The organism is Dyella sp. 2RAB6 (assembly GCF_052115385.1).
Lineage (GTDB): Bacteria > Pseudomonadota > Gammaproteobacteria > Xanthomonadales > Rhodanobacteraceae > Dyella_D.
On the sequence record NZ_JBFRGP010000011.1, the window covers coordinates 1 to 57671 of the forward strand.

Below are 57671 nucleotides of genomic sequence, written 5' to 3' on the forward strand. Positions count from 1 at the left end.
CTTCTGATAGTTGGCTAACAGACTGCTAAGCAGCTCGTCGGGCACTTCGTGTTTGCGTGGACTCATGGTGTCTCCGGGTCAGATGGCAGTTTCCTGCCAATGCCCCGTTTACACAAAATCTAGGATAGGCCCCCTGTTGGCGTCCCCCCTTGCGGCTGGCCTCCAGGACAGGACTGTGGCGGGGCTTCTGGCTCGGCAGGAACTGGGTCTTCCATCCCACCAAGTGGATTTCCTCTTGGCTCTGCGGGGGTTTGATGCCCGGGAGGCGCCCCCGGATTGTTAGGTTGCACCATGTCCGGGTTTTGGTTGCAAGCCGCAAAGAGGATGAAGCAAAGGATCCGCCAGCTCTTATTGTCTGGCACAAGCCCCAACGGGTCGACGTGGCTCAGCGGATTTGATGCGGTATAGCTATATAAGCTGGGCCCCGCATTGAATCCTAACGGATCCGCTTGACCATACCGACCCGTCACGGCTTCGTAATCGCGGTTAATATTGTTATGAAGTCGACTTTCGACGTCGTAATACTGACCAGGAAATCGCAAATTGAAGGTGATTTCAGTAGTTGTGGGGAGCTTCTCGCCAAAGGGATTCGCTTGATATGCCCACTGCCACACCGTCGCTCCCGTGCTATCGGCGATCGAACGCGGAGTATTCAGACCATCCGCATGCACGTAACTTACTGTGCTACCTGAACCGTTTGTGCTGATGATTGCCACTGGCAGGCTGTCTAACCAAACGTAGCTACGACTCGTCGCCCCGTATTCACCCAAGAGCTGACTGCCTTCGTCATAGGTGAAGCGCTGACTCGCTGATGCAGCCTTGGCAACGCGCTGCCCCATTGCGTTGTAGATGTAGTTCGCAGCCGTCTGGCCGTTCCGCTGCACCACCGTCAAGCGATTGCGGTCGTTGTAGCCGTAACCAAATGTGTCGCCACCCGCCGCATTACCAGTGGTGTTGCCATTGGCGTCATACGTCCGGGCGCTGCTGCCGATGCTCGTCAGCCAATGCGTTCCGGTCTGATAACCGTAGGTACCCGTCGCCAGTCCGTTACTCGCCTTGCTGAGGCGGTCGCCGGTTTTATTGTAGGTGTAGGCCTCGATTGCCTGGCCCTGTGCATCCTTGAGGCCCGTCAATCGGTACAACGGATCGTAGCTGTAGGTCTCGATCGCTGGATTGGCACCTGATGCATTGCCCAAGGCTGTAATGTTACCTATCGCATCACGGGCAAAGTGCAAATTCAGCGCCGGGCTGACGACGTCTGTCACCGCGTAGTTTGCGTCGTAGGTGCGGGTGATGGTCTGGCCATTGCCTAGGGTGTAGCTGGCGATGGGACCGAATGGCAGGTAGCTGGCGTTGGTCACCACGTTGCCGGCCCCGCTGCTGCCCGGCGACTGCACGTTGACGCCACTGATGCGTCCCGCGCCATCGCGGCTGTATTGGATGACAGTGCCATCCGGGGTATGGGTACTCGCCAAGCGATCGGCCAGCGTGTAGCTGTAACTGACCATGTCGACGTTCGTGCCCTGGGTCTGGCGCTTCTGCACCACGTTACCTCGGGCGTCGTAGCAGTAGACGGTGGCGACGGCGGTTTCCACCACACTGGTCAGGCGACCAACCGCGTAGGAACCCACGCAGCCCGTGACGCTGTCTGCCTCGTCGTAGCGATAGCTAACGTTTGCGTCGCTAGTCGGATAGGTGGTGGCGGTGATGCGGTTAAGCGCATCGAAGGTGCTGTGGCTGACCACACCTCGTGCATCCGTGGCCTGAATGCGGTTGCCGGCCGCATCGAAGACATAGCTGGACGTGCCCGTGTCGGGACTGTGCACCGCCTTGGCGTTACCCAGGCCATCGTAGTCGTAGGTGGTATTGAGACCGTCCGGGTCGCTCACGCCCTGCAACTCATCGCGCGGGCCGTAGGCGAACACACTCTGTGTGTTTTGCGTGGCGGTATCGGTGCCGTTGTAGTTGTCGATGGTGCTGACCAGGCGATTAAGGGCGTCGAAACCTTGCTTGCGCTGGATGCCCAACGCATCGGCGCTGCGCACCAGGTTGCCGTTGCCGTCGTAGCTGTCGCTGAAGCTGGCGTCGAAGACGGTGCGATTGAGGCCATCCTTGATACCGGTGAGCTCGCCCAGAGTGTTGTAGCTGCGAGCCAGGGATCGGCGCAGGGTGTTGCCAGCGTCGTAGGTCTCTTCCTTCGTCTTGTTGCCCGCCGCGTCCAGCGTGTAGTGGATGCGGTTGCCTACGGGGTCGGCAATGTCGGTGAGGCGATGGGCGGCGTCATAGGTGTAGGTAAGCTGCACGCCGTCAGGATCTTTCACGGAGGTCACGGCGCCATAAGGCGTGTAACCGATCTGTGTCACAGCGTCGTTCGACGACGCTGTGCCATCGGCATTGGCGCGGACAGTACGAGTGAGCACCCAGCCGCGGGCATGGTAGGTGGTGTCGGTGAGAACACCATTAGTGTCCCGCTGACGCATTACGCGACCGTTTTTGTCGTAGGTCACGAATGTGGTGACATGGCCAGCCGGATCGGTAACCTGATAGAGATCGCCCGCGCGGTGGCAGGCGCCGCCGATCGTACCGCAGCCGGATTCATCGGCACTCATGTAGTAGCTGTAATGCGCCGTACTGGTGACATCAGTGCGAGGACCGGTAGCGCTCAGCAACAAACCCGTGACCGGGCACTGCGCGCCATCAACGGCATTGCAATAGGAATACGTCCAGCGGCTCACGCCTGCAGGAGTCGATCCCGTGGCAGCGCACGTGTAGCTGCCGGCGACTGAAGCATCTATTTCGCAGCGGGCGAGTACCTGACCGGCACCGTTATAGACCCAGGTCGTACTCTTCTTGACTACACTGCCCGCATCACTAACCGTCCGCGAAAGCGGCACGCGCAGCGAGGTATTCCAGGTGATGTTGGTCGAGCGCTGAGCCGTATCACCCACGCCTTCGACCAGTTGCTGAATGAGTCCCAGCGAGCTGTACGTATAATTAGTAGTCACCCCACTCCAACTCTGGGATGACTTGAGAAAGCCATTGCTGTCGTAAGCCATTTGCTGGCCCACGCAGTCGCGGCAAAGCGGCCCACTGACCGAGACCAGCCGCATGCCACCCGCCGAATCCTGATAGTTGAAAGTACGCTGCGCCCCGAGGTTGTCGGTCACCGTAGTGGCATTACCGCTGTAGCTCACCGCGTTTGTATAGACATTGCCGTTCAGGGCGCTGGACAGAGCCTTACCCGTGGTCGCGTCGTACGTCCAGGTCGCGTAGTTCGCGTTGCCCTCATCCACCCAGGCAGTCATCGCCTGGGGGAAATTGGCGCTCTCGTACTTGTACGTGATCGACTTTCCGTCTGCGTAGGTCACCGAAGCCAGATTTCCCAGCTCGTCGTAGGCGTACTGAACGTTCGTCTCATCCGGCAGGGTGAGCTGTGTCAGCCGGGCGCTACCGTCATAGCCGAAGCCCAGTTGCCGGCCGTAGCTATCCGTTACTGAGCTGATGACATTGGCATTGCCGACATCCGCCCGAGCAAAGGTCTGCGCATAGCCATCCCTGCTCGTGATCTTCAAAAGACGACCGTTCGGATCGTATGACTCGACGTCGCCATTCTCGGCAGTCAACGAGTAGCCGCCGCTGTTCGCAACAAGAGTAATGGTGCTTTGCCCGGACGACTGGCACACCCCATTGAAACAGGTGAAGTAGTAGTTGCGGCCATCTGGCCGAAACACAGTAATGCCCGCAACTGCATCCGTAATCGGCGCCGAGTAGGCCAATGACGGATTGGTGTTGTAGATTCTAAGTACCTCGCCATTGGACAATGTGCACTGTCCATTGCCGCTATTGGTTGCGGTCACACCGCTATAGGCGGAATCGCGACTGGCCAGCTCAGCGACGCCCGAGGTGCACGCCCCGTCCGCCGAACTGTAGGTAGCGGAGAAGAAAGCCGTCGACCCACCGGACACCGACGATTTCGCCCCCGCCGCGATACTTGTGATCCGCCTGGCCGCGAAAGCGTTGCTCCAACCCCTATTGCCAGCCGCATTCTGGGGATTGCTGTTGTAGCTACGATCGAAGCGAAGGCGCCCATTTCCGCTGACGTAGTCGCTGGCGGATTCCGACATGTTTCCGGAGCCAAGATCGATGGGGAGTGGTACGGCTTTCTCACCGCCACTACACATGCAATTGCCATCTGCAGGATTGTTGCCAGGCTTGCCCAGAAAATAGCCGGCGTTGCAGCCCCTTACGTTAGGGTTGGCCTCCGTTGGCCCCCAGTTGTAGCCGGGATCACAGGTGTATACCCAATACACGGCGTAAGGCGAGTAGACCAGGATGTCCGGACTGGGAGGAATGACGCAGTGTGCATCGGCCTCCATCTCCGTCGTATGAAGCGGTGGCGTGTAACTGGTGCCCGACGGCTCGACGTGCCAGTCCATCAACCAGCATTTCTCCGGCGATCCGACGGCAGAGAAATACGCGGCCCAGGCCGCAGCAAGACTGCTTTCCTCCCACGCCTGGGCTGCAGGTCCATCCCATTGGACCTGATTCTGCGGATAAGTACTTACCGCATTATAGTTCTGCGCCCCAGCCATCGGCGCCCAGAAGAGCAAGCCAGTTAGAAGGAGAAGGATCCAACGCTTCATGGGTTTTCCCTGGAGAAACTTGCAACGAGATGATCCATATCGGCTACCGACCGAATGGAAGCAGCAATATCGAGCCGACTTCCACTGCAGTGACCGGTTTGTCATGAGGCGCCGACCATTAACGTTCCAAAAGAAAGGCCGCGCCACCTAACGGCGGCACGGCCTTTATTGATCAATGACTGGCGTCTCAAACAGCATTCCATGCACCTTGCTTGCACCAATCCTTGGTCCACCTAATTCAAGGGAAGAGAAGCTTGCTGCCACGCGCAGCGAACGGGGTCACGTTATTCCACCAACTCCAACATCTCCGCCAACTGCCCCTCAATCCCCTCAAGATCCGGAATCACCGCCACGTCATCGCGCACCAACACCTGCGCCTTTACACCCGGCGGCAACTCCGTCCCATCGTGCGTGGGAATAATCAACTCCGCATTAAGCGTAGTCAGCCGCGGAAACCCCTGAGTAACAACTGCCACAAACGGCAGCTTCGGATTCCCGCCCAGCGCCTTCAACACCGCCACGCGCTTGGCCAAGGTCGGATCGCCCTCCTCCGCACCGGCGAGCTTGGTGAACGACACCAGCGGCACGCGCCAGCCGCGCCATGCGATGCGGCCAAGCAGCCACTCCGGGCCATTCTCAACCGGCTCGGAGGTCGGCAGCGTAATCACTTCGGCGACGGTGGCGTTGGGCAGCAGCAAGCGCAGGTGGCCTACCGGCACCAGTACGCAACGGATTTCGCGCGGTAACGGCTGCTCGCTCATCGCTGGACTTCCTCTTCGATCAAACGTGCCGCCAGTTCGAACGGCGTTCCGGTGAAACTTGCCAGGCGTTCGGCTTCGACGCCGTGCACCATGTCGGCGTAGTGGTCGCCGGAGGCCTGCTCGACCCACACGCGGCCGCCGCGGTCGTGCACGGCTTGCGCGCCGGCAACGGCATCGGTGCCAGGGCCGGCGAAGACGATGGCGACGGCGTCGCGGCCGAATACGTTGGCGGCGGTGGTGAAGGCGCTATCGATGGACGGGTTCTGGAATGAGGTGACGTCCACCGCTTCGCACTCGACGCGGCCGTCGCGCAGCAAGCGCACCTGGCGGTTGGCGGGCACCAGCAGCACTTCGCCGGCGCGCGCGCGGTGGCCGTGGCTGGCGATGCGCACAGGCAGGGCGGAATGCTTGGACAGGCGCTCGGACAATGCGTCTACCGAAGCTGCGCCCTGGTGCTGGGTAAGCAGCACCGCCATGCGCAGGCTGGACGGCAACGCGGCGAGGAAGGCACAGACCGAGTCGGTACTGTCGACCGTCGCGCCGAGCAGCAACACGCGGCCAAGCGCGCTGTCGAGTTCGCCCAGATGCACTTCGTGCGCGTATTCCTCGCGCGGCGCAATGGCTTCCTCGATGGAGACCAGTTCCAGCGTCATGCCGGGCTCGATGCCCGGCGCCTCGTCCAGCAACTCCACGTCGGGTGCGAGGAAATCGACGGCGCTCATTTTCTCGATGCCGAATTCCGGCGCCGGCGCTTCGGCCAGCGGCGCGTCGTCGTCGACCAGCGACCAGCCGGCATGCATCGCCTCGGCGCTGGGGACCTTCTCCACCTTGATCGGCGCGTCGGCGGGCATGAAGCTGTCGTCCAGCGGCGTCAGCGCGAGGTGGTCGAGCTGGAACGACGGACGTGCCGCGCTCGGCGGCGAGGCCAGCGGTTCGGTCGGCGTGCTGGCGGTGAGCTCTTCGCGCATCGGCGGCGGCACCGCGGCGACGAGCTCGTCGTGCAGGGGCGGCAGCGGTGCGTGGCCTTGCGTGTCGGCCAGGAAATCGGTGTCGAAGTCGGCGCCGAACATGCCGTCGTGCAGCGGCGGCGCGTCGTCGGCGATCGGCTTCAGGCCGCTGCCGAATTCGTCTTCGACCGGCTCGTCCGTATCGGCGGCGAGCAGGGCTTCGAGTTCGGCGGCGAGCGATTCGGACACGTCGGCGGCTTCGCCGACCACCGGCGAAAGCAGGATCTCGGGAGCTTCGTCGATCAGCGTGATATCGGCCACCGGCTCGATCTCAGCCAGCGTGGCGGCTTCGGGTTCCGCCGCCGGCTCTGCATATGCCGACGCCAGCGCGACCGGCGCCAACGCTACCTGCTGCACCGGCGTTTCCACCGCCAGGGCATCGGCCGGGCGCGGCGGATCGATATCGCCGTCCGCCAGCACCTTTACCGCGAGATGGCGCGCCCAGCGCGCACGGTCCCAACCGTCCAGGCCACGGCTGGCCTGGGCGTCGTTGAACACCACGCGCGGATGGTCGCCGTCGATCACGTCGTAGAGGCGATCGAGTTTGTCGGCTGCTTCGTCGTCGAGGTTCACCACCACCACCTGGGCGCCGGTGCCGTGGATCAATTCGCGGCTCAGCGTGCCCAGCGCGCCCTCGTGCACGATGCGTGCACCGCGTTCGCGCAAGGCTTCGCGCAGATGGGCCCCGAGTTCCGCGTCGTCGAACAGCAGTGCGACTGCCGGGGCTTCAGCCATGGGCGGACTCCGTCGCCTGGTCCTGCAGGGCACGCTGCTCCAGCACTTCGCTGATCTGCGCCAGCAGCTCGGCTTCCTGGTACGGCTTGCCGAGGTAGCGGTCCACACCGATGTCGAACGCGCGCTGGCGATGCTTATCGCCGGTACGCGAGGTGATCATGATGATCGGCACCTGGCGCAGGCGCGGGTCGGCCTTCATCTGCTCGGCCAGTTCGAAGCCGTCCATGCGCGGCATTTCGATATCGAGCAGCATCAGGTCGGGCACGCGCTCGTGCAGTTTCTCCAGCGCATCCAGGCCATCCTTCGCGGTATGCACTTCGTACTCGTGGCGTTCCAGCACGCGGCCGGTGACCTTGCGCATGGTGATGGAGTCGTCGACCACCATCACCAGCGGGCGCACGCGCTCTTCCTCGACCACCGGCATTTCGACCGCGGTGAGGCCTTCGGCCAGGCGTTCCTGGCGGCGCACGATGCCGTGACGTACCAGCGGCGGCAGATCGAGAATGATCAGCACCGAGCCATCGCCCATGATGGTGGCGCCGAGGATGCCCGGCACCGAACTCACCTGCGGGCCGACCGACTTCACCACGATCTCGCGCGAGCCGATCACGGCATCGATGCGGATCGCCGCGCGCAGGTCGCCGGCGCGGGTCAGCAGCAGCGGCAGCTGTTCGTCGCCCGGATGGCCGGCCGGAATGCCCAGCAGTTCGGCCAGGTCGTGGATGCCGTACGGCTCGCCCGAATACGGGAAGCTCGGCTCGTACTCGGCCAGGCGTTCGGTCAGATCGGCCGGGCTGATGCGGGCCACGCCCTGCACCGAGGTCATCGGGATGGCGAAGTTGGATTCGCCGATGCGCACCAGGATCGCCTGCGTCACCGCCAGCGTGAACGGCAGCCGCAGCACGAAGGTGGTGCCCTGGCCGGCCTGCGATTCCACCGCGATGGAGCCGCCGAGCTGCTTGATCTCGTTGGCCACCACGTCCATGCCCACGCCGCGGCCGGCCAGCTGGGTGACGCTGCTGGCGGTGGAGAAGCCCGGCTGGGTGATCAGGGCGAGCAACTGGTCGTCGCTGAGCTTGGCGTCGGCGCGCAGCAGGCCGCGCTCGATGCCGCGCTTGCGCACGGCCTCGCGGTCCAGGCCACGGCCGTCGTCGGTCACGCGCACCACCACCTCGGTGGCTTCGCGCGCCACGCGGATACGCACCGCGCCTTCGGCCGGCTTGCCCGCCTTGCGGCGTTCGTCCGGCGATTCGATGCCGTGCGCCACGGCGTTGCGCAGCATGTGCTCGAACGGCGCCTTGAGGCGGTCGAGCAAGGTGCGGTCCATTTCGCCGTGCGCGCCTTCTACGAACAGCTGGGCGCTCTTGCCCTGCTCCTGCGCGGCCTGGCGCAGGGTGCGGCGCAGGTTCGGCACCATCGTGTCGAACGGCAGCATGCGCGTGCGCAGCAGGCCGTCCTGCAGTTCCGAGCTCACGCGCGACTGCTGGATCAGCAGCGTTTCGGCCTGGCGGGTCAGTTCGTCCAGCATGCCCTGGATCGACACCAGGTCGGACACCGACTCGGCCAGCGCACGCGAGTACTGCTGCAGCTGCGAGTAACGATCGAGCTCGAGCGGATCGAACACGCTCATGCCCGCTTCGCGGTGCTCGCGCTGGAAGCGCGCGATGATCTGCGCTTCGGTTTCGATTTCCATCATGCGCAGCTGGCTGCGCAGACGCTGCACGGTCTGGTCCAGCTCGACCAGGTTGAAGCGATAGCCGGCCACCTGCTGTTCGAGGCGCGAACGGTAGATCGCCACCTCGCCCGCATGGTTGACCAGGGTGTCGAGCAGTTCGGAACGGACGCGGATCTGTTCCTGCGGACCGCGCATCTCGTCGAACTGGCCTTCTTCCGGCAGCAGTTCGGGCAAGCCGGCGCGATCGGCCAGCCCGGCCACCGGCACGGCCGGCTCCTCCGCTGGCTTGGCTTCGCCGGCCAGGCCGAGGAAGCGGTCGATCATCGCCTGCGGATACTCGACGCCGCGGCCCTGCGACATGCGCTGCACCAATCCGTGCAGTGCGTCGAAGCCCGCTTCGAGCGCGCGAATCAATTCGCCCTGGCGCGCCGGATCGTGGCCGACCGGGCTTTCCAGCATGGTTTCGATGGCGTGGGTGAGATCGCCCACCGGCACCATGCCGGCGATGCGCGCGCCGCCCTTCAGCGTATGCAGGTCGCGCTGCAGGCTGGCCATGTGTTCCGGTTCGGCCGGCTCGGCACGCCACTGCGACAGCACGCTGTCGGAGTGATCGAGAATCTCGCGCGCTTCCTCGGTGAAGATTTCCAGCAGGTCCGGATCGATCTGTTCGTTGGTCCAGCTGCCGGCGTATTCGGAAGTGAGGTCGTGCTGCGGGGGCTTCGGTGCTGCGGCCTTCGGTTCCTCGGCCTCGACGACAGCTTCCGGCCCGACGTGCGCAGCTTCGACGTGCTCAGGCTCGACTTCAGCCGGCGCCACCGCTTCGAGATGCACGGCTTCGACATGCACCGCTTCGACGATCGGCTCGTCGACCAGGCCCGAGACCGGCTCGGCGAGATCGGCGAAGGCTTCGGGCGTGCCGAGGAACTCAGCCAGCCCGGCCTCGTCGACGGCGCCGACTTCGATCTCTTCGACCTGGCTTTCGGCGAGCACCGGGCTCTCGGCGGATGCCGGCTCCAGCGTCGCATGCGGCGTGACAGCTTCGACCGCCTGCTCCGCACCGACCAGCGCATGCGCATCGACCAGGCGCGCTTCCGCCGGTTCGACGGCATCCAGCGACAGCTCGATGTGCTCGGCTTCGTCGGCGCCCAGGTGGGCACCGGACAGCTCGATCGGTTCGATGGACTGGCCGTCGAAGGACAGCGTGTGCTCCATCACGATCTCGGACGGGTCCGCTGCCGTTTCCTCGTGCTGCGGCACGTCGGTGGTGAGGTCGCCATACAGCGCGGCGAAATCGTCCGCCTCGGTCAACGGCGCGGCGGCGTGATGCGTCGCCTCCGCTTCCTGCACGGGCGCTTCGGCCTCGAAGCTGCCCAGTGCGGCCATCAGTTCCGCGGTGAAATCGTCCACCGGCGCGGGGGCCGGCGTGGCGGCTTCGTGCGGCGCATGCGCCTCGCCAGGCTGCACCGGCATGGCGGCGTCCAGCGCGGCGGCGAGCGCGCCTTCGTCGACTTCGCCCTCCGCGGCCAGGTCGTCGGCCAGCGGCTCGAACAGCACGTGGGCCACCTGCGCCTCGGGCTGCGCGTCGCGCAGCTCGCACAGGCGGCGGATCAACGGGTCCAGTTCCGGCAGCTGCGGCTGCTCGGCGTCGAACTGGCCCATGATGTAGTCGACGGCGTCGGCGCTCTTGCCCAGCAGGTTCACGCCCTCGGCCGAGAGCGGATGGCCGCCGGCGCGCAGGCGCTTGAGCAGGCTTTCCAGCGGCGACAGCAGCTGGGTCAGTAGCGGGATGTCGACCATCGCGATGGCACCGTGCAGCGTGTGCACGGCGCGCAGCAGGCCGTCGTCCACGCGCAGCTCGCCGTCGACGCGGTTGATCGCGTGGCGGATGGTCTGCAGGTACTGGGCGACTTCGCTGCGCAGGATTTCCAGCAGCACCGGATCGACCGGCGGCAGCACCGGCGGCGCGATCATGTCATGCACCGGGGTGGCTGCCACCGCTTCCGGCGCGGGTTCGACGTGGGCGAGCGTGGCCGGCGGAATCGCCTCGGCGGCGAGCTGCGAGCGCCGCACGCGGCGGCGCACGGTGCGACGCACCGTCTCGGTGGCGGCGGACTTGAAGTCTTCGATGCTGGCGTGTTCGCTGCCGCCGGAAAGGCGATCGGCGGTTTCCATGATCGCGGCCAGCGGCGCATTCGGCGCGCCCTCGCCCATCAGCGCGGCACGCAGCTGCGGCAGCGCTTCGATGGCGTGGTGGATCAGCGCCTGCACGTTCGCATTGGCGGGAATCGACTGATCGAGCACGCGGTTGAGCATGTTCTCGATCTTCCACGCGTACTCGCCCAGCGCGGTGGCGCCGACCAGGCGGCCGGAGCCCTTGAGCGTGTGGAAGGAGCGGCGGATCGAGGTGAGCCCTTCGAGGCGCTCCGGATCGGCCAGCCACTTGCGCTCGGCGTCGCGCAGGCTGTCGATCTCCTCCTGCATTTCCTCCAGGAAGATCTCGCGGATCTCGTCGTCGATGCCGTCAACGCTGACCTGGAAGCCGGCGTGGGCATTGATGGCGTCGGCGGACGGCACGTGTTCGAGCACTTCCTCTTCGATCTCGACCCAGTCGTCTTCGTCGTTGATGCCGGACGCGTCCTGCGCGGGCACGTGTTCGGTATCGACCAGGCGCAGGCCGGCCAGCTCGTGCGCGGACGGCATCGGCGTGACGGCTTCGCCGATCACCAGGCTGCCCAGGTCGTGGCCGGTGCCGAGGCTGACGGTCTCGGTCAGTTCGTGGTCGGTGCCCAGGTCCGGCGTAAACGCGGTGGGTACCGGTGCGGGCGCGGCGGCGGCCGGCTCGGCGTCGGCCAGCACGGTGCGTGCCGCCGGCGGCGGCCAGTAGCCGAGCGTGCTGAGGCTGTGCTCGGCCACGTCCAGGATGTGTTCGAGGCCGCCGCGATGTTCGCGCGCCGCTTCGAGGTAGTACTCCAGCGCGGCCAGCGCGTCGGCCAGGTGATCCATCTGCGTGCTGGTCGGCACGCGGCGGTCGCTGAGCAGTTCGTTGCCGACGAAGCGGCCGATGCCTTCGGCCAGTTCGGCCGGACGCGGCGCGGTGAGCATGCGCATGGCGCCGGACACTTCGTCCATCAGGCCCGGCACGTCGGTCAGTTCCTGATGGCGCCAGCCGGATTCGATGAAGGCGACGATGGCGTCCTTCACCTTGCCGGTATTGGCGGTGGCTTCCTGCATCAGGGTCGACAGGATGTGCCGCGCCTCGCTGCGCGGCAGCATGTTGACCGGCGCGTCGTGCGCGGGTTCTTCGTCGGCGCCGAGGCTCTCGATATGGTCGTCGAGCGAGGCTTCCACGTAGAGCAGCGCGCCGGCGACGTCGAGCAGCAGCTCCTCGTCCGGGGCGCGCATGCGGTTGGCGATGTCTTCCAGCACGCGGCGCTGTTCGGTCACCACGCGGCGCGGCACGCCCAGGGCGAGCATGCCGAGGGTGTCGCCGACGCGTTCGAGCACGCCGGTCTGTTCGCTGAGCTGAGCAGGGTCGGCGTTGGCCTGGCGCAGGAACAGGTCCAGCGCCTCCTTCACCCGCAGCAGGTCTTCCTTGATGGCCTTGGCCACCGAATCCAGCAGGGCGCGGTTGTGGCCGGACATCGAACCACGGGCATGTTCCAGCTCGCTCTCGTCGGGCAGCAGGCGGTCCAGGCCGTAGGTGCGCACGATCAGGTCCATGCGCGCGCTGCGCTGCTTGGACTGCGCCACCACGTAGAGCAGCTTGCGCGCCAGCTCGTCGGCATCGCCGCCGCGCATGGACGCTTCACCTTGTTCGATCAGCTGGCGGATGCTGCGATCGACCTTGCCGATCAGCTGGCGCACCTCGCCCACCTGGCTTTTCAGCACGCCCTGCTGCAGGCCTTCCAGCACGCCGGCGGTGATCCACCACAGGCGCCGGCCCGGCACGCTGTAGCAGCGCGCGGCGATCGCATCGAGGGTCTGCACCATCGCGCCGAGCTGCTGCTCGGCCGCCTGGCCGCGGAACCAGCCCAGCAGCTGCTGCTGGAAACGCAGGCGCAGCTCGGCGATGCGGCCGTGCATGCGCTCGGCCTCTTCCTGGTTGAGCGCGGCCGGCGCGTTGTCCGGCAGCGCGGCCTCGAGATTCGGCGCGAACAGCGCCGACTCGTGCAGCGCCTGCTGCCCGCGGCTGGCGCGCAGCTCGTTGAGCAGCGGCAGCAGCACCACCGGCACGTCGCGATGGCCGCCGGAAAGGCGTTCCAGATAGTCCGGCAGCTGCATCAGGCCGCGCATCATCGCGGCATAGGCTTCCTCGCGCTGGGTGACGTGGCCTTCGAGCAGGGCGACAGCGAGGTTTTCCATTTCCTCGGCCACCAGCGCGGCGCCATACAGCTCGACCATGCGCAGGGTGCCCTGCACCTGGTGCAGGCTGTCGGCGCACGAGCGCATGACAGCGCGGTCGCCCGGATTTTCGACGTAGGATTCCAGCGCCTCACGGGCGATGGCCAGCGTCTCGTCAAGCTCGGGCTTGACCCACTGCAGGGTGGTGAAATCGATGTGGTCTTGAAGTCTCATGCGCCCCTCTCAGCGGCCACGCAACGCGTGTCACGCAACCGTCGAGGTTGCCCCCCTGTCCTCGGGCGCGTCCATTTGTGGCGGACGCACCCGTACCTGTTTCTGGTTGTCAGCCCGGCAGCTTGAAGTGCGCCACCGAACGCCGCAGATCGCTGGCCAGCTGGGCCAGGTAGCCGATCGACTCGGCCGTCTGGCTCGCGCCCTGCGAGGTTTGCGAAGTGATTTCCTGGATCGCGTTCATCGACTGCGAGATGTCCGTCGCCGCGATGGACTGCTCGCGCGCCGCGGCCGAGATGTTCTGAATCAGCGCGGACAGATCGTGCGACACGCGCTCGATATCGCCCAGCGCGCTGCCCGCGTCCTCGGCCTTGCGGGCGCCGGCCACCACTTCCGCGGTGGTCTGCTCCATGGAGTTGACGGCTTCGTTGGTGTCGGACTGAATCGCCTGCACCAGCGTTTCGATTCGCTTGGTCGCGCTGGCCGAGCGTTCGGCCAGGCGCTGCACTTCGTCCGCCACCACCGCGAAGCCTCGGCCCGCCTCGCCGGCCGAGGCCGCCTGGATGGCGGCGTTCAGCGCGAGGATGTTGGTCTGCTCGGCAATGTCGTTGATCAGTTCCACGATCGAGCCGATTTCCTGGGACGACTCGCCCAGGCGCTTGATGCGCTTGGAGGTTTCCTGGATCTGGTCGCGGATCGAGTCCATGCCCGAGATCGTCTCGCGCACCACTTCGGCGCCGCGTGAAGCGATGCGCACCGAGCGTTCGGCCACGTCGGCCGATTCGGCGGAATCCTTCGACACGTTGTCCATCAGGCTGGCGATCTGGTTGATCGCCGAGGTCGCGGTGCTGATCCGCGCCGCCTGGTGCTGGGCCGCGTCGGCCAGGTGGCGCGCGGTGGTCTGGGTTTCCTGGGCCGAGGACGAGACCTGCTCGGAGGTCTCGTTGATGGTGGTCACCAGGGTGCGCAGCTCGTCGATGGCGTAGTTCACCGAGTCGGCGATGGCGCCGGTAATGTCCTCGGTCACGGTGGTCTTCACCGTCAGGTCGCCTTCGGCGAGCGAACCCATTTCGTCCAGCAGGCGCATGATCGCCTCCTGGTTACGCTGGTTCAGCTCGGCCGATTCCTGGAAGCGGCGGCGCTGGTCGCGGACCAGGGTAAACACCAGCAGCACGGCGAAGGCGGCGGCGCCGCCGGCGCCCAGCACGCCCCACCACACGTTCGGGAACAGCCGGCGCAGCGGCAGCTTGCCGATCTGCTCGGACAATTCATTCGCGCGCAGCAGCACGTTCTGCGAATCCAGCGAAGCCTGGTTGCCCGCGCGCTTCACTTCGGACAGGTTGCCGGCCGCGCCGACCAGCTTGGTCACCGGGTCCTGCAGGCTGTCCCACTTGGTCTGCATGTCGCCCAGGATCTTGCGCGCGTTGGAGTCGCTCATCGAACGCACGCCGACTTCCGCATTGCCTTCCTGCAGGCCCTTGAGCACGCCGCCGTAGAGCTGGCCGTCGCGGGCCAGGCCGTCGGCCGCCGGCTGCGAGGCGTCGCCGCCCTGCAGGATTTCCTGCACGCGGCGGATCATGCGGTCGGCCAGCAGCATCTGGCGCGCGGAGGTGTAGGTCTGTTCCGCACTGCCGCCGCGCTGCTGCAGGATGTTCACCACCTGCTCCATGCTGGAGTTCAGCACCGGCAGTTCGCGTGACAGGCTGCCGGCGCGCTGCGCCGAATCGAGCACCAGGGCCTTGTTCGACAGGATCTTGCCGATGTCGGCGTCCAGCTGCTTCCACGCATTGCTCAGCGCGGCCACCGCGCGGCCCGCCGGGGAGGCGCTGTTGTCGGCATAGGCCTTCATGCCGCTCTTGGTGTCGCCCGCGTTCAGGCGCTGGACCGCGGAATCGATCGCGTTGCGGTTGGTTTCCAGCTCCTTGAAGGAGTCGACGTTACCGTCCGACGCCTCCAGCGCGTACTTGGCGGTCTGCTGCGACAACACCTGGATCTGCGTGGTCAGGCCGATGGCCTGGCGATCCTCGCCGTTCTTCGCGTTAAGCATGAAGAAGTCCAGCGCCGCGAAGCCGATCGCGATCACCAGCAAGACGATGAGGCCGGTATAGCCCCGCTCCTTGCCGACGCCCCCTGTAGTGCTCATGTGCGTTACCTCACCCGTCTACGCCACGCCGTCGTTGCGGCGTCGGTTGGGACTTCAAAGCCCGTCAATCCGGCCGCGACCCGGCACCGGTCCTACCCTATGTATTCCGGTTGCTGCCTCAGGCCGCGGCCTGGCGGAAGTCCGGGGCACGCACCAGGCGTCCCATGCTGAAAACCGCCAGCCGGGGCTCTCCCACCCTTTCCTCGACGAAGCGCGACAGGCGCGGATCGTCTTCCTGCTCGGCCGCCCGGCGCGCTTCGGTATCCACCGTGCGCTGGCCGAACACCTCGTCCACCAGCAGCGCCACGTTGCCTGCGCCCTGGCGCACCACCAGCAGGCGGCTGCGCTCGGTGTGCAGGGTGCGCTCGCCGAACAGGAAGCGGCTCAGGTCGACCACCGGCACCAGGTTGCCGCGCACGTTGGCCACACCGAGCAGCCAGGCCTGGGTGCCCGGCACCTGGGTCAGCGAGGGCACCGCGAGCAGTTCGCTGATCTCGTCGATGCCGCTGACGAACAGGCGACTGCCCACACGGTAGCCGATGCCGCGCCACAGGCCGGGGGCCTCCAGCTTTTCGGGCGTATCCGAAGCATGGGTGAGCGACAGCCGCTCGTAGCGCGCGAGGATCTCGAACGGGGACAAGGTCAGGCTCATCGAGTAGACCTCAGGCCGCGTTGGGCAGCAGATCGTTGATGCACGCCAGCAGCTCCTTCTCGTTCACCGGCTTGGTGATGAAGGCGCGGGCACCCTGGCGCAAACCCCAGACGCGATCGGTCTCCATGGACTTGGTGGTGATCATCACGATCGGCACATCCTTGGTCACCGGGTCGCGCGTCAGCGTGCGCGTGGCCTGGAACCCGTTCATGCCGGGCATGATCACATCCATGATGACCAGGGCGGGCAATTCGGAGCGCACGCGCTCGATGCCTTCCTCGGCATTGTTGACGGAACCCACCGTATGCCCGGCGCGCTCAAGCAGCGTGGTGAACACGCGCACGTCGGTCGGCGAGTCGTCGATGATGAGAATATTGGCCACAGGTCCCCCTCAGCCCCTGTAGTCGATGGTGGTCTTACACCGTGACATGGCGATGGATGGCTCCAAGCAGTTCGTCGCGCGTGAACGGCTTGGTCAGATACTGCTCGGCGCCCACGATGCGACCACGTGCCTTGTCGAACAGGCCGTCCTTCGAGCTGAGCATGATCACGGGCGTCGACCGGAATTGCGGATTGTTCTTGATGAGCGCGCAGGTTTGGTACCCGTCAAGGCGCGGCATCATGATGTCGACGAAGATGATGGCGGGCCTCTGGTCCGAGATCTTGGCGAGCGCCTCGAACCCGTCGACGGCCGTGAGCACGTCGCAACCTTCCTTCTTGAGCAAGGTTTCCGCCGTGCGACGGATCGTTTTCGAGTCGTCGATCACCATGACCTTCAGACCGGCCAGGCCATTTCCACTTATGTTCAAGTTCACACACCCCCCTGTGACCCGCCCCAGGCTCAGGTAGACATAAAGCCGACAGCGCCAGGGCCGTCGGCTCCATGTGGACGAAAAGAATCCCGCAAGATTGCCCACCTATTCATCCGCTCGTGGGCGGACGATTGTCCTTGCTGTTTACCGCCTGCCCGTCGTGGCGTCAAGCCAAATTCCTCGCTGCTGAGCCGTGCGGCACGACTTCACATGCCTTGCCGGCCGTGATGCCACTCGGCGAACATGCGCGTCTTCCCACCTTGATCGACCTGGTGCGCCGCCGACCCCGGCAAGAGCTCGCCAGTCTATCCGGGTACCCACTACCGGAGAATGACGATGGCCCTCTCGGTCGCCGTGCTGATGGACCCCATCCGCGCCATCAAGATCGCCAAGGACACCACCTTCGCCATGCTGCTGGAAGCCCAGCGGCGCGGCCATGCGCTGCTGTACATGGAACAGGGCGACCTGGCCGTGCGCGACGGCCGCGCCTGGGCCCGGCTGGCTCCGCTGACCGTGAAGGAGGACCCGTCCGGCTGGTTCAGCCTGGGCGAGGCGCGCTGGCAGGAGCTGGCCGAGGTGGACGTGGTGCTGCTGCGCAAGGACCCGCCGGTCGATGCGCAATTCATCTACGACACCATGGTGCTGTCGGTGGCCCAGCGCGCCGGCGTGACCGTGGTCAACGACCCCCAGGCCCTGCGCGACTGCAACGAGAAGATGTACGCGCTGGATTTCCCCCAGTGCATGGCGCCCACCCTGCTCTCGCGCGACAAGGCCGACCTGCGCCGCTTCGTGGCCGAGCACGGCGAGGCGGTGCTCAAGCCCCTGGACGGCATGGGCGGGCGCGGCATCTTCCGCGTGCGGGCCGGCGACAGCAATTTGAATTCGATGCTGGAAACCCTGCTCAGCGGCGGCCTGCACGGCGGCAGCCAGGCGCAGTTCGTGATGGCGCAGAAGTTCATCCCCCAGATCAGCGCGGGCGACAAGCGCATCCTGGTGGTGGACGGCGAGCCGGTGCCCTATGCGCTCGCACGCATTCCTCAGGGCGACGAATTCCGCGGCAACCTGGCCGCCGGCGGCCGCGGCGAAGGCGTGCCGCTGACCGAGCGCGACCGCTGGATCGTGGCGCAGGTGGCGCCGGAGCTGCGCCGGCGCGGGCTGTGGTTCGTGGGGCTGGACGTGATCGGCGATTACCTCACTGAGATCAACATCACATCGCCGACCTGCGCGCGCGAACTGGACAAGCAGTTCGGGCTTAATATCTGCGGCCAGCTGTTCGACGTCATCGAACACCACATCCACGGAAAGCGTTCCGCGTGAGTCAACCCGCCCCCCGGGGCGCCGACCTGATCGGCGCCACCCTGCTGTTCTCGCTGTTGCTGCACGGCGTGCTGCTGCTGGGCATCACCTTCGGCTACGTCAAGCCCAGGCCCAGCCTGCCCACGCTGGACGTGACCCTGGTCGACGTGGCCAACCGCGAGAAGCCCGAGCAGGCCGACTTCCTGGCCCAGGCCAACAACCGCGGCGGCGGCGAGCAGGACAAGGCGGCGCGCCCGTCGCAGCCGTTTTCCGGCGCGCTGCCCAAGCCGGACCCCGGCGTGGCCGACCGCGCCCAGCAGGCCACCGCGGCGCGTCCGCAGGACGCCACCCCAGACCGCCTGCTGACCACCACCGGCAACAGCCGCTTCAGCGTGAACTCCGACAGCGCCAAGGCGCAGCGCAGCGACAGCGCGCTGCCGGCCTCGGATGCCGACCGCGTGCAGATGGAAGCGGCGCAGCTGGCGGCCGAGAAGCGGCGGATCCAGGAGGCCTACGCCAAGCGCCCGAAGAAGAAATTCATCTCGTCCAGCACCAGCGAGTACGCCTACGCCGGCTACATGCGCAACTGGGTGGACCGGATCGAGCGGGTCGGCAACCTCAACTATCCCGATGCCGCCCGCCGCCAGAAGCTGCACGGCGACGTGCTGCTCACCGTCACCCTGGACCGCGACGGCAAGGTGATGGATATCGAGGTGATCAGCAGCTCCGGCGAGGAACTGCTGGACAAGGCCGCCGAGCGCATCGTGCGCCTCGCCGCGCCGTTCCCGCCGCTGCCGCAGGGCGGCGAGCGGGTCGACGAGCTGCATATCACGCGCACCTGGCAGTTCCAGGCCGACAACGTGCTGCATACGCGCTAAAACGGCCCCGCCCGTCCGCCGCCGCAGGTTCCGCCAACCTCGTCCTCACCCCAGCGGCACCCCCTGCGCTTACAATGCAGGGCATGAGCGCTGCCCAATCCTCCTCCCTCGCTGGTCACTTCCTGATCGCCATGCCCAGCCTGGCCGAGCCGCCGTTCTCGCGCGGCGTGGCCTTCATCTGCCAGCACGACGAGGACGGCGCGGTGGGCCTGCTGGTGAACCAGCTTTCCGAATACCGCCTGGGCGACGTACTCAAGCAGATGAAGCTGGAGTGCGACGACCCCGAGGTGTCCGACCTGCCGGTACTGATCGGCGGCCCGGTGCAGCAGGAGCGCGGCTTCGTGCTGCATCGCGAGGAAGGGCACTGGGAATCCAGCTACCGCATCGACGACCACTGGTCGGTGACCACTTCGCGCGACATCCTGATCGCCATGGCCGCCGGCAACGGCCCGCGCCAGGCGCTGATGGCGCTGGGCTACGCCGGCTGGAGCGCCGGCCAGCTCGAGCAGGAACTGAAGGACAACAGCTGGCTCACCGTGGAAGCGAGCGAGCGCGTCGTGTTCGACACCCCGCTGGAAGAGCGCTGGAGCGCCGCCGCCGGGCTGGTCGGGGTCAATCCGCTGCAGTTGCCGGGCTATGTAGGTCACGCATGAGCTGTGTGTTCGGCTTCGACTACGGCAGCCGGCTGCTCGGCGTCGCGGTCGGCAACCGCTTCACCGGCCTGGCCCGTGCGCTGGCGGTGGTGCCGGTGCGCGACGGCGAGCCGGACTGGAACAAGCTGGACACCCTGCACCGCGAATGGCAGCCCGACACCCTGGTGGTCGGCCTGCCGCTCACCCTGGAGGGCGAAGAACAAGCCGCCAGCCGCGGCGCCCGCCGCCTGGCCCAGCGGCTGGGCGAGCGCTACGCGCTGCCGGTCGCGCTGATCGACGAACGCCACAGCTCGCAGGAAGCGGCCCGCCGCTTCGCCGGCGCCCGCGCCGCGGGCCTGAAGAAACGCAGCGCCGCCGCCGCGATCGACGCCGAAGCCGCCGCGGTGATCCTGGAACGCTGGCTGGCCCAGCCGCCCGGCGACACCCTTTCCACTGCCGACTTGCCGCCCTCGCCATGACCTCACGCCCATGACCTCACGCCCATGACACCACGCCTGCGCCACCTCACCACACTCGAAAACATGCCGCGCGGCACCATCGAGCGCCTGCTCGACCGGGCCGTCACCATGCGCGACGCCTGCGCGCACGGCACGCGCAAGCTGGACCTGCTGGCGGGGCGCACCATCCTCAACCTGTTCTTCGAGCCGTCGACACGCACGCGCACCTCGTTCGAACTGGCCGCGCGCCGGCTCGGCGCCGACGTGATCAACTTCGACATCGGCTTCTCCTCCACCAGCAAGGGCGAGGAGCTGTACGACACGCTGCATACGCTGGAAGCCATGCACCTGGACGCGATCATCGTGCGGCACAAGACCTCCGGCACGCCGGACGAGCTGGTGCGCCATGCGATGAGCGGCGTCTCGGTGATCAATGCCGGCGACGGCAACCGCGCCCACCCCACCCAGGGCCTGCTGGACATGCTGACCATCCGCCAGCACCGCCCGGATTTCGAAAACCTGGGCGTGGTGATCTGCGGCGACGTGAAGCACTCGCGCGTGGCGCGCTCGGACGTGCACGCGCTGGCCGCGCTGGGCGTGCGAGACATCCGCCTGTGCGCCCCCGCCGCGCTGATGCCGACCGAGCTCGAGATGCCGCACTGCCAGCGCTTCACCGATTTCGACCAGGCGGTCGAAGGCGCCGACGCGGTGATCATGCTGCGCCTGCAGAAGGAGCGCATGGCCGCCACCGACCTGCAGGACGAAGCGGACTACTTCAAGCACTACGGCCTGGACACGCGCCGCCTGGCGCGCGCCGCCCGCCATGCCCTGGTGATGCACCCGGGCCCGCTCAACCGCGGTATCGAGATCAGCTCCGAGGTGGCCGACGGCGCGCAGTCGCGCATCCTCGAACAGGTCGGCAACGGGGTCTTCGTGCGCATGGCGGTGCTGGCCGAGGTGCTGGCCCGGTCGTAAGCCTGCCGTAGGCCGGCTCTCCCCGAACGCCCGGGAATGCCCACTGTTTCGCCCGCAAGTGCCGGGCGAAACGGGCATAATGCGCGGCGCCACACCTTCTTCTATCTATCTCAGGGAATCGACATGCGAGTGAGTAAGCGCTATCTGGCGCTGGCTGTCGCCGGCGTGCTGCTGGCGGCCTGCGGCCACAAGGACAAGGACGCCCCATTGGCTTTCGTACCGGCGGACACGCCGTACGTCGTGGCCAACCTGGAGGTGCTGGACGAGGACACCCGCAAGGCGCTGATCACCCAGGCCGATGCCCAGATGCCGGGCCAGCTCGCCCAGCTCAAGGGTGCCGTGGAAGACCTGCAGGAGAAGGACGCCGACTCGGCCAACCTGCTCAAGGCCGTCATCGCCGAACTCGACGGCAAGAGCATCGAGACCTTCGCCCAGAACGTGGGCATCAACATGAAGGGCCATTCGGCCATCTACGGCCTGGGCCTGGCCCCGGTGGCGCGCTTCGAGCTGGCCGATCCGAAGGCCTTCGACGCCTTCGTCGGCCGCCTGGAAACCGCCTACGGCAAGAAGCTCGACACCGCCACCGAAGGCGGCGTCACCTACCGCAAGCATGCCTCCGCCGAATCCGGCAGCGAGGTGATCCTGGCCGTGGTCGGCAAGCAGGCGGTGGCCGCCGTGCTGCCGGCCGACGCGCCGGCGCCGCTGCTGCGCCAGGCGCTGGGCCTGGACCGCCCGGCCAAGAACCTGCAGGACGACGGCCGCCTGGAACAGCTGGCCAAGGACAAGGGCTACAAGCCCTGGGCCGTCGGCCACGTCGACCTGGCCCGCCTGCTGCCGCTGGCCGCCAGCGGCAAGGACCCGCTGTTCGCCGCCATGTACAAGGCGCACCAGCAGGCCGAGACGGCCAAGACCGGCGAGCCGGCGACGACCCAGCCGGGCATCTCGCCCGCCTGCGAAGCCGACGCCGTCCGCATCGCCGGCCGCGTGCCCGCCCTGAGCTTCGGCTACACCAAGCTCGACCCCAAGCACCAGGACCTGCGCTGGGACGTGGCCCTGGCCGACGACATCACCAAGGCCTTCGCCGGCCTCAAGGTCGAGCTGCCGGGCCTGGGCACCGCCGGTGACTCACCGATGGACATGAGCCTGGCCCTGCCGGTGGGTCCGCTGCGCACGTTCTGGGCCGCCCAGGCCGAAGCCGTCGCGGCCAAGCCGTTCGGCTGCGCCACGCTGGTCAATCTCAACGAAGGCTTCGGCAAGGTGGGCCAGGTCGCGCAGCAGGCGGCGATGCCGCCGTTCGGCGACCTGCTCGGCCTGCGCGTCTCGCTGGACAGCTTCGACGCCGCCAGCACCACGCCGAAGTTCACCGGCCGCGTGCTGGTCGCCAGCACCAATCCGGCCGGCCTCGCCGCGATGGGCAGCATGGCCGCGCCGGCCCTGGCCCAGGTCAAGCTCACCCCCGACGGCAAGCCGGTGGCGCTGCCGCAGGACCTGACCGCGGCGCTCGGCCAGCCGGTGTGGATGGCGATGGGCGACAAGGCCCTGGTGCTGGCCATCGGCGAAGGCGAGGACGCCAAGGTGGGCGACATGCTCAAGGCACCGACCGGCGACGCCGGCCGCATGGGCCGCGTGCACCTGAGCGGCGACATGTACGTGTCCTGGATCAAGGCGATGGAGGAGAAGTCGGACCGCCTCAAGCAGCTGACCGACTCCATGAACCACGAGGACGGCGACGACGCCGACAAGGAGCAGACCGCCAAGGCCCAGTCCGCGGCGGAGCGCGCCAAGGCGCAGTTCGAGACCATGCGCCAGCAGGCCGAGCGCATCAAGTCGATCAGCGGCGAAGTGCACGTGGAGAACGGCGGCATGGTCATGACCACGCAGACCGAACTGAAGTAATTCCTCAGCCGACGGTTGGAAACGAAACGGGGCGCCTTGGCGCCCCGTTTCATTTTTCCGTTTGCGGGCGTATTTTCACCGCCACTCAACATTTGGCCCCCATAGAATCGTCGCGGCATCGCATCCAAGGGGGAGCGACCGTCGCCACCGCATCGCCGCGCAGTTCGTCCCGATCCATTGCACAGGAGGTGTCAGATGGTCATCGCTCCGTGGAACGACGCTCCGCCCCGCCACATCTCGCCGCACTAGTCCTTACCGGCTGATCGCAGCCACCCCCGTTCACGCGCATCGCATCGATCGCCGGCCCGCCCGGCACCGTCCGCGAATGCGCGTTCTGCACGTCCGGAGCTCATAGGAGAGCTCCGTCAACACGCAGCAGCCGCCCGGCACCGGCTCACTCGACAGGGGTACAACATGAATCGCATTTACCGGCTCGTCTGGAACCGCACGCTGTGCGTGCTCCAAGTTGCGTCTGAACTTGCACATGCACACAGCGCCGCCGTTCCGCCGGGAGGAACCCGCCGCCTGCCCGCCCGCCGCCTGCTGGCGCTGGCCTGCCTCGCCGCCTGTACCGCCGTGCCGGTGGAATCGGCCATGGCCGCCTGTGCCCCGATCAACCCGACCAACGGCGCCACCGTGACCTGCTCCGGCGCCGCCAATCCGCTGGCGCCGTCCTATGCGAGCAGCGCCGACAACCTCACCGTCAACGTCGTCGCCGGCGGTTCCACCGGCGTGCTGCTCGGCCTGGGCGGCACCGCGATGTCGCTGACCGGCAACGGCACCACGCTCAACAATGCCGGCCGCCTGGATCCGTCCCTGCTCGGCCTGCTCAGCCTGCTGTCCTCCGGCACGGTGATCGGCAATCCCAATCTCGGCACCGCGATCGCCGGCAGCACGGTCACCGTCAACAACCAGAGCAGCGGCGTGATGAACGGCACCACCGGCCTGCTCGGCCTTAATCTCAGCGACCTCACCGGCATGGCGCTGGCGGTGCGCAACGGCGCCGGCGGCACCACCACCATCACCAACGCGGGCAGCATCGGCTCGTCCGCCCTGCTCGGCGTGAGCCTGCTGCCGGCCGACGCGCCGGTGATCGCCGCGTATGGCGGCGCGCAGATCAACTTCACCAACACCGGCACCGTCACCGGCCGCACCGCGTTCGAGGCCTCGGCCGCGGGCAACACCTTCGTCAACGCGGGCACCATCACCGGCGGCGTGTCGATGGGCGCCAACAGCACCAATACCTTCACCGCGGTGTCCGGCTCGACCGTCAGCAACGGCGGCAGCCTGGGCCTGAACCTGCTCGGCGTGCTCGGCATCAACCTCAACTTCGCGCCGTCCGGCCAGATCGACGGCGGCGCCGGCGGCAACAACACGCTGACACTGCAGAACGTGGTGGCCGGCCCCGGCTCGGGCGCTACCGGCGCGGGTACCGCCTCGTCCGCCACCTACGTCAATTTCCAGCACCTGATCGTGAACAGCGGCACCTGGAGCCTGTCCGGCGCCCTGGTCAGCGGCGACGCCGTGCTCAATGGCGGCGTGGCCCAGTTCGACAGCGACGCCAACTTCGGCAGCGCCGCCAGCATCACCTCTAACGGCGGCGGCCTCGCCGCCAGCACCGGCGGCTCGACGCTGAGCAAGGCGGTCCTGCTCAACGCCGGTGGCCTCACCGTTACGGGCGGCAATAACTTCACCTTGTCCGGCGTGCTGTCCGGCACCGGTGCGCTGACCAAGAGCGGCGCCAGCACGGTAAGCCTGACCGCCGCCGAGACCTACAGCGGCGGCACCACCATCAACGCCGGCACCCTCGCGCTCAGCGGCAACGGCGCGCTGGCGGCCGGCGGTGCGGTCAATCTGCAGAACGCCGGTTCCGGCTTCGACATCTCCGGCGCCAGCGGCAACCGCACCATCGGCATGCTGAGCGGCGATGCCGGCACCACGATCGCACTCGGCGGGCGCACGCTCACGCTCGGCGACAGTGCCAACAGCACCTTCGGCGGCAGCATCGGCGGCACCGGCGGCATCGTCAAGCAAGGCAGCGGCGTGTTCACCCTGGGCGGCGCCAACACCTACACCGGCGGTACCACCATCAACGCCGGCACGCTGGTGCTCGGCGCGGGCGGCAGCCTCGCCCCCATCGGCGCGGTGACGTTGAACGCTGCCGGCACCGTCTTCGATATCAGCGCGGCCACCGCCAACCCGAGCATCGGCGCGCTGTCCGGCGTCGCCGGCTCGCAGATCGCCTTGGGCGCGAAGACGCTCACCTTCGGTGATGCCACCAACCAGAACTTCGCCGGCACCATCGGCGGCACCGGCGGCATCGTCAAGCAAGGCGCCGGCACGTTCACCTTGAGCGGCGCCAACACCTATACCGGCGGCACCACCGTCAACGCCGGCACGCTCGCCCTCGCCAGCGGCGGCTCGCTCGCGGCCAGCGGCACCGTCTCGCTGGCCGCCCCCGGCAGCACGCTCGATCTTTCGGCGGCCGGCGCGCAGAACATCGGCGGCCTCAGCGGCGTCGCCGGCAGCTCGGTGCTGCTCGGCGCGAACACCCTGACCCTCGCACCCTCCGGCAGTGGCAGCTTCGGCGGCACCATCAGCGGCACCGGCGCCGTGGTCATCAACGGCAGCGGCTCGGAAACCCTGACCGGCGCCAACACCTACTCCGGCGGCACCAGCATCCTGTCCGGCACCTTGGCGCTGGGCGCGGGCGGCGCGCTCGCCGGCGGCAGCGCGTTGACGCTGGGCGCGGGCGGCACCTTCGATATCTCCGCCGGCGGCAACCAGGCCATCGGCGCGCTCGCCGGCGCGGGCGGCACCGTCAATCTCGGTGCCAACACGCTCAGCGTGAGCGGCAGCGGCGGCGGCAGTTTCAACGGCGTGATCCAGGGCACCGGCGGCTTGACCAATACCGCCAATGCGCTCGTGCTCAATGGCGCGAACACCTACACCGGCCTGACCACGGTGCAGGCCGGCAGCCTGACCGTGGGCGATGCGACGCATGCCAGCGCAGCCATCGGCGGCGACGTCAGCGTGGCCAGCGGCGCCTCGCTCGGCGGCTTCGGCACGGTCGCGGGCAGCGTCACCGTGCAGAACGGCGGCCATCTGGCACCGGGCAATCCCACCGGCTCCTTGACGGTGAACAGCAACCTCACCCTGGCCCAGGGCAGCGTGCTCGATTTCTCGTTCGGCGCCCCCGGCCCGAACTTCAGCACGCCAGGCACCGGCCACAACGTGGTGGTCAACGGCAATCTCGCCATCAACGGCTCCACCCTCAATCCGATCGACGCCGGCGGCTTCGGCCCCGGCCTGTACAACCTGTTCACCTACGGCGGCACGCTGACCGAAACCAATGGCGGCATCGCGCCGCCAACGGGTTTCACCATCCAGAACCTCACCGCCAGCAAGCAGATCAACCTGATCAACACCAGCGGCCTGACCCTGAACTTCTGGAACGCCAACGGCCTGGCCAACAGCACGCGCATGGGCGGCGGCAGCGGCACCTGGTCCGCGCCGCTGGCGAACTGGACGGATGCAGTGGGCTCGGTCACCTCCAGCCGCCAACCGGCCGATGCCTTCGCCGTATTCGGCGGCGATGCGGGCACGGTGACGGTCGACAACACCGGCGGCGCGGTGACCGCGCTGGGCATGCAATTCGCCAACGACGGCTTCCATCTGGTCGGCGGTGCGCTCGGCCTGGTCGCGCCCACGCCGGGCGCGCTCAGCGAGATCCGCGTCGGCGACGGCAGCGCGGCCAGCGCCGGCTGGACCGCCACCGTCGACAACACGCTGACCGGTCTTGGCTTCAACAAGACCGGCGCCGGCACCCTGGTGCTCGGCGGCAGCAACACCTACACGCAAGGCACCATGCTGAGCGCGGGCACCTTGTCGGTGAGCGCCGACGCCAATCTCGGCGCGGCCAGCGCGGGGCTCGATTTCGAAGGCGGCATCCTCCAGGTGACCGGCACCGCGTTCCAGTCCACCGCGCGCGCGATCACGCTCGGTGCGCCCGGCGGCGGCTTCGATATCGCCGCTGCAGCGAACGTGTTCACCGTCAGCCAGGCGCTCAGCGGCACCGGCGGATTGAGCAAGCTCGGCGCGGGCACGCTGGTGCTTGCCGGCGCCAATACCTATAGCGGCGGCACCACCGTCAGCGCCGGCACGCTGCAAGGCGATACGACCAGCCTGCAGGGCAATATCGTCGACAACGCGGCGCTGGTGTTCGACCAGGCGGCGAACGGCACGTTCGCCGGCAGCGTCTCCGGCACCGGCGCGCTGACCAAGCTCGGCGCCGGCACGCTCACCCTGAGCGGCACCAGCAGCTACAGCGGCGGCACCACCATCGGCGCCGGTGCCTTGCAAGGCGACACCAGCAGCCTGCAAGGCAACATCACCGACAACGCCTCGCTGATCTTCAACCAGGGCACGAATGGCACGTTCAACGGCGCCATCGCCGGCACCGGTGCGCTGACCAAGCTCGGCGCCGGCACAGTTACGCTCAGCGGCGCGAACACCTACAGCGGCGGCACCATCATCAGCGCCGGTGCCTTGCAAGGCGACACCACCAGCCTGCAGGGCAACATCACCGACAACGCGTCGCTGATCTTCAACCAAGGCACCAGCGGCAGCTTCGGCGGCGCCATCAGCGGCACGGGCTCACTGACCAAGCTCGGCGCCGGCACGGTGACGCTCAGCGGTGCGAACACGTATAGCGGCGGCACCACCATCAGCGCCGGTGCCTTGCAAGGCGACACCACCAGCCTGCAGGGCAACATCACCGACAACGCGTCGCTGATCTTCAACCAGGGCGCGGACGGCACGTTCGGCGGCAGCGTCAGCGGCAGCGGTTCCCTGACCAAGCTCGGCGCCGGCACGCTGACGCTCGGCGGCGCCAACAGCTACAGCGGCGGCACCACCATCAGCGCCGGTGCGCTGCAGGGCGACACCAGCAGCCTGCAAGGCAACATCACCGACAACGCCTCGCTGATCTTCAATCAGGGTGCGGCCGGCAGCTTCGGCGGCGTGATCAGTGGCAGCGGCTCCGTCACCAAGCTTGGCGCCGGCACGCTCACGCTCAGCGGCGCCAACAGCTACAGCGGCGGCACCACCATCAGCGCCGGTGCACTGCAAGGCGACACCAGCAGCCTGCAAGGCAACATCACCGACAACGCCGGACTGATCTTCAACCAGGGCACCAATGCCACCTTCAACGGCACGCTCTCCGGCAGCGGCACGCTGCTGAAATCCGGCACCGGCACGCTCACCCTCGACACGGTCAATCCGCTGTCCGGCGCCACCACCGTCGCGGCCGGCACGCTGATCGTCGGCGACAACAGCCATCCGGGCGCCACGCTCGGCAGCACGGTGACGGTGAACGGCGGCGCCACGCTCGGCGGCATCGGCACCATCGGCGGGCTGGACCTGTCCGGCACGGTGGTGCCCGGCAACACCACCGGCACGCTCACCGTGACCGGCAACGCGGTGTTCCACCCCGGCTCCAGCTACCAGGTGGGCGCCACCGCGCAGGGCCAGAGCAGCCGCATCGTGATCGGCGGCAATGCCTCCATCCTCGGCGGCAGCGTGCTGGTGCTGGCGCAACCGGGCAACTACGCGCCGCGCACCGACTACACCATCCTCACCGCCGCGCAAGGCGTCAGCGGCCAGTTCGGCGCGGTGAGCGCCAACCTCACCTTCCTCACCCCGCTGCTCAGCTACACCGCCAATGCGGTGAACCTGTCCCTGCAACGCAACGACACCAGCTTCGAAAGCGTGGCGGACACCAAGAACCAGAAGAACACGGCCGGCGCGCTGGATCATCTGGACCCGAACTCGCCGCTGGTGGATGCCTTGCTCGGCCTCGACCCCGATACCGCGCGGCATGCCTTCGACCAGCTCTCCGGCGAGATGCATGGCAGCATCACCACCGCGCTGTTCGACGACAGCCACTACGTGCGCGACGCCATCAACAACCACCTGCTCGGCGCCAGCTACGGCGGCCAGAACGCCGAAGGCGCCACCGCCAACGGCAACATGGTGTGGAGTTCGCTGTGGGGCCACTGGGGCGACCACGACAGCGACGGCAATGCGCACGCCATGAACGCCAACGGCAGCGGCCTGCTGGTCGGCGCGGATACGGCGATCGGCGACGTGCGCCTGGGCGGCGTGGTCGGCCACGGCCAGAACAGCCTCAACGTGCGCGAGCTCGGTTCGTCCGCGCATGCCAAGGCCAACTACGCCGGCGTGTATGCCAGCTGGAACCTGGGCAACATCCGCCTGCGCGGCGGCATGGCGTATGCATGGCAGAAGATCGACACCACGCGGCGCATGGCCTTCGGTCCGTTCTCCGGCGTGGCACAAGCCAACTACGACGCGAACACGGCACAGGCCTACGTCGACGGCGGCTACGCGTTCCAGTTCGAGCGCGGCACGCTGGAGCCCTACGTCAACTTGAGCCAGGTACATGTGCGCACGGATGCGTTCACCGAACACGGCACCATCGCCGCACTCAGCGTCAACGGCAGCTCGTCCAACATCAGCGCCGCCATCGGCGGCGTGCGCGGCTCGCTGCAACTGGGGCCAGGCGGATTGCACGCATATGCCGGCGTGGGCTACCAGCACGCCTGGGGCGACACCGTGCCGGAGCGCCGCCAGCGCTTCGTCATCGGCGCGGACAACTTCAGCGTGTACGGCCTGCCGGTGGCGAACAACGCCGGTGTGCTCGACCTTGGGGTGCGCTTCCCGCTCGGCCACGCGGTGACGGTGGACCTGGGCTACCACGGCCAGTTCGCCAGCGATGCGCGGGATCAGTCGGCAAGGTTGACGGTGAATATCGCGTTCTGAATCGACGCGCTTGAAGCCCCTCTCCCACCGGGAGAGGGGTTGGGGTGAGGGTACGGCCGGAGCGCAAGAATGATGTGCACCGCTCCGGCCGAACCCTCATCCGGCTGCCGCCACCTTCCTCGCTCCTCAGAGCCGCGCACATCCCTGTGCGCTCCCCGCGTGCTCCCGGAGGGAGAAGGGTTTCAAAATCTGGCGCCAAAAAAAACCACCGGCGCAAGGCCGGTGGTTCTTCATCACTTCACCGAATCGGACCGCTTAGAAATCGTAGCGGGCGGTCACGCGGAAGTAGCGCGGATCGGTGTAGTTCAGCTCACGACCGTACAGCGGGTTCACCGTGGTGCGGTTCAGCGCGTAGCGATAGTTGTACATCGTCGCCGTCTGGCGGTTCAGCACATTGATCACGTCGAGCTGCAGGGTCAGCTTGTTGTCCAGCCAGCCCGGCGTGTAAGCCGCATTGAGGTTCAGCTGGTAGGTCCACGGCGTGTTGCCGTGCGAACCGCGCGGCGAACTCGCATAGCCAGCCTGGCCCGGCAGGCCGCAGAACCAGTACGTGGAGCTGTTGTACAGGCCGGCGTCGGCGGTCGGGTAGAAGCTGGTGCAGTTCTTCGGGCGACCCGAAGCGGCGACCAGGGTCGCGCCGAAACGCCACTCGGTGTTCAGCTGGTAGTAGCCGAACGCCTTGACCTGATGCGCACGGTGGTTCGGCAGCGTGCCGTTGGAACCGACCATCAGCTGCGGCAGGTCCCAGTCCTGGGTGCGCGACACGTCGGTCTGGCCGCCCGCGCCGGTATCCAGGTCGGAGGCCAGCTGGCCTTCGGTGTTGCCGTAGTTGCGCGAGAAGGTGTACTCGACCTTGCCGTACCAGCTGTCGGCGAACGGATGCTCGACGAACAGATCCACCGCGTAATACTTACGCTTCAGATCCGGCAGGTTCAGGTCCTTCTGGCTCAGGAACACTTCCTTCAGGCTGCCGTCCGCCTGCGGCACCATGAAGGTGTTGCCGCGGCCCGGGTTGAAGGTGAGGCACTTGTTGCCGAGCTGCTGGATGCAGGTGTCGTCGATCGCGCTCATCAGCCTGCGATAGGTCAGCTTCGCGCCCCAGTTCAAGGTGGGGTTGATCTGCTGCTCCATGCCCAGGATGTACTCGTCCTGGAAGTGCGCGCGCAGACCCTTGGCCGCCACCGTACGCGGATCCGGCGCCTGGCCGCATTCCTTGTTCGAGGACACGCCGCCGCTGCTGGCGCAGATGAACGGGCTGGCCGGGTTCACCGCGATCGGGTTCAGGCCCAGCGGCGCGCCGCTGACCGGATCCACACCGGTGTAGGTGAAGTACTGGCTGCTGATCAGCGAGCCGGACACGCTGCGCACGGCGGCGTTGTTCGGCACGGCCAGGTGGTAGCGGCCCGCATTGGCGAACACCTTCAGGCTGGAGTCGCCGAACACGTCCCACGACGCGCCCAGGCGCGGCGCCAGCTGGTGGCGCTGCTTGATGTAGGCGTCGCCGTTCTTGTTGTAGTTGGTGAACTGCTCGTTGCGCAGGCCGACCGAGAGCAGCCAGCGATCGTTGATCTGCCAGCGGTCTTCGATGAACTGCGCCGCCTGGTCAGTTTCCACGCCGGCACGCTGGGTGTTGTACGCCTTGGAGACGTAGTAACCCTGCGCACCCAAGCCGCCTGCCGAAGCCGGCGAGCCGATCACGCCCAGGCCCGGGTCGATCGCGGTGGCCGGATTGGTCTGCTTGCCGTACACCCACGCGTAGCCGCCGGCGTATTCCTTGCCGGTGAACGACTTCGCGTTCTGCGCGTCGTAACCGAAGCGGATGTCGTGGTCACCGAGGCGATACTCGATGTCCAGGCGCCAGCCCTTGGTCTTGTCGTTCGCGCCGTCCAGCGGCAGGGTCGACGTGGTCGCGGTCTGGCAGGTGTTGTAGGTGACGCCCGGAGCCTGTGCGTTCGAACCGACCGAGATGAACGGGCAAGCCGGGTTGAAGCCGTAGTTGGTCTGGACGTGGTTGACCTTCTGCGTGCCGTACAGCGCGGAGATGGTCAGGTCGTCGGTGATGTAGCCGGTGTACTTGGCGATGTACAGATCGCCGCCGTCCTTGTTGTACACGCCACCCGTCTGGGTGCTGCCGTGCGTCTGCGACTTGTAATCGTAGGCGTAGCGGTCGGAGGTGTACTCGGTCTTGTCCGACACACCCGTGAATTCGAGGATGTGGTTGTCGGTGATGTTCCAGTCGATCTTCGCCGTCCAGCGCGGGATCTTGTTGGTGAAGTTGCTGTAGCCGATCTTCGAGGCCGAAGCCGCGGAGTTCGAGAACGAGCGCACTTCCGAACCTTCCTGGCGATTCACTTCGGCGTCGATGTAGTAGAACAGGCGGTCCTTGATCAGCGCGCCGCTGATGTAGGCGCCGACCGTCGACTTCCAGTACTGGTTGCGGTTGCGGTACTGGTACAGCGTGCCGTCGGTGGCCGCGTTGGTGGCCGCACCGGTGTTCGGGAAGTAGTTGTTGCGCGGGCTGGCGCGCAGCGCTTCCGGTTCCCAGATGGTGTAGATGCCACCCTTGGTCTGGTTCGAGCCGCGCTTGGTGACGATGTTGATCACGCCACCGGTGGAGCGGCCGAACTCGGCGCCGTAGCCGCCGGTCAGCACCTGCTGCTGGTCGATCGCGTCGAACGGCAGCTTGGTGAAGCCGATCGAGGTCAGCGGATTGGTCACGGCATAGCCGTTGATGAAGTACGCGTTCTCCGACGAGGCGGCGCCGCCGAAGCTGGGCACGCCGTAGCTGGAGTTGGCGACCACGCTCGGTGCCAGCATCGCGGCCGCGGCGATGTCGCGGTCGATCGGCAGCTTGGCCAGCTGCTCGGAGGTCAGCACGGTGCGGGTGTCGACCGAGGACACGTCGATCGCCGGCAGGGCCGAGGCCACCACCGACACGCCGTCGAGGTTCTTCGCGTCGGTAGCGGCAGCGGCAGCGCCAGCGGCGCCGAACGACACTTCCGTACCGCCGGCGATGCTCAGCTCGACGTTGTCGCGGGTGCTGACAGCGGTGCCGTTGTTCTTCAGCGTGACGTTGTAGTGGCCGGTCGGCAGCGAGCTGAAGCGGTAGCGGCCCTGCTCGTCGACGTTGACCGAGCGGGTCAGGCCGGTATCGACGCTCTTGATCTCGACGGTGTTGCCCGACTGCGGGGCCACCTGGCCGAAGATCGAGCTGGTGATGTTGGACTGCGCAAGGGCGCCGGTGCTGGCCAGCGCCAGGGCAACGGCCAGGGCCAGGGACGAACGTCCCTTAGGCCGCTTGGTGAAAGCAGCGAAGTGACTCACAGGTTGTACTCCCATCAACTTGTTAGCAACGCAAGATCCGCAAGCGGGTGCGGACCGGGGATGTGGGTGGTTCGAGCCCGGGGAAGGACCCTGCTCCGAGGAAGTAACGTGCCCCCGGATGGCTAACCAGATGCGGCTCGACGAGCCCCCCTCTCGTATCCATCCAGCCCCAAAGAGCAGCAGGCTGTATAGCGCAACAAAGTACGATTCTCAACGAATTTGTAACGTGATTTTTTTCACCCGGTCACTAATTTTGCAGCACGTACGCGCGGAAAAACCCCGTAAATAACTGTGTTAAATGAGAAATCACGCATGCTGCGGCGCGACATGCAAGCTTCGCGAAAGCTTGCGAATACTCCGCCCGAAGCGCACGAAATCTTCGCGTTGGCGAGCGCGCCCTGAACGCCTGCACGCGCTTTCGCGCTGTTGTTCACGCCCGACCTGCTGCTATCCCTCGTGGACGTCCGAACCCCTGCGTCCCGCTGTCTCCCCGGACAGCATCCCCATTCGAAGGAGAGTTGCCATGCAGACCACGACCCTGTTCCGCAAGACCGTTGCCGCCGCCACCCTGACCGCGCTGCTCGCCGCCGCGCCGCTGGCGCAGGTCGCCGCGCAGGACGGCGGCGCCATGCAGAAATCCAGCGCCAACCAGACCGTGCCGGACAAGGCCGCCGACGGCTGGATCACCACCAAGGTGAAATCCGAACTGGCCACCACCAAGGGCATCAAGAGCAGCGACCTGTCGGTCAACACCACGGACGGCGTCGTCACCCTCACCGGCACCGCGGCCACCTCGGGCGAGAAGGCGAAGATCGAAGCGATCGCCAAGAAGGTCAAAGGCGTGAAGAGCGTCGATGCCGGCGGCGTCACCGTGAGCGACAACGCCAAGTGATCGCCGCACCGCGCTCCGGATAGCAACGGAGCGCGCGGAAACGAGAAAGGAGCCGCGGAGGCTCCTTTCTTGTTGTCGATGCGTCGCGCGGCCGCAGCGGATTAAATGGCGAGGTCCGCACTACTACCGATAAAATTGTTTGTTTCATCACTCCATCCATGGAAATCCACGCCAGTGCAACTCCTTTAGCCGGATAGATGTCGTCAATTACTTTGCACCATCTGTACCGGCGTGCCGAGTCACCAGCTTCGACACTCACTCCCAATAACTACTTCTTCTCTCTAGATCGACCGCCTGACCGCTTCCACTAAAAATCCCAACCAGATGATCGCCCGAAATGCTGCCCTTGAAGGTACCGCGAAGGTCCATTTCCACAGGCACCGTAAAGGTTACTGACGATCCCGCAACCTTGACTGGAACAACGACCGGTGGAGACGGCTCCCCTTCGCTTGACTGGAGAACAGCGAAATAGCCTGCTCGCGAAAAAACAATGAATACTTCCTGCCCAATGACGTCGCCTGACTCCTGGCTATATCTCATATCGGAATAGATGCCTGTCACTTTTGGATGAGCAGATTCCCGAGCCAGGCTCTGAGTAGCAAGACCGGCGGCGAAAAAACACACACATGAAAGAAACACCATCGAACGCAGGCTCACCGTTTTTCCTCACTGCTACTGACCCGTCATTCTCGTATAGTCGCGTATTGAAGAAAAGAAAAGGGACAAGAGTAGTTAATTTAGAGCACCATTTATACAGGCCCAGACGCCTCAGAGCATTTAATATCACTCATTCCCTTATCCGCAGCTATTGAATCCGCTTTGTCGCCACTGGGTCGTAGAAGCCTTTTGCATGAACCACATAATAAGCTTCGCTTGGCCTAGATTCTGGAGCGCAACAACCAGGCGCGATGATCTTGAGCTCTTCCACGCCCCACCAATGCTTGCGCACCCAGGATTGATATTCCTTGGCAGACGCAACCTCGCTGGGCTCTCCCAGAGCCGAATTTATCTGGCCGACAGTCATTCGCCGATAATCGAGTCGCCAATCGGACGGAATCTCACCATGCACCTGCTCTAGAACCGCTGGGTATCCAAGACGCCAAGCTCCAACCAAGATCAACGTGGCCATCAGAGCAGCAGATGCTTTCTTTGACGTCAATTGCATGTGCATCTCCTATATACCGGACTCCTTTGCGGGGAATCGAAAAAGGGACAAGAGCACCAAATTAGAGCACCACTTATCCGGATCCGGACGCCGCAGAGCATTTAACATCACCTGCCACCTCATCCATAATGCCCTTGCGCGACCGCAGCGGAGTAGGCGGCAGGAATGGAATTCAGCCAACATCCCTGACAAATGCACGACTTACTTTGCCGTTCGTAAATCTGAGATCGAGGATATAAATCCGCCTGAGCCCAACGCCTCCATGCCGGATCAGATACTGGATGGTCGCGGCATACCTGGGCAAATCCGACTCTCCCAACAAGGCAATCACTTCGTCTTCGCTCTTGCCGATCAACACCCGGCTGTCCAGGAGATCCGTGGCGTAAACGTATCTACCGTTACTCTCCGTGCGTTTCCATGCTTCCGGGTCAAACTTCCGCTCGGGCCACCAGACCCTGTCTCCCATGCAGACAACAGTAATCGCCGTCGTGATGAAAAAAATAAGCCACTTGATCATCTTATCCACCAAGGTAAAGCAGCAGGCGTTCGTTCCTGACTGCATCCATGCATCGCGCCCGGCAATCCTTGCCATCCATGAGTAGTCCGCATTGCCTCCCGATGACGTTATTGATGTCGTCCATGTCTTTTTCTCGAGGATCCTGCCCTCGCGCAGCTTCGTTGGACTCATACATGTCGCCGACGATCTTGGCGTTGGCCAGGCCAATATGCTGGGTCATCAGGCATGACCAGACACAATGTCGGTAGGCATCTGCGGGCCCGTTATGTCCCCCGAAGAGACCGGAGGATTCGGCAGCCTGGTCGGCCGCAAGGCCATCTCTTCCGACACGATATGTATTCACTAGACCTATGGCCCCTATATAGCTGGGCAGATCCATGACGGTATCTAAATCACTCATAAGCCCTTCGCGGTCAGCATGGGCGAGCGGGTTGTTCAACACGTATCCATAGGTGCTTACGCCCGCCAGCAATCCCAGCGGGTCGCTCTGTACGTAACGCCCACCCAGGAAGTCATAGTCGCGCTGACAGTTGTAGTTCAGCCCCGCAACAGGGTCATACCGCTGCCCCGGAAACCGCATATCCAGCACAAAACCCGCACCATCGCGATCCGGGTCTTCATCCGGCGGCGTACCGCCGAAAACTTCGCCCTTCAAACTCCAGCGCCACACCGCAACATCGCGCACCGGATCGACCACCACCCGTGGCGTGCCGAGATGGTCGCTTTCCACGTAGTAGGTCTTGCCATCCTGGATCAGCCCCACCGGGTGATCACCCAGCCAGATGACCTGTTGCCGGGAACGGCCGTCCTGGTCGTAATCGCCCAGCCAGCGCCCGCTTTCGTCGTAGACAGTGACGGTCGCGGTCGCGCCATCGCTCTTGAGCACCCGCTCGCCCTTCGCGTTGTAGGCATAGCGCTGCAGCACGCTGGCACCTTCTCTTACCTCGGCCATGCGCCCCATCGCGTTGTAGCTGAATTGCCGTTGCCGGCTGTCGTCGGCGATCAGGTTGCCCATCGCATCGTAGGTGCGCGCCTGGCCCGCGACGGCCGTCAGGCGATGGCTATCTTGGGGATAGACATAGACCTGTTCGCCCCGCGCATCGGCGAAGGCCGTGCGATTGCCCGTGAGGTCGTAGCGATAACGTTGCAGCACGGTGCCGGTGGGGCCATCGCGGGTTTCGACCAGGCGGTCCAGTGCGTCGTAGGCGAAGCTGAGCTGCGATGTACCGCTGGCCGAGGCACTCAGGCGGACGAGTCGGCCATTGGCGTCGTAGCCGAAACTCGCCGCCAAGCCGTCGGTGGCCAGATCCTCCACGCCCGTTGGACGGCCGTCGGCATCGTAGCGGCGGGTCAGCGTGCGCCCGTTGCCGTAACGCCACTGCACCGCGGGACCGAAGGGCAGATAGGCGGCAGCCGTCACCAGCGGCTCGCGCATGCCCTTGGCGTTGACGATATCGATAGTCGCGATCCGTCCGTGCTCGTCGTGCGTATAAACCGCGGCATGGCCATCCGGATAGCGCAGGGAAGCAAGGCGGCCCGCCGGCGTGTAGGTGTAGGCCAGTTCCAGCGTCGTACCGGCCACGATCTGCCGCTTGCGGACGCGCTGGCCGGACGCGTTGTAGCAGTAGCTCGTACCGCCACTGGCATCGGCGACCCGGCTTAGCCGCCCGACGGCGTAGGTTTCTCCCGCCGGACAGGCCGCATCGGCCTGATCGTAGGCGTAGCGGATGGTTTCCCCGGGTGCGCCGTCGAAGCTCATCTCCACCAGCCGCTGCAGCGCGTCGTAGTGCATGCTTCGCGTTTGTCCGCGCGCATCGGTCCGGCGAACCACATTCCCGGCGACGTCCACTTCCTGCGCCGTGGCGCCGGTATCCGGACTGCGCTGCCCCGCCAGCTCGCCCAGGCCATTGCGCTCATAGCGGGTCGTCAATCCGTTCGGATCAGTGACGCTCACCAGCCGATCCTGGCTGTCGTGCTCCTGCACCACCATCGCTTTCACGTCCGCGGCGCCGCCCACCTGCATGACCACGCGATCCAGCGCATCGTGCTGGATCCGCCACACCTGCCGCAGCGGCCGGACGACCTGGGTGAGGTTGCCGTTGGCGTCGTATTCGAAGGACGTGCGCTCGCCATCGGCGCCGATCAGCGTCTTCATGCGCCCCAGCGCATCGAAGGCTCGGGCCAGCGAACGCAGCACTTGCCCGCCATTATCGTGCAGCGTTTCCGCCGTGACATCGCCGGCGGCATTCAGGGTGTACGCGATACGGCCGCCGGCTGAATCCTGGATGCCGACCAGCCGATGTGCATCGTCATAGGCATAGCTCAGGCTGACGCCATCGGGATCGGTGCTCTTCACCAGCTGGCCGTTGGCGTTGTAGTCGTAGCGGGTGACGGCATCGGTTGCTCCGTGCACGCGCAGCTCGGCGAGCCAGCCGCGCGGCGTATAGGCAAGGTCGGTCAACACGCCGTTGGCATCCTTGATCGACAGCGCCCGGCCGGCGCCGTCGTAGCGCAGGACTTCGGTGACATGGCCCAGTGCGTCGGTCACCGTCCACAGGTCGCCTTGCCGATAGGCGCAGTGCACCGGGTCATCGGCGCATCCGTCCGCCGCCCGCTGGCGATAGGCGTAGCGGGTGAGGTCGGCCACGTCGGTGCGCGGACCATCGATGCTGAGCACACGCCCCGCCTCGTCGTAGGTGTAGCTCCAGCGGCGCAGCGCGGTCACGCCTGCGCCGCTCTCCGTTTGGGTCAACCGGTTGCCGTGTTCGTCGTAAGCGATGTCCAGCGTACGCGTGGCGCTGGCGTGGTCGCCGGCCGCGCCGGTGGGCACGAGCTGGATGCGTGTCGGCAAGCGGAAGCGCGCATGCCAGTCGGTAAGGGTGGTGCGCTCCTGCGGCGTACCTTCCGCCTCGATGCGCACACGCTCCAGCGAACGGCCGTCGTCGGTATAGCCGTAGGCGGTGGTCTGGCCGTTGTGGTTCTTGCGCGTGAGCAGCCGGCCCTGCCCGTCATAGCCCAGCTCGCTGGCGGCCCACGGACAACCGGCGCCTGGAGGCTGGGAAACGCGGGTCAGCCGCCGGCGCCCGTGCAATAGCGTGAACCAATACGTCCGGTCCGTATCGCGTGCGTCGTTCACGAAGCCGACGTCGGTGTAGAAGCGCAGGCTCACGCCGCCCGCGCCACCGGCACCATAGCTGCGCTTGGCGCGGTCGTAGAGGTCGTAGCGATAGCTGCCGATGCGTGTACCCAAGGCGTCGATCCTGCCGGTGAGCAGGTGCGGATGCCGGGACGGTCCGCCGAGATACGCCGCTTCGCTGTAGCTATAACCCTCGCGGCTGCCGTCGGCATAGCTCGCTTCGACCAGGTCGGCATCCAGGCCTGCCCCGTCGGCTTCGTCGTAGCGGTAGGCCACGGACTCGCCGCCGGGGCCAGTCACACGAGCGACGCGCCCGGCCTCGTCGTAGCCCAGGCGCAGGGAACGGCCCTGCGCATCGACCACTTCGAGCAGGCGTCCGGCATCGCCGTAGACCAGCCGCTGGGTCCGGCCCAGGCGGTCGGCGATCGTACGCAGCAGGCCGGCCGCATCGTAGGTCTCCAGGGTGTCGTCCGCGGCGAAGAAGCGCCAGCCGCCGCCTTCGTCCGCCGGCACCGCTTCGAGCCGTCCCGGATCGTCCGGCTCGCTTTCGTAACGACCTGCCACCAGACGGTAGTCGCGCACGGCGCCATCCGGGCGATGCAGCCGGATCGCCGGCTGGTACGCCTGCCGTTCGTGGTCGTAGTACTGCGACGCTTCCAGCGAGTAGTCGTAGGAGCCGCGCCATTGGCTGCCCAGATAACGGCGCTGTGGCTTGAGCGTCCACTGGCTGCCGTCGTTGCCGGCGCCGCTGTTGTAGGTGCGGGTCCAATGCAGGGGCGAGCGCCCCGCGGCGGCAATGTCCACCACCACCTGGATCTTGTTGAGCGACAGCAGGTTGATCGGATTGCCGACCAGCGCAGCATCGGTGGCGGAACAGCGGTCGACCAGTCCGCTGTCGGGCAGCCCCAGGTCCCTGGCGCTGGGAATGGTGTCGCTGGCGCGGCAGGTGTATTCGTCCAGCGCGCTGTACAGCGACGCGTTCTCCTCGCGGAAGCCGAATTTCATCGCCAGCACGTATCCAGCCGGGCAGCTGCGCGCGACGCGCACGCGGCTGTTGTGTTCCAGGCGAAGGGTGCGGACGGGCACGCCGGGGCCGTCGGACGAGTAGCGAAACAGCAGGTCGTACTCGATATGCGTCTGGACGTAGCGTTCGTCGGAGAACGGACTCTCCACTTCGCGCGGGTCGGACCAGCGGCAATCCTTGTAGCTCGATCCGGCGCACCAGCGTGCGACCGCGTCGTCGAGCGCACCGGCGGCATCCCGGTAACGCCGCGGTGGCCCGTCGTAGGTACTCAACACCCAGTAACCGTCCGCATAGGGACGGAATGAGGCCGATCCACCCGGGCTTGCCTGCGTTAACCCCGGCAGGTGAGCGAGCGCGATGCTGGCGACGGCTGCTCTGGCCAGAATGCGCGCCGCCTGCATCCACGCCCCGGCCGAACGCATCTTGCGCATGCCCTGCCCTCCCTCGCGACTGGAAACGAAGCCGCGATGCTAGGCAAGTAGGGGCGCCGAACGATATCGGCTAACTCCGATAAACCCAGTCCGCTCGAACATTTCGTACAAATCCAATGCAAATGAGCGGAGAACGCCAACCGCAGAGCAAAGAAAAAGGAGCCCGCAGGCTCCTTTCTCACACCGCGTGACCGCCCCGCTCAGCGATACAGCATGCCGCCGCCGAACTGGTTGGTGTCGCGCGACTCTTCCAGCTCCACCCCGTCCAGCCCCTGCGACAGCGTATGCGCGTCGCCGCCCTGGGCCAGCTTGATGCGCAGGCGCACTTCGTTGGAGCTGTCGGCGTGGCGCAGCGCGTCCTCGTAGGAGATCTCGCCGGCGTGATAGAGCTCGACCAGGCTCTGGTCGAAGGTCTTCATGCCCAGGTTGGTCGATTCCTTCATCACTTCCTTGAGCTTGTGGATCTCGCCCTGGCGGATGTAGTCCTGCACCAGCGGCGTGCCCAGCAGGACCTCCACCGCCACGCGGCGCGCCTTGCCGTCCGGGGTCGGAATCAGCTGCTGCGCGACCACGCCCTTGAGGTTCAGCGACAAGTCCATGAACAGCTGCTGCCGGCGGTCTTCCGGGAAGAAGTGCAGGATGCGGTCCATCGCCTGGTTGGCGTTGTTGGCATGCAGGGTGCACAGGCACAGGTGGCCGGTTTCGGAGAAGTTGATGGCGTGTTCCATCGTCTCGCGCGTACGCACCTCGCCGATCATGATCACGTCCGGCGCCTGGCGCAGGGTGTTCTTCAGCGCGTTTTCCCAGCTGTCGGTGTCGATGCCCAGTTCGCGCTGCGTGATGATGCAGCCCTCGTGCTTGTGCACGTATTCGATCGGGTCCTCGATGGTGATGATGTGCCCGGTCGAGTTGGCGTTGCGATAGCCGATCATCGAGGCCAGCGAGGTCGACTTACCGGTGCCGGTGCCGCCGACGAAGATGATGATGCCGCGCTTGGTCATCGCCAGCTGCTTGATCACCGGCGGCAGGCTCAGTTCCTCGATGGTGGGGATCTTGGACTCGATCCGGCGCAGCACCATGCCCACGCAGTTGCGCTGGTAGAAGCACGACACGCGGAAGCGGCCCACGCCCTGCGCCGAGATGGCGAACTGGCATTCGTGGGTCTTCTCGAACTCCTCGCGCTGCGAGGGCGTCATCACGTTGACCACCATGTCGCGCGACTGCTGTGCGGACAGCGGGCTCTGCGTGATCGGCACGATGCGGCCCTGCACCTTCATCGACGGCGCGACACCGGCCGTGATGAACAGATCCGAGGCCTTCTTGTGGACCATCAGCTTGAGGAAGGAGGTGAAATCGAAGTCGCTCATGAGCGGTCTCCCACCGAGACGTGGACGGTGATCACTTGAACACTTCCTTGTTCCTGGCGTAAGCAGCGGCCTGCTGGCGCGTCACCAGGCCGCGCTTGACCAGGTCCTGCAGGTTCTGGTCGAGGGTCTGCATGCCGTACTGCTGGCCGGTCTGGATCGACGAATACATCTGCGCCACCTTGTCCTCGCGGATCAGGTTACGGATCGCGGGGATGCCGACCATGATCTCGTGCGCGGCCAGGCGTCCGCCGCCGACCTTCTTCAGCAGCGACTGCGAGATCACCGCGCGCAGCGATTCGGACAGCATCGAGCGCACCATCGGCTTCTCGCCGGCGGGGAACACGTCGATGATGCGGTCGATGGTCTTGGCCGCCGAGCTGGTATGCAGGGTGCCGAACACCAGATGCCCGGTTTCCGCGGCGGTCAGCGCCAGGCGGATGGTTTCCAGGTCGCGCAGCTCGCCGACCAGGATGAAGTCCGGGTCTTCGCGCAGCGCCGAGCGCAGCGCTTCGTTGAAGCCGTGGGTGTCGCGGTGCACCTCGCGCTGGTTGACTAGGCACTTCTGCGAGGTGTGCACGAATTCGATCGGATCCTCGATGGTGAGGAGGTGGCCGTATTCGTTCTTGTTGATGTGGTCGACCATCGCCGCCAGCGTGGTGGACTTGCCCGAACCGGTCGGGCCGGTAACCAGGATCAGGCCCTGCGGCTGCTCGATCAGCTCGCGGAAGATGCGCGGGGCGCCCAGGTCTTCCAGGGTCAGCACTTCGGACGGAATGGTACGGAACACGCTGCCGGCGCCGCGGTTCTGGTTGAACGCGTTGACGCGGAAGCGGGCCAGGCCGGGGATCTCGAACGAGAAGTCGACCTCGAGGAATTCCTCGTAATCGCGGCGCTGCTTGTCCGACATGATGTCGTAGATCAGCGCGTGCACCTGCTTGTGCTCCAGCGCCGGGATGTTGATGCGCCTGACGTCGCCGTCCACGCGGATCATCGGCGGCAGGCCGGCGGACAGGTGCAAGTCCGACGCCTTGTTCTTCACCGAGAAGGCCAGTAGTTCGGCGATATCCATGGATTCCCCTTCGAACGTTCACTTTGGGCGGAGCGGCACGGGGAACGGTCGCGGGCGGCCTGGCACGGCCTGAGCGCTGCCACCCTTCGGGTCCCCCTCGCAGCGGCCCGATACTACTCGCGGCGCGGCGACAGGGGCCAGTCTTTCGGGTGGCCGATGTTTGAAAGTGATAACCGGGTAATGGCGGCGCAGGTTGGGGTGAGCCCCAGGCGAACCCCAACGGACCTCCAGGGCAGTCCGGCGCATGGGTTTGCCGATGGATGGGACTGGTGGCCGGGTGACGTTTGTTGGGGTTCGCTGCGCTCACCCCAACCTGCGGTTAAGGTATGTCCCCACCTTCCCCCAAGGAACCCGCATGACCCGCATCGCTTTCATCGGCGGAGGCAACATGGCGCGCAGCCTGATCGGCGGCCTGCTCAAGACCGGGATCGCGGCCTCCTCCATCAGCGTGGCCGAGCCGCGCGCCGAGGCGCGCCAGGAGCTGGGCCGCGAGTTCGGCGTGGCCTGCTACGGCGAAGCCAGGCTGGCCGCGGCCGAGGCCGAGGTGGTGCTGCTGGCGGTGAAGCCGCAGGTGATGCCGGCGCTGCGCAACGAGCTGCAAGAGGTGCTGCGCCAGCACCGTCCGCTGTTGATCTCGATCGCCGCCGGCGTGCGCATCGACCAGCTCGAGCGCTGGTTCGGCGGCCTGCCGATCGTGCGCTGCATGCCCAACACCCCGGCGCTGATCGGCGCCGGCGCCACCGGCCTGTGCGCCAACGGCCGGGTCAGCCCGCCGCAGCGCGCGCTGGCCCAGCGCATCCTGGACGCCGCGGGCATCACCCGCTGGCTGGAGGACGAGGCGCTGATGGATACGGTGACCGCGCTGTCCGGTTCCGGCCCGGCCTATTTCTTCGCCCTGGTCGAAGCGCTGGAAGACGCCGCCGTGGCGCAGGGCATGCCGCGCGAGACCGCGCGCGCACTGGCCGCGCAGACCTGCCTGGGTGCCGGCCGCATGCTGGCCGAGAGCGGCGAGGCGCCGGCCGAACTGCGCCGCCGCGTGACCTCGCCCAACGGCACCACCCAGGCTGCCCTGGAAAGTTTTGCCGCCGACGGCCTGCCGCGCATCGTCGCGCGCGCCGTCGCCGCCGCCACCCGCCGCGGCGAAGCACTGGCCGCTGCCCTGGATGACGCCTCGTGAGCTATCTGCTGAATGCCCTGACCTTCCTGATCAATCTCGTCTTCGGCGCGGTCACCACGCTGTTCCTGCTGCGCCTGCTGGCCGAGGCCACGCGCGCGGACTTCAACAATCCGCTGAGCCAGTTCCTGTATCGCTACACCAATCCGGTGCTGGCGCCGCTGCGGCGCGTGCTGCCGAACTGGCGGCGCATCAACCTGTCCTGCGTGCTGCTGCTGTGGGTGCTGATGCTGCTGCAGCGGCTGGTGATGTTCGCGCTGTACGGCCAGGCGCCGAACCCGCTGGGCCTGCTGGTGCTGGGCCTGGCCGACCTGCTGGACTTCGTGCTGCTGACCTATCTGGTGCTGATCTTCATCTGGTCGCTGCTGAGCCTGTTCCCGATGGACCAGCGCCATCCCGCGCTGCGCTTGATCGGCAGCCTGGTGGCGCCGGTGCTGCGCCCGCTGCGCGGCAAGCTGGTGGCCGGCGGGCTGGACTTCTCGCCGTGGGTCGCGGTGATCGTGCTGGTGCTGGTGCGCATCCTGGTGGCGGCGCCGCTGACTGCGCTGGGTGTGCAGCTCGCGCTGGGGCGCTGAACAAACGTCTCGGCGCAGGTTGGGGTGAGCGCAGCGAACCCCAACGTGGCGTTCGTGGTGCGAGGTCTGTTGGGGTTCGCTGCGCTCACCCCAACCTACGCTGCTATTTCGCGGCCCACGCGGCGATGTGCCGATGCAGTTCGGCCAGGCCATCGAACAACGCGGCCGGCCCCGGCTGCAGGATGATCGGCGACTTGATCTCCACCACGTCGCCGCTGCGCACCGCCGGGATCGCATCCCAGCCGGGCCGTGCGGCGACATGCTCGGGCCGGAAGCGCTTGCCGCACCAGGAGCCGAAGATCACTTCCGGCGCCGCGCGCACCACCTCGGTAGGGTCGGCCAGGATGCGGTGCTTGGCCAGCGACTCGCCGGATTGATGCGGAAACACATCCTCGCCACCGGCGATGCGCACCAGCTCGGCGACCCAGCGGATGCCGGTGATCAGCGGCTCGTCCCATTCCTCGAAATAGACACGCGGATGCTTAGGTAATGCCTCGGCCGCTGCACGTATCTCGGCGATATGCCGCTCGGCTTTCTGCGCATAGGCCTGCGCCTTATCGCCCGCGCCGACCATCGCGCCCAGCCGGCGGATATAGACGAGGATGCCGTCCACGCTGCGGTGGTTGCTGATCCACACCTCCACGCCCGCCTTGATCAGGTCGCGCGCGATGTCGGCCTGCATGTCGGAAAAACCGATCACCAGGTCCGGCTCCAGCTTCAGGATCTCGCCGATCTTGGCGCTGGTGAATGCCGACACCTTCGGCTTCTCCTTCCTGGCCCGGGCGGGCCGCACGGTAAAGCCGGAGATGCCGACGATGCGGTGCTCCTCACCCAGCGCGTAGAGCACTTCGGTGGGTTCTTCGGTGAGGCAGACGATGCGCTGCGGGAAAGCGTCGTTGGACATGGCTTCGACTAAAGGCAACCGGTGGTACTCAATGGCCCAGCACGGTGACGGTGACCTTGCGCTGATGCGGATCGCGCCGATGCTCCCACAGGTACACCCCTTGCCACGTGCCCAGCAGCAGCTTGCCGCCATGCACCGGCAAGGTGAGGCTGACGCCGGTGAGGATGGAGCGCACGTGGGCGGGCATGTCGTCGGGGCCTTCGGCGTCGTGCTGGAAGATCGCGTCGCCATCGGGCACGGCGCGGGCGAACCAACGTTCGAGATCCTCGCGCACGGCGGGGTCGGCGTTCTCGCTGATCAGCAGCGAGCAACTGGTGTGCGTGGTGAAGACGTGGGCGATGCCGGTGTGCACGCCGGCCGCCGTCACCGCGTCGGCCAGCTTGTCGGTGATCTCGCTGAAGCCGCGGCCGCGCGTATGCACGGTGAAGCCCTGTTGGGCGACGTGTCCGGCGGGCGCGGCTCGGGTCATGGCGGCGATCCTCAGGGTAAGGCGTGCCTCAGGGATACAGCAGGCGATGCGTCCAGGTCTGGCCGTGGCGGCTCCAGCGCACGCGCTCGTGCAGGCGGAACTGCGCGCCGTACCAGAATTCGATGGTGTCCGGCTCGACCACATAGCCGCCCCAGTGTGGCGGACGCGTGACGTTGCGGCCGTCGAACTCCTGCTCGTAGCGCGCCACGCGCTGCTCGAAGGTGTCGCGGTCGGGCAGGGTCTGCGACTGCAGCGAGGCCCAGGCGCCGATCTGGCTCTGGCGCGGGCGGCTGGCGAAGTACGCGTCCGATTCCTCGTCCATCAACTTGCGCGCGGCGCCTTCGACGCGCACCTGCACACCGTCGCGCAGCTGCTTCCAGTGGAAGCACAGCGCCACCTGCGGGTGCACCTCCAGCTCGGTGCCCTTGTCGCTCTGGTAGTTGGTGAAGAAACGGAAGCCGCGCTCGTCGGCGCCCTTGAGCAGCACCACGCGCGAGCTGACCCGGCCACCGGCATCGGCGGTGGACAGCGTCATGGCGGTGGGCTCGGGGTCGCCACTCGTCCGGGCACCCTCCAGCAGTTGTTGGAAGGTCTCGAGGATTTCGGGTTTCAGCATGGGTCTTGAATCGTGGCCGGCGCGCGTCATCATGCGCGGATGGTTAACGATGCTAGCACGCAGAATTCGACCCTGGCGGGACTCCTGCTGGATCAGTACGCCGGCCGTATCGCCCGCTCGCGGCGGCCGTACCTGCTGGGGATCTCCGGCCTGCAGGGCAGCGGCAAGAGCACCCTGGCGCGGGAAGTGAAGCTGCAGGCCGAAGCGCAGGGCCTGCCGACCGAGGTGCTGGCCCTCGACGACTTCTATTACAGCCGCAGCGAACGCGAGTCCCTGGCCCACCAGGTGCATCCGCTGCTGAAGACCCGCGGCGTGCCGGGCACCCACGAGATCGAACTGCTGTTGTCGGTGCTGGCGGCCCTGCCGCATGCCTCGGACAAGCTGCCCGTGACCTATCCGCGCTTCGACAAGGGCCGCGATACGCGCATGCCGCCCTCGCGCTGGCCGAAGATCGTGCGGGCGCCCAAGCTCATCGTGCTGGAAGGCTGGGCCCTGGGCATCAAGCCGCAGCTGCAGTCCGCGCTGGACGAGCCGGTCAATGCGCTGGAGCGCGACGAAGACCCGGACGGCACCTGGCGCCACTGGGTCAACAAGCAGTTGCGCGGCTACCAGCCGCTATGGCGCAAGCTCGACGCACTGGTGGTGCTGCAGGCGCCGAACTGGGAAGTGGTGCGCCAGTGGCGCAGCCAGCAGGAAGAGGAGCTGCTCGCGCGGCATGCGCCGCTGGCGATGGATGCTGCGGCGATGGAACACTTCCTCGCCCACTTCGAGCGGCTGAGCCGCCACGCCCTGGCCACCCTGCCCGCGCTGGCCGACACCTGTGTCGAATACGACACGCAGCGGCATGTCACCGGGCTCAGTCACTTCTGAACATCGGCAGCGCGCGGATCGCTGGCGACCCGCGCGCATGGGCCGGCTAATCGACCAGAAAGCTGATGCGCAGATTGACGCGCCATTCCTCGATGGCGCCGTCGTCCTTGGTGACGACTTTGATCTCGTTCACCCAGGCGCCCCGGATGTGCTTGACCGTCTTCGCCGTCTTGTTCAAACCGTGCTTCACAGCGTCTTCCAGACCCTTGCTGGACGACGCACTGACCTCGATGATCTTGGTGACCGACATGGCGATTCCTCCCCACAGGCCGCGCGGGCGGCGCGGCGACGCTCCCCCTAGCCGCGCCAGTCTGGGAGCGCCCCGCCCCGTACGGCAAGCCGCACTGCAGTAAGGACCACGGTCGATCAGGTCAGCGGCTCGACCAGCACCGCCGTGCCATACGCCAGCACCTCGGTGACGCCCTGGGCCACGTCATTGGCGTCGTAGCGCATCGCCACCACCGCGTTGGCGCCGTGCTGGCCGGCATGCTGCAGCATCAGCTCGAAGGCCTCCTCGCGCGCCTTCTCGCACAGCCCGGTGTAGATCGAGATATTGCCGCCGACCAGCGTCTGCAGCGACGCACCGAGGTTGCCGACGATGCTGCGCGAACGCACGGTGATGCCACGCACGATGCCCATCGGGCGGACGATGCGGTAACCCGGAAGTTCGTTGCCGGTGGTGACCATGGTGGGGGTGACGCGGGCCATGGAGAGCTCCTTGAGGGTGGTGTGCTGGCGATGGTCCCATAGCGCCGGGGGCTTGGAATGTGCCGGGGTGAGGGCTTGCTCGTGGGCCGGCAAGCGTAGGTTGGGGTGAGCCGCAGGCGAACCCCAACATGGCGGTGACCGGACGCATCGCACTGTTGGGGTTCGCTTCGCTCACCCCAACCTACGCCGAGGGTTGTGCGATCTCATGCTGTACCTACGCCTGCTCTTGCCGACCCTTGCAAGAGACGCCGTCATTCCGGCCTACGCCGGAATGACGGCGATTGAACGCTGACGCACACTTGCGCACGGGCTTGCCTGATAGCGACACCTACAACAACGCCCGATACCCCTCCCGCGCGTCCGGCCATCCAAACGCAAACCCGCTCGCACGCAGGCGTGCATTGCTCAAGCGCTTGCTGCCGACGCCCGGCGGCGCAGGACCATCCGCCGGACGCGGCGCACCGATCAAACCGGCAAGGTGTTCGTACAACACGTGCATCGGCAACGGCGTGTCGTCGACGCCGACATAGACGCTTTCCGGTGCCGGCAAGCCCAGCAGATGCACGATCGCCGCCGCCGCGTCATCGACATGGATGCGATTGGACCAATGCGGCGGATCGCGCGGCACTCGCGCCTCGCCGGCGCGCAGACGTTCCAGCAATTGCATGCGGCCCGGCCCGTAAATGCCCGCCAGGCGCAGGCTGATCGACGGCACCGCATGCGCGGCCAGCCATTGCTCCGCTTCCAGCAACACACGCCCATTGAACCCCGGTGGCGCGGGTGGCGTTTCCTCATCCACCCACCCATCGCCATGCTCGCCATACACCGCGCTGGAAGAAACGAACAGCACGCGCTGCAGCGGCGCGCCGGACAGCGCATCGAGCAGATGCTTCAAGCCATCCACGAAGACCGCCCGATAAGCCGCCTCCTCGCGCGCGCCGGGCGTCGGCGCATACACCACGCGGGTAATCCCCTGCGGCAGTTGCCGCAATGTCTGCGGCTGAGTCAAATCGCCGCGCAGCCAGCGCACACCATGCTCCCCGTCATGCGCGGGTGAACGCCGCAGCGCCCATACCTCGTCCCCGCGCGCCAGCAGGCGTGGTGCCACGCGCATCCCAAGATCGCCGCATCCGGCCAGCAGCACCCGTCCGGTCATGCGTGGCCTGCTGTTAAAGTTGGCATATGAATCCCTCGTGCAACCTGTTCATGGTCGGTCCGACCGGCGCCGGCAAGACGTCGATCGGCCGGCGGCTGGCCGCGCATTATGGGCTGGAGTTCCTGGATCTCGACCAGGAAATCGAGCGCCATTGCGGCGCCACCGTGAGTACGGTGTTCGAACTGGAAGGCGAGGCCGGTTTCCGCCGCCGCGAAAGCACCCTGCTGGAGGCCTGCAGCGCGCGCAGCGAGGTGCTGCTGGCGACCGGGGCCGGCGCGGTGCTCGACCCGGCCAATCGCCGCCTGCTGGCCGAGCGCGGCTACGTGCTGTGGTTACAGGCCACGGTGGAACAGCAGCTCGAACGGCTGGCGCGCGACCGCAGCCGGCCGCTGCTGGACGGCGCGGACCGCCGCGCGAAACTCGAATCCATGGCGGGCATCCGCACGCCGCTCTATGCCGATGTCGCCGACCTGGTGATCCCGGGCGAGCACGAACTCGTGCTGGCCGCCAGCGAACGCAGCATCGCCCTGATCGATCAGCACTGGCAGCGCCAGCAAGCCGCATGAATATGACCGACCTTATTGCTTCCCCGCGCACCATCGACGTCGCCCTCGGCCAGCGCAGCTATCCGGTATGGATCGGCGCCGGCCTGCTCGACGACCGCGCCCGCTGGCGCGCCATGCTGCGCGGCCGCCACGCGCTGGTGATCAGCAACACCACGGTGGCGCCGCTGTATCTGGAGCGCGTCGCCGCCGGCCTGGAAGGCTTGCAGTGGTCGGCCTTCCTGCTCGACGACGGCGAGGCGCACAAGACCTTCGACAACGTCAGCCGCGCGCTGGATGCACTGGCGCAACTGGGCGCCACCCGCGACGCCTGCGTGGTCGCGCTGGGCGGCGGCGTGGTGGGCGACCTGGCCGGCTTCAGCGCGGCGTGCTGGATGCGCGGGATCGACTTCATCCAGATGCCGACCACCCTGCTGGCGATGGTCGATTCCTCGGTCGGCGGCAAGACCGGCGTCAACCTGCCGGCCGGCAAGAACCTGGTCGGCGCCTTCCACCAGCCGCGCGCGGTGGTAGCCGACATCGACACCCTCGCCACCCTGCCGCAGCGCGAATACCGCGCCGGCCTGGCCGAAGTGGTGAAGGGCGCGGCGATCGGCGACTTGCCGTTCTTCGAGTGGCTGGAACAGCAGGCCGACGCACTGGCCGCGCGCGATACCGCGCCGCTGGTCGAAGCCATCGCGCGCAAGGTGCAGTACAAGGCCGGCGTGGTCGCCCGCGACGAAACCGAGCAAGGCGAACGCGCCCTGCTCAACCTGGGCCACACCTTCGGCCATGCGCTGGAAACCGCCGGCAAGTACACCACCCTGCTGCACGGCGAAGGCGTGGCGGTGGGCATGCTGCTGGCCGCGCGCCTGTCGGAACGGCTGGGCATGAGCGTCGCCGCCGACACCGCGCGCCTGCAGCGCCTGCTGCAACGGCTGGGCCTGCCCACCGCGATCCCCACCGGCATGGACCCGCAGGCGCTGCTGGCCCTGATGCGTCTGGACAAGAAGAACACCGCCGGCACCTTGCGGCTGATCCTGTGGCGCGGCATCGGGCAGGCCGAGATCGTCGGCGGCGTGGACGAGCGCGAAGTACTGGCGACGCTGCGCGAGGCGACGGCGGCGTGACAAGCGCGATGCCCGCGACCAGCGCGGGCTCGCCGCCACCCTGCCACCCCCTCTAGAATGCGGAACTCGCGGCCCACCGCCCCCCACCCATCATGCAACCCTCCATGCGCCTCTACCTGCAAACCGCGCCCAGCTCCGGCGAAGCGCCCCGCTACGTCCAGATCGTGCTGGAGCAGGACCTGCTCGGCGGCTGGACGCTGTATCGCGAGACCGGCGTGCAGGGCGGCAAGGCCACCCTCAAGCGCGAGCAGTTCCTGGAGCGCGACGACGCCATCGCGGCGTTCGAGAAGGCGCGCGATGCGCAACTCAAGCGCGGCTACCGCCTGATGTTCAGCCAGGGCATGGACGGCCCGTACGGACGTTGAAATGACCGAACCCCTGAAGAACGACCGCTTCCTGCGCGCCCTGCGCCGCGAGCCCACCGACACCACCCCGATCTGGGTCATGCGCCAGGCCGGCCGCTACCTGCCGGAATACCGCGCCACGCGCGCCCGCGCCGGCAGCTTCATGGCGCTGGCGCAGGCGCCGGAACTGGCCTGCGAAGTGACGCTGCAGCCGCTGGAGCGCTTCGACCTGGATGCGGCGATCCTGTTCTCCGACATCCTCACCATTCCCGACGCGATGGGCCTGGGGCTCAGCTTCGCGCAGGGTGAAGGCCCGCAGTTCGCGCATCCGGTGCGCACGCAGGCCGATGTCGACAAGCTCGGTGTGCCCGACATGGACGGCGAGCTGCGCTATGTGATGGACGCGGTGCGGGTAATCCGCCGCGAACTGCACGGCCGGGTGCCGCTGATCGGCTTTTCCGGCAGCCCGTGGACGCTGGCCTGCTACATGGTCGAAGGCGAAGGCTCGCGCGATTTCGCCACGCTCAAGGCGATGTGCTGGAACCAGCCGAAGCTTGCGCATCAATTGCTCGACACGCTGGCCCGCTCGGTGGCCGCCTATCTCGCCGCGCAGGCCGCGGCCGGCGCGCAGGCGCTGATGGTGTTCGACACCTGGGGCGGCATGCTGGGGCCGGCACCGTACCGCGAGTTCTCGCTGCGCTACATGGCGCAGATCGTCGATGCGCTGAAGGCCGATGCCCACGCGCGCGACCTGCCGGTGATCCTGTTCTCCAAGGGCGCCCACCGCCACCTGTCCGCCATGGCCGACACCGGCTGCGCCGCCCTCGGCGTGGACTGGACCATCGACCTGGCCGACGCTCGCGCCGCCGTCGGCGACCGCGTGGCGCTGCAGGGCAATCTCGACCCGTCCGTACTGCGCTCCAACCCCGACACCATCCGCCGCGAGGCGCGTGCGGTGCTGGACAGCTACGGCAACCACCCCGGCCATGTGTTCAACCTGGGGCATGGCATTACGCCGGAAGTGGACCCGGAGCACGTGAAGGTGCTGGTGGACGAAGTTCACGCGTATGGGCGTGTGCTGCGCGAGGCACCCTGAAACGCTGGCGTAGGTTGGGGTGAGCGCAGCGAACCCCAACAGGACATCCGGATGTGTACCGCGTTGGGGTTCGCTACGCTCACCCCAACCTACATGGGAGGCTGGAGTCCGCCATGCTCACCGATGGGGCGGCGAGCTGGTAGCACCCTAAGCCCGCCCGGGCGGGGCCTGGCGCCCTGTTTTTGGCAGCCCCCGACCCCCGCCCTTACAATCCAGGGTCTTTACGCCCCATTCCACCCACGCGCCCGCCCCGGCGCGCCATGACGAGCCCCCGATGGACAAGAGTTTCGAGCCCCGCCAGATCGAGTCGACGTGGTACGCGCGCTGGGAGGCCAGTGGCGACTTCAGGCCTTCGGGCCGCGGCGAGCCGTACTGCATCCTGCTGCCGCCGCCGAACGTCACCGGCACCCTGCACATGGGCCATGCGTTCCAGCAGACCGTGATGGACATGCTGATCCGCTACCAGCGCATGCGCGGCCTCAATACGCTGTGGCAGGTGGGTACCGACCACGCCGGCATCGCCACGCAGAAGATCGTCGAGAACCAGCTCGCCGTCGACGGCAAGACGCGCCACGACCTCGGCCGCGAAGCCTTCGTCGAGCGCGTGTGGCAGTGGAAGGAGGAATCCGGTTCCACCATCACCAACCAGATGCGCCGCCTGGGCGTGGCAGCGGACTGGTCGCGCGAGCGCTTCACCATGGACGAGGGGCTGTCGTCCGCGGTGCGCAAGGTGTTCGTGGAGTGGTACCGCGCGGGGCTGATCTACCGCGGCAACCGCCTGGTCAACTGGGACCCGGCGCTGGGCACCGCCGTGTCGGACCTGGAAGTGAACAACGTCGAGCGCGACGGCCACCTGTGGTCGATCCGCTATTACACAGCGGACAACAGCGATAGCGTCGTCGTCGCCACCACGCGTCCGGAAACCATGCTGGGCGACGTCGCCGTCGCCGTGCATCCGGAAGACGAGCGCTATGCGCACCTGGTCGGCAAAATGCTGCGCCTGCCGCTGTCGAACCGCGAGATTCCGGTGATCGCCGACGACTATGTCGACCGCGAATTCGGCACCGGCTTCGTCAAGATCACCCCGGCGCACGACTTCAACGACTACGCCATCGGCCAGCGCCACAACCTGGCGCCGATCAACATTTTCACGCTCGATGCGAAGGTCAACGAGAACGCGCCGGAAAAGTACCGCGGCCTCGACCGCTTCGAAGCGCGCAAGCGCGTGCTCGCCGACCTGGACGCCGAAGGCCTGCTGGTCGAGACCAAGCCGCACAAGCTGCAGGTGCCGGTGAGCCAGCGTTCCGACGCGGTGATCGAGCCGATGCTCACCGACCAGTGGTTCGTCGACCTCACCAGCGACGACGGCCGCAAAGCAATCACCGAGCCGGCGCTGGACGCCGTGCGCTCCGGCGAGATCAAGTTCGTGCCGGAGAACTGGAGCACCACCTATACGCAGTGGCTGGAGAACATCCAGGACTGGTGCATCAGCCGCCAGCTGTGGTGGGGCCACCGCATTCCGGCGTGGTACGACGAGGCCGGCAACATCTTCGTCGGCGAGAACGAAGCCGATGCGCGCGCGCATGCCGCGGTGCCGCCGGTCGGCGCGCTGCGCCAGGACGAGGACGTGCTGGACACCTGGTTCAGCTCCGCGCTGTGGCCGTTCTCCACGCTCGGCTGGCCGGCCGACGGCCCGGTGAAGAACGAGCGCGGCGAAGTCGTGGCCGACTGGCAGGCCGACAAGATCTTCCTGCCCAGCGCGGTGCTGGTCACCGGCTTCGACATCATCTTCTTCTGGGTCGCGCGCATGGTGATGGCGACCAAGTACTTCACCGGCCAGGTGCCGTTCCGCGAGGTGTACATCAATGCCATCGTGCGCGACGCCGAAGGCCAGAAGATGTCCAAGTCCAAGGGCAATACGCTGGACCCGCTGGACTTGATTGACGGTATCGAGCTGGAACCGCTGGTCGAGAAATCGACCCGCTCGCTGCTGATTCCGCAGGTGCGCGAAAAGGTCGAGAAGCGCATCCGCAAGGATTACCCGGCAGGCATCCCCGCCATCGGCACCGACGCGCTGCGCTTCACCTTCGCCGCGCTGGCCAGCTATAGCCGCACCATCAACTTCGACATCAAGCGCGCCGAAGGCTACAAGGCGTTCTGCAACAAGCTGTGGAATGCAGCGCGCTTCGTGTTGATGAATGTGGAGAACGGCGAGATCGCCGCCGCCGGCGCGCAGCCGGTGACAGAAGCGGAGCGTTGGATTCTCACGCGCCTGAAGGCCACGCTGGGCGACGTCGAGCAGCACTTCGTCAGCTACCGCTTCGACCTGCTCGCGCAGGAGCTGTACGAGTTCGTGTGGAACGAGTACTGCGACTGGTTCCTGGAGCTGTCCAAGCCGGCGCTCAACGGCGACGACGCAGCGGCTGCCGCATCCACCCGCCTCACCCTGCTGGTGGTACTGGAGACGGTGCTGCGCGCGCTGCATCCGATCGTGCCGTTCATCACCGAGGAGATCTGGCACGCGGTGGCGCCGCTGCTGGGCCTGACCGAGGAAGCGCTGCTGCGCCGGCCGTGGCCGCAGGCGGAAGACATGGTGGCCGACGATGCGGCCACCGCCGAAGTGGAGTGGTTCAAGAACGTGCTGAGCGGCATCCGCCGCATCCGCTCGGAAATGAATATCGCGCCGGGCAAGACCATCCCGCTGCTGCTGGCCGACGGCGACGCGGCCGATCGCACGCGCACCGCGAAGTTCGCCGCGCAGATCGCCTTCCTGGCGCGCGTGGATGCGCCGCAATGGATCGAGGCCGGTGCGGACGAGCCGGCGGCCGCAGCCGCGGTGGTCGGTTCGATGCGCGTGCTGATTCCGCTGGCCGGGCTGATCGACGTGGGCGCGGAGAAGACGCGCCTGGGCAAGGAGATCGGCCGGATCGAGGGCGAGATCAAGAAGTGCGAGGGCAAGCTGGGCAATGCCAACTTCGTGGCGAATGCGCCGGCCGAAGTGGTGGCGCAGGAGCGCCAGCGCATTGCGGATTGGGGGGTGCAGGCGAATGCGCTGCGCGAGCAGCTGGTCAAGCTCGGCTGACCGATGGGCGTAGGCGCGTAGGTTGGGGTGAGCGAACGCGAACCCCAACATGCCTCACGCGTTGCGCGGACGTTGGGGTTCGCGTTCGCTCACCCCAACCTACGCCGTCGCGGTATTACGGCGCGACCAGGTCCAAGGCCATTACGATCGCATCCTCCCTGCCCTGCTTCGCCGGGTAGTAATTCGGCCGGCGCCCGATCTCCTCGAAGCCGATCGACCGATACAAGGTCTGCGCCACCGGATTCGACGGCCGTACCTCCAGGAACACCCGCTCGGCGCCGTTCCAGCGCGCCACGTCCAGCAGCCGGCGCAGCAGATGCCGCCCCAGCCCCAGCCCGCGCTGGTTCTGGCTGATGCACAGGTTGAGCACGTGCGCCTCGCCGGCGGCGACGGAGAGCACGCCGTAGCCGGCCATCTCGCCCTCCACCCACAGCACCCAGGCCGGATGCCCGGCCTTCAGGCAGTCGCCGAAGATGCCTTCGCTCCAGGGAAAGTCGTAGGCGGCGCGTTCCAGCGCGGCCACCCCGGGCAGGTCTTCGCGGCGCATGGCGCGGACTTCGGCGTGGGGCCGGGCGACCGCGACCATGGCCTCAGCCCGCGGTCTCGGCCAGGGCGCGGCGCAGGCTGCGCAGCGCGTTCCACAAGCGCCGCTTGCCGGCGCCGGAGCTGTGCAGGGCGCCGGGCTCGTCGGCCAGCACGATATGCGCCTGCTGCAGCATGGCCGCGGGCAGCTCGCGGCCCAGCGCATGCGCCTGGGCTTCGCCGAACACCAGATAGGCCTTCGCCAGCGGCGCGGCGGCCAGCCGCCCTTCGCGTACCTCGATACGCGCGGCGCGGGCCAGCGCCGGGCCGAACGCGGTCAGCGCACGGCCGAGCAGATCCAGCGCGCGCGGCGCGCAGCCGGCGGGCAGCAGCACCACGCACTGCCCCGCGGAGGCTTCGGCAGCGGGCGTATCCATCGGCGCCGACGGCGCGTCGCGCCTTACCCACGGCGTGACGCCCAGCGCGCGCAGGACGCGCGAACGATGCGGCGAGCCGGACTGCGCCATCGCGCTCATGCCGCTCCGCGGCGGCGGCGGGTGGCGCGGCCCCACAGGGTGAGCGCCGGGCCGGACAGCAGGTACAGGGTGAACACCACGAACAGCACGCGCGGCGGGTCCACCAGGAACGGGATCAGGATCAGCACGCCGACGATGATCCACAGGAACGGCACGCGGTCGCGCTCGCCCATCGGCAGCGACTTGAAGCTGTAGTAGCGGAAGCGGCTGACCATCAGCAGGCCGACCAGCACCGCCATGAACGGGGTGAAGAAGCACAGCTCGTCGCCGCCCACGCCGAACTTGTCCATGCTCCACACGAAGGACATGCACACCGCGGCGGCGGCCGGGCTGGCCAGGCCCTGGAAATAGCGCTTGTCGGCCACGCCGACCTGGGTGTTGAAGCGGGCCAGGCGCAGTGCCGCGCAGGCGGCATAGATGAAGGCGGCGGCCCAGCCCAGCTTGCCCCACAGCGGGCCATAGGCCTTGAGCGTGGACAGCGACCAGGTGTACATCACCAGCGCCGGCGCCAGGCCGAAGCTGACCAGGTCCGACAGCGAGTCGTACTGCACGCCGAATTCGCTCTGGGTGCCGGTCAGGCGCGCCACGCGGCCGTCCATGCCGTCCAGCACGGCGGCCACGAACACCGCGATGGCCGCGTCGCTGTAGCTGCCGCCGATGCTCGCCACGATGGCGTAGAAGCCGGCGAACATGGCTCCCGTGGTGAACAGGTTGGGCAGCAGGTAGATGCCCCGGTGGCGCGGCGGGCGGACGGGCGTGGTCTCGCTCATGGATCAATCCGTGACGGAATGCGCGCAGTGTAAACCATCGCTTGAGTCCTATCCGTGCGGGTGCTAACAAGGGCGCCGAGCCTTTTCCCGCCCTTTCCCGCCCTCTCTACAGTTTCCCGGAGATGACCATGCGTCGCTCGCTGATCGCCGCCGCCGTGCTGCTCGCCCCCCTGGCCTTCGCCCTGCCGGCCTCGGCCCAGCAGGTCTACAAATGGACCGACGCCGCCGGCTCCGTGCATTACTCCGACACCCCGCCGCCCAAGGGCAGCAGCTCCAA

39 protein-coding genes and 2 pseudogenes (1 of these 41 running past the window's edge) are annotated in these 57671 nt (G+C 66.7%); 17 read left to right on the forward strand and 24 right to left on the reverse strand.

Going from position 1 to position 57671, the window contains the following annotated elements:
• Window positions 1-119 precede the first annotated feature (119 nt).
• From AB4083_RS15495 to AB4083_RS15530, 8 genes and pseudogenes are all read right to left on the reverse strand, one after another.
• Window positions 120-4643 (reverse strand): RHS repeat-associated core domain-containing protein, encoded by a 4524-nt coding sequence (locus AB4083_RS15495; protein WP_441608982.1) that lies wholly within the window; start codon window positions 4641-4643, stop codon window positions 120-122.
• Window positions 4644-4927: 284 nt separating this feature from the next.
• Window positions 4928-5404 (reverse strand): chemotaxis protein CheW, encoded by a 477-nt coding sequence (locus AB4083_RS15500; protein ID WP_441608983.1) that lies wholly within the window; start codon window positions 5402-5404, stop codon window positions 4928-4930.
• Complete coding sequence (locus AB4083_RS15505; RefSeq protein ID WP_441608984.1) at window positions 5401-7146, reverse strand: chemotaxis protein CheB; 1746 nt, start codon at window positions 7144-7146, stop codon at window positions 5401-5403. Before AB4083_RS15505 ends, AB4083_RS15500 begins: the two co-directional genes overlap by 4 nt.
• Window positions 7139-13396: an Hpt domain-containing protein gene (locus tag AB4083_RS15510; RefSeq protein WP_441608985.1), complete on the reverse strand. Its 6258-nt coding sequence runs from the start codon at window positions 13394-13396 to the stop codon at window positions 7139-7141. The genes AB4083_RS15505 and AB4083_RS15510 overlap by 8 nt, the downstream gene beginning before the upstream one ends.
• Before the next feature lie 109 nt (window positions 13397-13505).
• A pseudogene (locus tag AB4083_RS15515) lies at window positions 13506-14744 on the reverse strand (methyl-accepting chemotaxis protein); the annotation flags it as partial.
• A 910-nt stretch (window positions 14745-15654) separates the two neighbouring features.
• Window positions 15655-16188 carry a chemotaxis protein CheW gene (locus AB4083_RS15520; protein WP_441608986.1) on the reverse strand — a complete coding sequence of 178 codons (534 nt, stop codon included), beginning with the start codon at window positions 16186-16188 and terminating at the stop codon, window positions 15655-15657.
• Between the two features lie 10 nt (window positions 16189-16198).
• Entirely contained in the window at window positions 16199-16570 is a 372-nt protein-coding gene (locus AB4083_RS15525; RefSeq protein WP_214569038.1) for a response regulator, read from the reverse strand.
• 34 nt (window positions 16571-16604) lie between these two features.
• Window positions 16605-16958 (reverse strand): response regulator, encoded by a 354-nt coding sequence (locus AB4083_RS15530; protein WP_441608987.1) that lies wholly within the window; start codon window positions 16956-16958, stop codon window positions 16605-16607.
• Window positions 16959-17336: 378 nt separating this feature from the next.
• Between AB4083_RS15530 and gshB the strand changes: the two genes are divergently transcribed.
• The 7 genes and pseudogenes from gshB to AB4083_RS15565 all read left to right on the forward strand — a co-directional run.
• Window positions 17337-18317, forward strand: coding sequence for a glutathione synthase (gene gshB / locus AB4083_RS15535; protein WP_441608988.1), 981 nt, complete (start codon window positions 17337-17339; stop codon window positions 18315-18317).
• On the forward strand, window positions 18314-19174 hold the full coding sequence (locus tag AB4083_RS15540) for a TonB family protein (RefSeq protein WP_441608989.1): 861 nt from the start codon (window positions 18314-18316) through the stop codon (window positions 19172-19174). Before gshB ends, AB4083_RS15540 begins: the two co-directional genes overlap by 4 nt.
• A gap of 83 nt (window positions 19175-19257) precedes the next feature.
• Window positions 19258-19827: a YqgE/AlgH family protein gene (locus AB4083_RS15545; RefSeq protein ID WP_441608990.1), complete on the forward strand. Its 570-nt coding sequence runs from the start codon at window positions 19258-19260 to the stop codon at window positions 19825-19827.
• Window positions 19824-20285, forward strand: coding sequence for a Holliday junction resolvase RuvX (gene ruvX / locus AB4083_RS15550; protein WP_441608991.1), 462 nt, complete (start codon window positions 19824-19826; stop codon window positions 20283-20285). The genes AB4083_RS15545 and ruvX overlap by 4 nt, the downstream gene beginning before the upstream one ends.
• Before the next feature lie 24 nt (window positions 20286-20309).
• On the forward strand, window positions 20310-21239 hold the full coding sequence (locus tag AB4083_RS15555; protein ID WP_441608992.1) for an aspartate carbamoyltransferase catalytic subunit: 930 nt from the start codon (window positions 20310-20312) through the stop codon (window positions 21237-21239).
• A 123-nt stretch (window positions 21240-21362) separates the two neighbouring features.
• Entirely contained in the window at window positions 21363-23135 is a 1773-nt protein-coding gene (locus AB4083_RS15560) for a hypothetical protein (RefSeq protein WP_441608993.1), read from the forward strand.
• A 426-nt stretch (window positions 23136-23561) separates the two neighbouring features.
• Window positions 23562-29975 (forward strand): annotated as a pseudogene (locus AB4083_RS15565) (autotransporter-associated beta strand repeat-containing protein); the annotation flags it as partial.
• 255 nt (window positions 29976-30230) lie between these two features.
• Here the strand turns inward: AB4083_RS15565 and AB4083_RS15570 are convergent.
• Window positions 30231-33299 carry a TonB-dependent receptor gene (locus AB4083_RS15570; RefSeq protein ID WP_441608994.1) on the reverse strand — a complete coding sequence of 1023 codons (3069 nt, stop codon included), beginning with the start codon at window positions 33297-33299 and terminating at the stop codon, window positions 30231-30233.
• A 523-nt stretch (window positions 33300-33822) separates the two neighbouring features.
• Between AB4083_RS15570 and AB4083_RS15575 the strand changes: the two genes are divergently transcribed.
• Window positions 33823-34191, forward strand: a complete 369-nt coding sequence (locus AB4083_RS15575; protein ID WP_441608995.1) for a BON domain-containing protein — start codon at window positions 33823-33825, stop codon at window positions 34189-34191.
• Window positions 34192-34446: 255 nt separating this feature from the next.
• Here AB4083_RS15575 and AB4083_RS15580 read toward each other — a convergent pair whose 3' ends face one another.
• From AB4083_RS15580 to AB4083_RS15605, 6 genes are all read right to left on the reverse strand, one after another.
• Window positions 34447-34848, reverse strand: a complete 402-nt coding sequence (locus AB4083_RS15580; protein ID WP_441608996.1) for a hypothetical protein — start codon at window positions 34846-34848, stop codon at window positions 34447-34449.
• A gap of 148 nt (window positions 34849-34996) precedes the next feature.
• Window positions 34997-35356: a hypothetical protein gene (locus AB4083_RS15585; protein WP_441608997.1), complete on the reverse strand. Its 360-nt coding sequence runs from the start codon at window positions 35354-35356 to the stop codon at window positions 34997-34999.
• 172 nt (window positions 35357-35528) lie between these two features.
• Complete coding sequence (locus AB4083_RS15590) at window positions 35529-35873, reverse strand: hypothetical protein (protein ID WP_441608998.1); 345 nt, start codon at window positions 35871-35873, stop codon at window positions 35529-35531.
• Between the two features lies 1 nt (window position 35874).
• On the reverse strand, window positions 35875-40464 hold the full coding sequence (locus tag AB4083_RS15595) for an RHS repeat-associated core domain-containing protein (protein WP_441608999.1): 4590 nt from the start codon (window positions 40462-40464) through the stop codon (window positions 35875-35877).
• A gap of 200 nt (window positions 40465-40664) precedes the next feature.
• Complete coding sequence (locus AB4083_RS15600) at window positions 40665-41831, reverse strand: PilT/PilU family type 4a pilus ATPase (protein WP_441609000.1); 1167 nt, start codon at window positions 41829-41831, stop codon at window positions 40665-40667.
• Window positions 41832-41862: 31 nt separating this feature from the next.
• Window positions 41863-42900, reverse strand: coding sequence for a type IV pilus twitching motility protein PilT (locus AB4083_RS15605; RefSeq protein ID WP_441609001.1), 1038 nt, complete (start codon window positions 42898-42900; stop codon window positions 41863-41865).
• Window positions 42901-43255: 355 nt separating this feature from the next.
• Between AB4083_RS15605 and proC the strand changes: the two genes are divergently transcribed.
• Window positions 43256-44077: a pyrroline-5-carboxylate reductase gene (proC, locus tag AB4083_RS15610; RefSeq protein ID WP_441609002.1), complete on the forward strand. Its 822-nt coding sequence runs from the start codon at window positions 43256-43258 to the stop codon at window positions 44075-44077.
• On the forward strand, window positions 44074-44649 hold the full coding sequence (locus AB4083_RS15615) for a YggT family protein (RefSeq protein WP_441609003.1): 576 nt from the start codon (window positions 44074-44076) through the stop codon (window positions 44647-44649). The genes proC and AB4083_RS15615 overlap by 4 nt, the downstream gene beginning before the upstream one ends.
• A gap of 103 nt (window positions 44650-44752) precedes the next feature.
• Here AB4083_RS15615 and AB4083_RS15620 read toward each other — a convergent pair whose 3' ends face one another.
• Genes AB4083_RS15620 through pdxH form a run of 3 tightly spaced genes read right to left on the reverse strand, consistent with a single transcriptional unit; the run spans window position 44753 to window position 46638 of the window.
• Complete coding sequence (locus AB4083_RS15620) at window positions 44753-45553, reverse strand: cobalamin-binding protein (protein ID WP_441609004.1); 801 nt, start codon at window positions 45551-45553, stop codon at window positions 44753-44755.
• A gap of 28 nt (window positions 45554-45581) precedes the next feature.
• A complete protein-coding gene (locus AB4083_RS15625; protein ID WP_441609005.1) occupies window positions 45582-46022 on the reverse strand; it encodes a secondary thiamine-phosphate synthase enzyme YjbQ in 441 nt (146 codons plus the stop codon).
• A 28-nt stretch (window positions 46023-46050) separates the two neighbouring features.
• Window positions 46051-46638 (reverse strand): pyridoxamine 5'-phosphate oxidase, encoded by a 588-nt coding sequence (gene pdxH, locus AB4083_RS15630; RefSeq protein WP_441609006.1) that lies wholly within the window; start codon window positions 46636-46638, stop codon window positions 46051-46053.
• Window positions 46639-46677: 39 nt separating this feature from the next.
• On the opposite strand from pdxH, the gene AB4083_RS15635 reads away from it, so the two are divergent.
• The gene (locus AB4083_RS15635; RefSeq protein WP_441609007.1) at window positions 46678-47508 is read left to right on the forward strand and encodes a kinase; all 831 of its coding nucleotides are present in this window, start codon (window positions 46678-46680) and stop codon (window positions 47506-47508) included.
• 46 nt (window positions 47509-47554) lie between these two features.
• Here AB4083_RS15635 and AB4083_RS15640 read toward each other — a convergent pair whose 3' ends face one another.
• The 3 genes from AB4083_RS15640 to AB4083_RS15650 all read right to left on the reverse strand — a co-directional run bounded on the left by AB4083_RS15640 (window position 47555) and on the right by AB4083_RS15650 (window position 49372).
• The gene (locus AB4083_RS15640) at window positions 47555-47758 is read right to left on the reverse strand and encodes a dodecin family protein (RefSeq protein WP_441609008.1); all 204 of its coding nucleotides are present in this window, start codon (window positions 47756-47758) and stop codon (window positions 47555-47557) included.
• A 116-nt stretch (window positions 47759-47874) separates the two neighbouring features.
• A complete protein-coding gene (locus tag AB4083_RS15645; protein ID WP_441609009.1) occupies window positions 47875-48216 on the reverse strand; it encodes a YbjQ family protein in 342 nt (113 codons plus the stop codon).
• Window positions 48217-48544: 328 nt separating this feature from the next.
• The gene (locus AB4083_RS15650; RefSeq protein WP_441609010.1) at window positions 48545-49372 is read right to left on the reverse strand and encodes an SDR family oxidoreductase; all 828 of its coding nucleotides are present in this window, start codon (window positions 49370-49372) and stop codon (window positions 48545-48547) included.
• 26 nt (window positions 49373-49398) lie between these two features.
• Here AB4083_RS15650 and AB4083_RS15655 point away from each other — a divergent pair, with 26 nt between their 5' ends.
• From AB4083_RS15655 to AB4083_RS15675, 5 genes are all read left to right on the forward strand, one after another.
• Window positions 49399-49938 carry a shikimate kinase gene (locus AB4083_RS15655; RefSeq protein WP_441609011.1) on the forward strand — a complete coding sequence of 180 codons (540 nt, stop codon included), beginning with the start codon at window positions 49399-49401 and terminating at the stop codon, window positions 49936-49938.
• Window positions 49935-51044 carry a 3-dehydroquinate synthase gene (gene aroB, locus AB4083_RS15660; protein ID WP_441609012.1) on the forward strand — a complete coding sequence of 370 codons (1110 nt, stop codon included), beginning with the start codon at window positions 49935-49937 and terminating at the stop codon, window positions 51042-51044. The genes AB4083_RS15655 and aroB overlap by 4 nt, the downstream gene beginning before the upstream one ends.
• Window positions 51045-51148: 104 nt before the next feature.
• Complete coding sequence (locus AB4083_RS15665; RefSeq protein ID WP_441609013.1) at window positions 51149-51409, forward strand: WGR domain-containing protein; 261 nt, start codon at window positions 51149-51151, stop codon at window positions 51407-51409.
• A 1-nt stretch (window position 51410) separates the two neighbouring features.
• On the forward strand, window positions 51411-52484 hold the full coding sequence (gene hemE / locus AB4083_RS15670) for a uroporphyrinogen decarboxylase (protein ID WP_441609014.1): 1074 nt from the start codon (window positions 51411-51413) through the stop codon (window positions 52482-52484).
• A 274-nt stretch (window positions 52485-52758) separates the two neighbouring features.
• Window positions 52759-55566, forward strand: coding sequence for a valine--tRNA ligase (locus AB4083_RS15675; protein WP_441609015.1), 2808 nt, complete (start codon window positions 52759-52761; stop codon window positions 55564-55566).
• A 115-nt stretch (window positions 55567-55681) separates the two neighbouring features.
• On the opposite strand, the gene rimI is transcribed toward AB4083_RS15675, so the two are convergent.
• From rimI to AB4083_RS15690, 3 genes are read right to left on the reverse strand one after another with little or no spacing between them, the layout of a single operon-like run.
• Entirely contained in the window at window positions 55682-56152 is a 471-nt protein-coding gene (rimI, locus tag AB4083_RS15680) for a ribosomal protein S18-alanine N-acetyltransferase (protein WP_441609016.1), read from the reverse strand.
• Window positions 56153-56156: 4 nt separating this feature from the next.
• The gene (locus tag AB4083_RS15685) at window positions 56157-56624 is read right to left on the reverse strand and encodes a hypothetical protein (RefSeq protein WP_441609017.1); all 468 of its coding nucleotides are present in this window, start codon (window positions 56622-56624) and stop codon (window positions 56157-56159) included.
• Window positions 56621-57394, reverse strand: a complete 774-nt coding sequence (locus AB4083_RS15690; protein WP_167252322.1) for a CDP-alcohol phosphatidyltransferase family protein — start codon at window positions 57392-57394, stop codon at window positions 56621-56623. Before AB4083_RS15690 ends, AB4083_RS15685 begins: the two co-directional genes overlap by 4 nt.
• A gap of 128 nt (window positions 57395-57522) precedes the next feature.
• Between AB4083_RS15690 and AB4083_RS15695 the strand changes: the two genes are divergently transcribed.
• Window positions 57523-57671, forward strand: the 5' end (the start) of a protein-coding gene (locus AB4083_RS15695; protein ID WP_441609018.1) for a DUF4124 domain-containing protein. Its footprint extends 301 nt past the window's final position; only the first 149 of its 450 coding nucleotides appear in the window; the start codon lies at window positions 57523-57525; the stop codon falls past the right edge of the window.

Excerpts from the sequence above, each read along its gene's own strand:
- AB4083_RS15545 (WP_441608990.1), top strand. The coding sequence starts at position 19,258 with ATGAGCGCTGCCCAATCCTCCTCCCTCGCTGGTCACTTCCTGATCGCC.
- AB4083_RS15605 (WP_441609001.1), bottom strand. The coding sequence starts at position 42,900 with ATGGATATCGCCGAACTACTGGCCTTCTCGGTGAAGAACAAGGCGTCG.
- AB4083_RS15625 (WP_441609005.1), bottom strand. The coding sequence starts at position 46,022 with ATGACCCGAGCCGCGCCCGCCGGACACGTCGCCCAACAGGGCTTCACC.
- aroB (WP_441609012.1), top strand. The coding sequence starts at position 49,935 with ATGAATATGACCGACCTTATTGCTTCCCCGCGCACCATCGACGTCGCC.
- AB4083_RS15585 (WP_441608997.1), bottom strand. The coding sequence starts at position 35,356 with ATGCAATTGACGTCAAAGAAAGCATCTGCTGCTCTGATGGCCACGTTG.
- AB4083_RS15675 (WP_441609015.1), top strand. The coding sequence starts at position 52,759 with ATGGACAAGAGTTTCGAGCCCCGCCAGATCGAGTCGACGTGGTACGCG.
- AB4083_RS15510 (WP_441608985.1), bottom strand. The coding sequence starts at position 13,396 with ATGAGACTTCAAGACCACATCGATTTCACCACCCTGCAGTGGGTCAAG.
- AB4083_RS15620 (WP_441609004.1), bottom strand. The coding sequence starts at position 45,553 with ATGTCCAACGACGCTTTCCCGCAGCGCATCGTCTGCCTCACCGAAGAA.
- AB4083_RS15635 (WP_441609007.1), top strand. The coding sequence starts at position 46,678 with ATGGTTAACGATGCTAGCACGCAGAATTCGACCCTGGCGGGACTCCTG.
- AB4083_RS15590 (WP_441608998.1), bottom strand. The coding sequence starts at position 35,873 with ATGATCAAGTGGCTTATTTTTTTCATCACGACGGCGATTACTGTTGTC.
- rimI (WP_441609016.1), bottom strand. The coding sequence starts at position 56,152 with ATGGTCGCGGTCGCCCGGCCCCACGCCGAAGTCCGCGCCATGCGCCGC.
- gshB (WP_441608988.1), top strand. The coding sequence starts at position 17,337 with ATGGCCCTCTCGGTCGCCGTGCTGATGGACCCCATCCGCGCCATCAAG.
- hemE (WP_441609014.1), top strand. The coding sequence starts at position 51,411 with ATGACCGAACCCCTGAAGAACGACCGCTTCCTGCGCGCCCTGCGCCGC.
- AB4083_RS15640 (WP_441609008.1), bottom strand. The coding sequence starts at position 47,758 with ATGTCGGTCACCAAGATCATCGAGGTCAGTGCGTCGTCCAGCAAGGGT.
- AB4083_RS15520 (WP_441608986.1), bottom strand. The coding sequence starts at position 16,188 with ATGAGCCTGACCTTGTCCCCGTTCGAGATCCTCGCGCGCTACGAGCGG.
- AB4083_RS15690 (WP_167252322.1), bottom strand. The coding sequence starts at position 57,394 with ATGAGCGAGACCACGCCCGTCCGCCCGCCGCGCCACCGGGGCATCTAC.
- AB4083_RS15600 (WP_441609000.1), bottom strand. The coding sequence starts at position 41,831 with ATGAGCGACTTCGATTTCACCTCCTTCCTCAAGCTGATGGTCCACAAG.
- AB4083_RS15595 (WP_441608999.1), bottom strand. The coding sequence starts at position 40,464 with ATGCGCAAGATGCGTTCGGCCGGGGCGTGGATGCAGGCGGCGCGCATT.
- AB4083_RS15655 (WP_441609011.1), top strand. The coding sequence starts at position 49,399 with ATGAATCCCTCGTGCAACCTGTTCATGGTCGGTCCGACCGGCGCCGGC.
- AB4083_RS15505 (WP_441608984.1), bottom strand. The coding sequence starts at position 7,146 with ATGGCTGAAGCCCCGGCAGTCGCACTGCTGTTCGACGACGCGGAACTC.
- AB4083_RS15685 (WP_441609017.1), bottom strand. The coding sequence starts at position 56,624 with ATGAGCGCGATGGCGCAGTCCGGCTCGCCGCATCGTTCGCGCGTCCTG.
- AB4083_RS15645 (WP_441609009.1), bottom strand. The coding sequence starts at position 48,216 with ATGGCCCGCGTCACCCCCACCATGGTCACCACCGGCAACGAACTTCCG.
- AB4083_RS15555 (WP_441608992.1), top strand. The coding sequence starts at position 20,310 with ATGACACCACGCCTGCGCCACCTCACCACACTCGAAAACATGCCGCGC.
- AB4083_RS15575 (WP_441608995.1), top strand. The coding sequence starts at position 33,823 with ATGCAGACCACGACCCTGTTCCGCAAGACCGTTGCCGCCGCCACCCTG.
- AB4083_RS15495 (WP_441608982.1), bottom strand. The coding sequence starts at position 4,643 with ATGAAGCGTTGGATCCTTCTCCTTCTAACTGGCTTGCTCTTCTGGGCG.
- AB4083_RS15650 (WP_441609010.1), bottom strand. The coding sequence starts at position 49,372 with ATGACCGGACGGGTGCTGCTGGCCGGATGCGGCGATCTTGGGATGCGC.
- AB4083_RS15560 (WP_441608993.1), top strand. The coding sequence starts at position 21,363 with ATGCGAGTGAGTAAGCGCTATCTGGCGCTGGCTGTCGCCGGCGTGCTG.
- AB4083_RS15665 (WP_441609013.1), top strand. The coding sequence starts at position 51,149 with ATGCGCCTCTACCTGCAAACCGCGCCCAGCTCCGGCGAAGCGCCCCGC.
- pdxH (WP_441609006.1), bottom strand. The coding sequence starts at position 46,638 with ATGCTGAAACCCGAAATCCTCGAGACCTTCCAACAACTGCTGGAGGGT.
- AB4083_RS15500 (WP_441608983.1), bottom strand. The coding sequence starts at position 5,404 with ATGAGCGAGCAGCCGTTACCGCGCGAAATCCGTTGCGTACTGGTGCCG.
- AB4083_RS15530 (WP_441608987.1), bottom strand. The coding sequence starts at position 16,958 with ATGGTGATCGACGACTCGAAAACGATCCGTCGCACGGCGGAAACCTTG.
- ruvX (WP_441608991.1), top strand. The coding sequence starts at position 19,824 with ATGAGCTGTGTGTTCGGCTTCGACTACGGCAGCCGGCTGCTCGGCGTC.
- proC (WP_441609002.1), top strand. The coding sequence starts at position 43,256 with ATGACCCGCATCGCTTTCATCGGCGGAGGCAACATGGCGCGCAGCCTG.